The sequence below is a fragment of the Nocardia concava NBRC 100430 genome (genome assembly GCF_000308815.1).
GTDB lineage: Bacteria > Actinomycetota > Actinomycetes > Mycobacteriales > Mycobacteriaceae > Nocardia > Nocardia concava.
In genome coordinates this window covers 1-57,671 of record NZ_BAFX01000017.1, presented here as the reverse complement: position 1 = coordinate 57,671, position 57,671 = coordinate 1, and the positions used below count along the sequence as shown (strand labels likewise).

The following is a 57,671-nucleotide window of genomic DNA, read 5'->3' as shown; positions in this document are numbered from 1 at the left end:
CGGCAGGCCGTGGCCGCTGTTGAGCCGGACCGCCAGCAGCAGCACCTCGGCGTCATCGCCGTCGAAGTACACGGCGTCGATCCACTGCGCGCCCGCGGACTGGGCGGCACGGACCCGGTGCGCGCCATCGATGACGGTCATGGACGGGCGGTGCACGACGATCGGCGGTAGCGTTCCCGCGACCTCGGCCAGGGCGTCGATGTGGCGTGCGTTCTCCCCCGAGATCCGGACCAGGTTCTCGATACGCAAGCGGTCCAGGGGAATTCGCACCAGCTCGGCCTCGGCCAGTTCGGCGACGAGCGTGTGGGCGGGCGCCGGTATCGCACCGGGCCGCAGCAGGCGATCCGCGATTCGCCGCAGTAGCATGCCCATCAGGCGTACCGCGCCCGCGTGCCCTCGCCGCGGTCCGACCGCGGCACCGCTCGGTTCGAACATGACAGCCGCCCTCCCTCGTCGAGCAGCCCGAACTCCGGCCAATGCCAGCGCATTTCCGGTTCAGGGCCCATCATCGACGCGCCAGGCGGCATCACGGGGATGACCGGCAGGATTCCCGCTCGCGCGGGTGCGTACGGGCGGGAGTTTAGCGAGCGGGCGTTTCGGCGGGCAATCGAGCAAACTCCTTGCGCTGCCTCGCATCTCGGGTGAGGTTGGCGTGACCTGGAGCAGACGGTGTTATCGGATTATCGCGGTGTTAGATATGCGACAAACATTGCCGATGGTCTGTTTGCTGGCTAGTCGGGCTCGCGGATGGTGACCAGTGCGGCCGTGGTGTGCTGGTCCAGGGCCATGAGTACGGCGCGGGCGTGCACCGGTTTCCAGCCGCCGTCGAGGGAGCGCAGCCGCAGGTGTCCGGCGGTGCGCTGGTGAGCGAGGTTGCGGCTCATGGACTTCGCTGTCTCCAGATCCTCGGGGTGGATCTGCGGCTCGGGCTCGCCCGCGAGGGACTGCCAGGCGATCTCGGGCATGGCCGGGCCCATCCAGCGCAGCAGGCGCAGGGTGCGCAGATCGACGATGGCGCGGAACTCGCCCTCCTCGGCGGCGGCGTCGAGTACGCGATGTTCGAGGATCACCGGTGGTGGGGCGGCGCTGACGTCGGTGGCGTCACCGATGTCGTGGGTGACGCCGCGGAAGAAGACCTCGGATTGGCCTGCGGCATCGTGTTCTTCGAGCAGGCGGCAGGAGAAGTGGGCTGCGCGCAGTGCGCCGTCGTCGCGGCGGACTGTCCACACGGCCTGATGCTCGGTGCCGGGTGCCGAGCGGACGATCTTGGCCAGTGCGTCGGACTCGTCGGAGTTGGTGATGACTCGTGTGAACACACCCGCGATGGCGTGCTCGCGCGCCCGGTTCTCCGGTGCTACGCCGTAGAGGTCGAGCAGATCGTCCGAGCGTGTGGATTTCGACGTGGAGAGGTTGAAATACCACGCCCCCACTGGATCTCGCGGCGGAACCTGCTCGTCGACCGGTCCCGACCAGACCAGCACCGCATGCATCCGTTCCGGCGTGATCAGCAGCGGATGCGTCAGCGTCCGGCGCCGACCATCGCCGCTCACGATCTCGACCGGCTCCAGCGCGGCCTCCGTCGCCGCGATCGCACCCTTGATGGTCGCCAAGGTCTCACGCTGCCTGAATATCTGGCTCAGCGGCACGAATTTCCTTGGCGCACTGCCGAGTCCGATCACCGTGGGCTCGCCGCCGCCGAACGTCTCGATCAACAGCCACCGCGTACCGGCCATTCCGCATTCCCCTCGTCATCCCCTGATCATCAGCCGAATCAGCCTCTCGTACTGCCCACCCGCGAGCCGGGCGGCGACCTCGGCCAGGATCGCGTCAGGTCCTATGAGTACACGACTCTTCCCCCGCGCAACACCGTTCAGGATCACCCGCGCGGCCGCCCCCGGATCCGTCCGCGCCACAACCTTTTCGAACCGCTCCGCCGCCAACTCAGCATTCACCCCTGCAGCCGCCAACGCCGACCGCGCGATCCCCGTCCGCACTCCACCCGGAAACACACAGCTGACAGCGACATTCGCCTGCCCCCGCAACTCCGACCGCAGCGACTCGCTGAACCCCCGCACCGCGAACTTCGCCGCCGTATACGGCGCGGCCCCGCCGACCCCGATAAGCCCATACGCCGACGAAAGATTCGCGATCCGCCCCTGATCGGACTTCACCACATACGACAGGAAGGCCTTCGTACTGGCCACGGCCGCACCGAAATTCGCCCGCATCACGGCCTCGAAGTCCTCCGGCTCGGACTGCGCCACCCCGCCGTAGAACAACTTCCCCGCATTATTGATCAGCACATCCACACCCCCGAACCGCTCAACCACCTCCCCCGCAACCTCTTTCATCCGATCCGCGTCGGCCACATCGGCCACGATCCCCAGCGCCTCTGCGCCCCGAACCATCCCCACAGTCCCGTTGAGCGTCACCTCATCGATGTCCACCGCCACCACAGAGGCCCCCGCCTCGCCCAGCAAGAGGGCCATCTCCCTCCCGATCCCGGCCCCCGCGCCGGTAACCACAACAACCCGCTTCGCATAAAAACCAGAACTCATCCCCCGAGTCTGCCTACGCCCCTTCCCTTCTCGCGAGCCGAACTTCTGGCTTCAGAAGCCACGTACCCGGTCGGGCACGATGCGCAGCGGAATCGCGTAGTCGGCGAAGAACTGCTCCCTGGTCATCCCGATATCGACCAGCCCCTCGGTGTACTTCTCGACGAACGCGTCGAGCTCGGCCGCCGAGGCCCCAACCTCATCGACCACCGCCGTACCCGTGAACACAACGACATCGCCGCCGCTGTCGGAACTGTTGAAGTTCAACGAAACACGCGGATCGGCAGCAATATTGCGCAACTTGGGAGTCCCCGGCTGCGTGAACACCAGAAACGCCCCATCCGCCCACTGAAACCACACCGGATTGGGTTGCGGTGTGCCACTGGGACTCACAGTGGTCAACCAGATAACCGTCTCCTGCCCAAGCCGTTTGGCAACCTTGGCCCCGAAATCAGTGCTCGAGTCGATCAGAGGCGAAGAACTAGACATTCGATCTCCTTGTGGGATGTCGATCACACCGGTTCGCAGTACACCAACGCCTCCTCCTCCCCCACCATTCCTCCGTTTCCCCATCCCACCGCTGACCAGCTTCCCGCTCTCCACGAATTAGGGTAGCCTCACCTACTCGAGAGAGGAGAAGCAATGCGCGTCGTCATTCTGTTCGGGTCCGAGATGGGAACGTCAGAGGGAGTTGCCGACTGTCTGGCCGATGAGCTGTCCGCCCACGACGTATCGGTCTACGACATGCTCGACTTCGACCCGGGCGACCTCGATCCGGCCGACTTCCACATCATCGTCTGCTCAACCTACGGCGACGGCGAACTCCCCACCGGCGCCGAACCCTTCTTCACCTCGCTCGACGCCACCGCCCCCGACCTGACCGGCCTCCACTTCGCCCTCTTCGGCCTCGGCGACACCGTCTACGGCGACTCCTTCAACCGCGGCGGCGAACTAGCCGCCCAAAAACTAACCGCCCGCGGTGCCACCCAAGTAGGCCCCCACGCCCGCCACGACGCCTCAACCCCGATCCGCGCGAAAGACATGGCCCGCGAATGGGCCAAGACGCTGCCGATCCCCACCTTGGCCGCCGCGCGAGAGTGACCGCGGCAGAGTGGCAAGCGCAACTCAGCGATGCGAACATCGCTGGCTGTCCTCACCAACCAAGTTGGACCGATCTCTATGACGTGGGCGCGCCCGTCAGCGGTTTGACCCAGCGCGACCATTCGGGTTGGGGGGCATAGCCGTTGGCTTTCCAGGCGCTTTGTCCGAGATCGTTTCCGTCGAGGACCATTGCGTCTGCGCGGGTTCCGCCGAGATGGGCGAAACGCTCCTCCGCGGCTTGGATGAGAAGTCGCCCGATTCCGCTGCGGCGACGGTCGGGAGCGACGGCGAGGCGGTAGATGTGGCACCGCCAGCCGTCCCAGCCCGCGATCACCGTACCGACTAGTTCGGTTGTGGCGGTGACATCTTTGTCCAGGGCGAGGATCAGCGCCTCGGGGTCGCGGCGGATCAATGCCTCGATCGCGGCAGCCGAATCGGCCGGCCGATGCGAGTCCTCGGCCGCTGTGCTCCAGAATTCGAGAACAGCGGGAGCATCATCGATGGCAGCGGTACGGAAGACGATCTTGGACACGCGTGCAGAATAGCCGCTTATCAGGGCGTCCAGCCCGGTTCGGTGTCGTTGTCAGTTGGCTATGCCGACGGACTGGCCGACCGTGTCCGGGCGTTCGAGGGCGTGGAGCATGCTGTGGGCGACGTCGGCGCGTGAGATGTAGCGGCCGCCGGGGAGGTTCTCGCCCAGGGCAATTCGGTAATTGCCGGTCAAGGGCTTGTCGGTGAGTTGGACGGGTCGGATTGCCGTCCAGGCCAAGTCGCTGTCGCGGAGCTCGTCCTCCATCAGTGCGAGGTCGGCGTAGCGCGGGCGCAGAACGGCTTTGACGATCGGATAGATCACGTATTTCAGGAAGAACGGGTCAGCCGGGTCTCGCTTGGGCGGGTGTGGGCGGCGCGGTGACGGCGTGGTGTGGACCGGAGCCGCGCTGACGACGATCAGGCGCCGGACATCGGCCTCCCGCATCGCGTCGATGATCGCCGCGGTGCCCTTCGCCGCCACGCCGGCGTCGGCATTCTTCAGCGGACCGATGGCCGAAAGCACCGCATCCGCACCACTTATCGCCGATGTGAGCACCGCCGGGTCGGCGGTGAGCAGGTCGGCCATCACCGTCCGTACTCCGAGCCCCGCCATCTTGTCGGGATCCCGAACCACCGCGGTGACGTCGTGCCCAGCATCCACCGCCTGCGCAACCAGTTGTCGGCCAACCCCACCGCTGGCCCCGAACACAATGAGCTTCATACCGCTATGACCGGAACGAACCCGAAAGTGTGACCGGTTGTTCGGATGGGGCGCCTACCTGCGCCTCGGCGTGGCGCAGGTGGCTGGGTTATATTTTGCCGCAACCAATTTCAAGCCCAGATTCGGGAGACTACGTGGATCCGCAGCATGCGCATCAGGGTGCCAGCGCTGGAGTGAGCGTGCCGCAGGTTGCGCGAATCCCGATCTACAGTCCCGAATTCGCCGCCGATCCCCACGGGCACTACCGGCGCATGCGCAGCGAGTACGGGGCGCTGGTGCCGGTCGAGATGTGGCCGGGAGTGCCCGCGACGCTGGTCATCGACTATTCGGTCGCGGTGCGAATCCTCAACGATCCCCTGCATTTTCCGGCCGATCCGCGGATGTGGCAGCAGAGCGTGCCCGCCGACATGCCGATCCTGCCCATGGTCGAGTACCGGCCCAATGCGATTCGGACCAGCGGAGCGGCGCACGCCCGCTACCGCAAGGCGCTGTCCGACGCGCTGGCCGGCATCGACCTGTTCGGGGTGCGTGAGATCGTCGAGCGCTCCGCGGTCCACATCGTCAACGGGTTCGCCACCGAGGGCCACGCCGACATCCTCGGCCAGTACGCGCTGCCCATGGTGTTCTCGGTCTTCTGCGAGATTCTGGGATGCCCGCCCGATATCGGTCAGCGCGTCGCGGCCGCCAGCGCCGCCATGTTCGACGGAGTCGACACCGCGACGGTGAACGCGCAGATGGGTGAGGCCCTGTTCGACCTCACCGCGCTCAAACGCGCCCATCCCGGCGACGACGTCGCCACCCGGCTGGTCCAGGATCCCGCCGAGCTGTCGGACGAGGAGATGGTCCACCAACTGGTGCTGCTGTTCGCCGCCGGTGTCGAGCCGCCGCTGAACCTCATCGCCAACACACTGCTACTGATGCTGACCGACGACCGGTTCATCAGCAGTGTCGATGCGCCTCCCCTGCCGACCGCCGTGGCCATCGACGAGCGATTGGCCACCGACCCGCCGATGGCCAACTACTGCATCACCTATCCGCCGCAGCCGATCCTGATCGAGAAGGTCCTGCTGCCCGCCCACGAGCCGGTGATCATCAGCATGGCCGCGTGCAACACCGACCCGGCCATGGTCGGCGGCAGCCTCGACAACGGCTGGAATCTCGCGTTCAGCTCCGGGGACCACGCCTGCCCCGCGGCCGCGCGCCCCTACGGACGGCTGCTCGCGCAGGAGGTGATCGACCAGCTCTTCGACTTCCTGCCCGAGGTCAGGCTCGCCGTGCCGCCGGAAGAACTCGTGTGGCGTCCCGGGCCGTTCCACCGCGCGCTGACCGAACTGCCGGTGGTCTTCCCACCGGTGCGCTTCCCGTTCCCAGCGACCTAGGCACCGCTGTCTATCGACCGATAGAAGACATCGATCCGGCGTGTCTCCGGCCCATCGCTGGGAAAGTTCACCGCGAATATTCAGACAATTTGTGCAACACTACAATTCGTGACTAGCGGGCCGAAGGCGACACCGCGGCAACGGATCCGGCGTACGGATCCGCCCGCGACGTTGGCGTACCAGCGCTTTCGCGCTGTGGTAGCCCGCGCACTTCCGAACTCCTGTCCGCCGACCCGATCCGGTCGGCAATCCGCACCTTTCTCCTCCGCCGCGTGCGGCCGGGAGGTCCTGTGAAGGTGCGTGATGCGTCGAGCTTCTGACAGGTAATCGCCCAGCTCCAGCCTCCAGCCCCGCCACCCTGCCAACGGCGGGCCCGGCGCGCCCGAGCGCGGCGAGCACCTCCTATGCCCCCGGCGGACCAATGGCCGGTGGGACCGAGTAAATGAGTAGGAGACGGATCATGCACACTCCCGCGCACCAAGAGCGGACCTCGCTGGCCGAGGTCATCCGCCACGGCAGCCTGGAATTCGACCAGCACCTGCAAAAGATCCTGAGCAACCCCGCCTACTTCGTCACCGAGGCCCAGAGCCAGGAACAACGCCGCCAGAACGCCTACGACCAGTTGCACAACCTGGTCGCCGAGGTCGGCAGCACCCGGGACATCGCCACCGACCTGCCGCGGCTGTTCGCCGTCTTCGACTGGTCGGCCGTGCTGGCGACCGACCTGATTCCGCTGATCTCCGGCCACTACAACCTGGCCTCGGGCAGCCTGTCCACCCTCACCGACATCGACTCGGCCGCACCGTATCTCGCCGATCTCGACGACGGCTCCAGTGTCGGCGTCATGCTGCTCACCGAATACGGATGCGGATCCAACATCCAGTTCATGCAGACCCGCGCGACCTGGGACGGTGACGGGTTCGTCATCGACACCCCCACCCCGCGGGACCGCAAGTTCATGCCCAGCGTCGGCATCCCGGTGGCACGGGTCTGCGTGGTCGGCGCCCGCTTCATCGACGCCGCCGGTGTCGACCAGGGCGTGCATCTGTTCGCGGCGCGACTACGCGGCGCCGACGGGACCCCCGCACCCGGTGTGACGATCACTCAGCTCGACCATCAGCCGCTGGTCATCATGGACAACTCCGTCATCGCCTTCGACAAACTCAAGGTCGATCGCAGCGCCTGGCTGAGCAACGATCTCGCCACCATCGACGACAACGGCGTGCTGACCTGGCGCGACGAGGACAGCCGCAGACGCTCGTTCGCCTCGGCCATCAGCCAGCTCACCGTCGGCCGGCTCGCGCTGTCCTCCTGTCTGAACGCCGCCGCCCGCGCCTCGCTCTACATCGCGCTGCGCTACGCCGCCAAACGCGTTGTGCCGCTGACGCCCTCGGACACCCCGTTCATGGCCGAACTGCCGCACGTGCGCGACACCCTGCTCACCGACCTCGCGGGCACCCTGGCCCGCACCATCTACGGCAACGCGGTGAAGACTTCGCTGGCCAAGGCGGACCTCACCAGCCGCGACACCGTCGTCTCGGTGATGCTGGCCAAGCATTTCATCCAGCTCCATGCCCTCGACACCGTCACCCACTGTCGTATCCGAATGGGCGCGCAGGGAATGTTCAGCGCCAACCGGGTTTCCGACTACATCGGCGTATGCCACGCCGCGATCACCGGCGAAGGCGACTGCCACGTCCTGGGCTCGGTGGCCGGGCGCGTCCTGGCCAAACACCTCGCCGGGAAAATGCCGCCCGAGGCCGGGGTCCACGACCCGGGCGACCCGGGCGATCGGATGAGCCTTTTCAACGCCCGCACCCTCACCATCGTCGAGGAAACCCAGCAGTATCTGGCCACGCCCGGACTCGAAGGCCGACTCGCCGTCATCCCCGAAGCGCTCGCCCTCGCCGAGGCCTACTCGGCCGAGGAAGCCCTACAGGCACTGCACCGATACTCCGACCACCCCGAAATCGCCGCCGTGCGTGAGGTCTTCACACTGAACTACCTCGACCAGCACGCACTCTGGTACCTCAGCCACGGCCTGCTCGACCTCGCCGCGGTCGACACGATCAAACAGCAGCTCCGCCACGCGCTCGACACCCTCGCCGAGCACCTGCCCGCACTGCTGGACGCCTTCGGCCTAGACGACGAAACCCTAGCCGCCCCGGTCCTTTCCGACGACCTCCCGGCCGCCTGGGAATCCCGCTGCGCCGACCCGCGCCGCCGCTGATCCAGCCCGTTGCTGGACAGGGCCGGGCGTGTGGGCCCTGTCCAGCAACGGCTTTCAGCGTGAGGACACCGACGACAGGCCGCGTTGCCGTAGCCGACCGGGAGACGTTCCGTACTTGTCACGGCAGGCCCTGTTGAACGCGGACAAGGCGACAAACCCACTGTCGTACGCGATATCAGCGATCCTGCGCCCGCTGTTCCGGGCATCGGTCAGCCGGTTCACCGCCCGCTCCAGGCGCGTGGCGAGCAAGTAAGTGTGCGGGGAAGCACCGAAATCGCGCATCGCACGCTCGAGTTGACGCCTGCTGATACCGAGGTGGCGCGCGACCGCATCCACCGTCAGCCGCGGATCATCGGAGTACCTCTGGATATGTAAGCGCGCATCACGGGAAATCGCAGCGAATTTCGATTCCTCGGCTACCCTGCGCTCGTCCAGCGCCGCGGCGAGCAATCCCGCCCAGTGCATGCTGATCCGGAGGAACTGATCGGGCGTCAGTTTGTCGCCCAGGCGGGAAAGCTGTTCGGCCAGAACCAGTACCGACCCCGGCAACGGGTCGGTCGAGTCCAGCTCGAGATGCGGCGGCCCGCCCGGACCCAGCCGCAGCGAATCGGCCGGGACATTGAGAATCCAGGCGTGCGCGTTGTCGCCGTGCGAGAGCACCATGCGCTGCCCCCAGTCGATGACACCCATCTGACCGGGCCGCAACCGTACTCGCCTGCCATGTTGTTCAACACCCAGGACTCCGCTGCGCGGAATGAGCAACCGCGTACTGCGATCGCCGTCGGCGTCGATCTCCGCCGCCGTGCGCTCGTAGGAGATCGCGGTGGAAACGAAGTCCACATTCTGGAAATCGCCCAGTCGAAAGTTCTCCAGCCGCTGAACCCTCAGCGCGCCATGGAAATTCGGCCAGTCGTTGAAGTCGATGCGCGCACCGCCCTGATTCGCCGCAACGTGCTCCCGCCAGTACGCCGGTCTGTCGTCCTTCGACACCGTGGATGTCGTATCGCTCGCTACCGCTACGGCCAACACCCGGTGCCCCCCTCTCGTCGCAAATCGATCACCGGTCCGTCGCAGATCCGGTCGACCAGAATCTATACGCGCACCTAATCTTTGACGAGCTGAGCCGCTGGGCCTGGCGGCCTGCCGAAGGGGGGCAGACCACCAGTATCCGCGGTGGATCAGCGCCACCTTCTCGGCCACGAGCCAACCGGTTTCGACCGGATACGAATTCAGCCCCTACCAACATCGTTGGCAGGGGCTGAATCCTGTTCACACGAGTGCGGCGGCTGGCGTCAGATGACGAAGAAGCCTACGACGCAGCCGATTACGGCGCCGGCGACCATACCGATGAAGAGGCCGGGGATAGCGCCGACGATCAGGGCGATGAGGCCGAGGACCGTGCCGATCGCGCCGAAGAGGGCGACGCCCACCGCGCCGCCGGCGATACAGCCGATGACGCCGATGTCCTTGAGCTGGGCCTGGGCCTGCACTTCCCGGACGCCGTCGTTGTAGGTGGACTCACTGACCGGGCCGCGGCTGTCCGTCGGCCAGACGGTGAGAGTCGAGCCGTCGTCGGAGACCTCGGCGCGAAGCTGGACCGGGTAGCCGCTGAGTTCGTAGTCGGTGGGGATCTGCTCGACCACGGTGCCGTCGGGAGCTGAGACGGTGACCAGCGACTGATCATCCGACAATTCGAATTTGCCGGCGCTGAGGTGCGTGACCACGCCCTGGTGATCCTCGGACAGCGTCGAGGTGTACGCCAGGCCGTGATCCTGACCGCCCACCACCAGCGGCCGCTCCGCCTCACCGTGCGCGGTGGCGGTGGCGACGACGGTGGCAGCGATGGTCAGCAACGACATCGCGGCAAATTTCCTGAACTGCATGCGCTCGCCTCTCATTCGGGATGGAGTGCCGGCGCGTCGAGCCCCGACACTTCCGTGAATTGGGGACACACACTCAGATCGATTGCTCGCTATTGCTAACACAAAACCAACCGACCGGTCTGAAATAGCGGGTGCGACATACCGGAGCAGAAATAGCGCGGCGGGCTAGCGCAGGTGGGGGATCACTTTCGCGAACGCCTGTGCACAGTGACCGGGAATCGTGAAATAGGTGATTCCGAAGGTTTCGCGATAGCGGTGCAGCGTGTCGGCGATCTGGTCCGGGGTGCCGTGCAGGACGCCGGGCACCGTCAGCAGCTCCGCGTCGGTCAGATCCGGGTAGAACATCCTCGCCAAGCTCAGGTCCGCCGGCCCGGTCCCGACCACGTGCAGGCCGATCACCATGAGATTCAGCTCCAGTTCGGCGAATCGGTCGGCGGCGGCAGTACGGATCAGCGCGACACGCTCGGCGAGAGTGCCCTTCTGCGTCGGATCGGTACCCGGCCGGGCTCCGGAAATGCCGACGATGTCGGCGTGGCGGGCGGCCAGTCGCAATAACCTGTCGCCCTGACCCGCGATCACCAGCGGGATTCGCTGCTGGACCGGACGCGGGTGGTGGTCGGGGTCGGCCAGCAACGCCCGCAACCCGGTGACGGTGGACTCCAGATGATCGATTCGGCCGCCCGCGCTGGGGAATTCAAGACCGGCGGCCTCGAATTCCGAACGCGCGAACCCGGCACCCAACCCGAGCTCGAGGCGGCCGTCGATCAGCTGATCGACCCCGGCGACATCGCGGGCCAGTAGCGCCGCTCGACTGAATCCCGCGTTGAGTACGAAGGTGCCCAGCCGAATTCGGTCCGTTACCGCTGCCGCCGAAACCAGCGCGGGCAGCGGCGCGACCATGCCCAGATGATCGGGTACCAGCAGGGTGTCGTAACCCAGGGCTTCGATTTCACCGGCCGCCTGTTGCCACTGCGATCGTGACTGCGACGCGGTCAGGCTCGCACCGAATCGAAACGCCCTCTGGTTCACGGCTACCTCTCTGCGAATTGTCCTTGGCGAGAGGATCTTCCGTGGAGCCGAGCGCCCACGCAAACGATTTTCTAGCAGTCGTCGGTTGGGGCCGCCGCCCGGAAGACCGCGTAGTCGTGTGTCGTCGGCGACTGGGGGTTCTCGATCGGCAGGACCGGATTGTCGATCGCCGGGTTCGACCAGACGGGCATGTACTGCCTAGGGTCCAGATCTTCGCTCATGTTTTCGATCATGCCCGATAAGTCGTTGCGGCGGGGACGGCACGCCAAACGAATAAAGCCCTTGACCAGATATCCTGGTCAAGGGCTTATTCTTGCTCCCCCATCTGGACTCGAACCAGAAACCTGCCGATTAACAGTCGGCTGCTCTGCCAATTGAGCTATAGGGGATTGTTTCCCTGGCTGGCCCTTCCGGACCGGCCGGAGAAAACTTTAGCGTATCGGTTGTACAGTTCCCAAATCGCGGCTCTACCTGCAGGAACATTGCGGTTTGGGAGACGGGGTGCCGGATCGACAGTAGGGGGTGGGGTCGGGCAGGATGTGGGGGCGGAATGGTCTATGGAGGGAGCTTCTCGGGATGCTGCGGTTGATCATCGGTGTGGCGGCTGGGTATGTGCTGGGCGCCAAGGCCGGGCGGGCTCGGTATGAACAGATCAGTAAGACGACCCGCGCGATCAGCGAGAGCCCTGTCACACGGAAGGTCGTGATGATGGGTCGGCAGAAGCTCTCGGACAAGCTGAGCACCCAGCCGAAGCTGGAACCGATGGTGCCGCTGGACGAGCGCACCACGATCCTCGTGCCGCAGGATCAGCTGCGCCGCTGAGGGATTGGGGCTTCGCCCCTTGCCCCCGGCACTCGAAGGTACTCGAAACAGAAACCTGCCGATTAACGGTCGGCAGGTTTCGGCTGTCTAGGCGAAGTCGGCGGAGTTGCCCATGGCCTGGGTGAGGAGGCTCTTTCGGTATTGCTCGAGGGCGACCAGGTCGCCGAACAGGGCCATGTAGGCGTCGGGCTGTTCGGTTGAGGAGATGCGCTGGAGTTTGGACTTCAGCTCGGCGATCTGGCGGCCTACCCAGGATTCCTGGGTGCGGGCGATGATGCCGGTGACGAAGCGGGGGATGTCGTCGGCGGATTTGACCGGGAGGGGTTCGGCGGCGAGTTCGGAGACCAGCGCGCGCATGGTGAGGTCGTCGGTGTTGTCGGCGACGACCGAGACCCATTCGGCGCCCGTCAGGCCGCTGGCGGTGCCGCCGGCCTCGAGGATGGCGGCGCGGACGGTGATGTAGGCCGGGTGGGTGAAGGCGTCGGGCTCGAGGGAGTCGAAGACCGGGCCCGCGAAGGCCGGGTATTGCAGTGCGGCGGCGAGGGTTTGGCGCTGCGGGAGCAGGGTGGGGTCGTTGGGGCGCGCGGGGGCGATCTCGGCGACTTCCGGGCGCGGTTGGCGTTCGGGGATGCCGGGTTTGGTGTTGCCGCCGCGGGCGCCCTTGCGGGCCTCGTCGCCGACGCGGCGCACGACCTGCTGGATGTCGTCCCAGCCGACCCAGCCGGCCAGCTTGGTGGCGTAGGCCTTGCGGAGGGCGAAGTCCTTGATCTGGGCGACGACGGGGACCGCGCGGCGCAGGGCCTCGACCTGGCCCTCGGGGGAATCCAGGTTGTGTTCGGCGAGCAGGCCGCGGATGACGAACTCGTACAACGGGACTCGGCGGGCGACCAGGTCGCGGACCGCGCCGTCACCATTGCGCTGGCGGAGCTCGCACGGGTCGAGGCCGTCGGGGGCCACGGCGATGTAGGTCTGTCCAGCGAGTTTCTGGTCACCGGAGAAGGCCTTCAGGGCGGCGGCCTGGCCGGCGGCGTCGCCGTCGAAGGTGTAGATGATCTCGCCGCGCCAGAAGTTGTCGTCCATGAGCAGGCGACGCAGGATCGCGAGGTGTTCGTCGCCGAAGGCGGTGCCGCACGAGGCGACGGCGGTCTTGACGCCGGACAGGTGCATGGCCATGACGTCGGTGTAGCCCTCGACGACGACCGCCTGATGACCCTTGGCGATCTCGCGCTTGGCCAGGTCCAGGCCGAACAGCACCTGAGACTTCTTGTACAGCAACGTTTCCGAGGTGTTGATGTACTTGGCGGTCATGGTGTCGTCGTCGTACAGCCGGCGCGCGCCGAAGCCGATGACCTCACCGCCGAGATTGCGGATGGGCCACAGCAGGCGACGGTGGAAGCGGTCCATGGGGCCGCGCTGGCCCTGCTTGGACAGGCCCGCGGCCTCCAGCTCCTTGAAGTCGAAACCCTTGCGCAGCAGGTGTTTTGTCAGCGTGTCCCAACCGCTGGGGGCGTAGCCGCAGCCGAACTGGTGGGCGGCGTTGTGGTCGAAATTGCGGTCGGTGAGGTACTTGCGGGCCGCCTCGGCCTGAGGCTCCCCGAGCTGCGCCATGTAGAACTCGTGCGCGGCGGCATTGGCGGCGACCAGGCGGGCGCGGGTGCCGCGGTCGCGCTGGACCGAGGTGCCGCCACCCTCGTAAGTGATCTTGTAGCCGACCTTGTCGGCCAGCTGCTCGACGGCCTCCACGAAGCCGACGTGCTCGATCTTCTGCAGGAACGCGAAGGCGTCGCCGCCCTCACCGCAGCCGAAGCAGTGGTACACGCCATGATTCGGGCGGACGTGGAAGGACGGGGACTTCTCGTCATGGAAGGGACACAGGCCCTTCATGGAGTCGGCGCCCGCGCGTCGCAGGGCCACGTACTCCCCCACGACATCCTCGATCCGAACACGTTCACGAATCGCCGCGATATCGCGGTCCGGAATACGGCCTGCCACGGCAGCGAGTCTAGCCGCGCGATATAGACACACTCGACCGGGACGCACGCCTGGACGCCGGACCGAATGCCCTTTCCGGCGCATGCCAGGATCTATCGGTGCTCAGCCTGTACCACGACGCCCGGACGCCGGTGCATACCGTGCCCGCCGGGACAAAGCTGCTGGTACTGGCGGCGACGGGGACGGCGTTGTTCTTCGTGCCGTCGATCTTGTGGCTCGCCGTCGCGCTCGCGGTGGTGCTGGGTTTGTATGGGGTGGCTCGCATTCCGTGGCGGACCACCGGGCGGCAGGTGCTCGGGCTCGCACCGTTTCTCGCGCTGATCATGGTCGCGCAGGTGATCTTCTCCGGCTGGCAGAGCGCGGTCCTGGTCGGGGAACGCCTGCTCACCCTGGTCCTGCTGGCCAATCTGGTGACGCTGACCACACGCACCTCGGCCATGGTCGAGACCATCGAGCGGGCGCTGGGACCTTTGCGGCCGCTGGGTGTCCGCCCCGACCGCGTCGGACTGCTGATCGCCATGACCATTCGATTCATCCCGGTCATCCGCGAGCAGGCCGAACTGGTCCGCTCGGCCCAGCGCGCCCGCGGCATCGAGCGATCGACCGTCTTCCTGGTCCCGCTACTGATCCGCACACTGCGCATGGCCGACGGCGTCGGCGAGGCGCTGGACGCCCGCGGCCTGGACTGAAGGGTCCGAACGGCCGCCATTTAGGATGCCTCGGTGCGTAGTAGGGATTTGGCGCAGATCGCGCTGTTCGCGGCAATCATGGTGGTTCTGGGCTTCTTCCCGCTGATCCAGTTGCCGGGTGCGTTCGCGCCGTTCACCTCGCAAACCCTGGGCGTCATTCTGGCCGGGTCGATTCTGGGCGCGAAGCGCGGTGCGCTGGCGATCCTGCTGTTCGACGCGATGGTGTTCGTCGGCCTGCCGGTGCTGCCGGGCGGGCGCGGCGGGCTGTCGGTGATCATGGGGCCGACGGGCGGGTTCGTGATCGCCTATCCGATCGGGGCATTCGTGATCGGAGTGCTCACCGAGCGGGTGTGGCGGCATTACAACCTGCCGATCGCCCTGCTGATCAACTTCCTGGGCGGCGCGATCGTGCTGTACGCCATCGGGATTCCGTGGATGGCCGCGGCGGCACACATCTCGCTGGCGAAGGCGTTCACCACATCGGTGGCGTTCATTCCGGGCGACATTGTGAAGACAGTGATCGGCTCGATCGCCGCGGTGGCGGTCGGCAAGGCGTATCCGATGATTCCGGCGCGGGCATGATCGAGATCGAGGGCGTCTCCCACCGGTTCGGCGAGCGCGAGGTGCTGAGCAACCTCTCTCTGACTTTGAGCGAGAATCGGATCGCCGTCATCGGCTCCAATGGCTCTGGTAAATCCACCTTCGCGCGGCTGCTCAACGGCTTACAGGTGCCCAGTACCGGCCAGGTCCGCGTCGACGGCCTCGATACCCGCAAGCAGGGCAAGGCCGTTCGCAAGCTGGTCGGATTCGTCTTCCAGGATCCGGATGTGCAGATCGTCATGCCGACGGTCGCCGAGGATCTCGCGTTCGGGCTCAAGCATCACGGGGTGGCGAAATCGGAGATCCCGGAACGGGTGAAGGAAACCCTCGCCGAGTACGGGCTGGCCGAATTCCACGACCATCCGGCGCATTTGCTCAGCGGCGGGCAGAAGCAGCTGCTGGCCATCGCCGCGGTGCTGTCGGTGCGGCCGAAGTACGTGGTCTTCGATGAGCCGACCACGCTGCTGGACCTGCGCAACAAGCGCCGCATTTCCGGTCTGCTGCACGAACTTCCGCAGCAATTGATTGTGATTTCGCATGATCTGGAGTTGCTGGCGGATTTCGATCGGGTGCTGGTATTCGACAACGGCCGGATCGTGGCCGACGGTTCACCCGCCGAAAGCATTACCGCCTACCTCGCCCTACACGACAGCTGATTTCACTCCACCCGCCCGAACAAATGCCGCCGCACATGCGCGTTCAGCTTCTGCCCCGGTCGCGCATTGAACGCCATGTGCACGCTCACCCGCGGAATCTCCCCCTGTACCGGCGTCACCCGATGCCGTGACCGCCGCCCCGCGTGCAGCACCAGCGTCCCCGGCACCGTCGGCAGCATCTTCACCATGTGCCGGTGCCGCATCGGCAGCCCGCCCCCGCGTTCGATGAAAGCGCCGGGCAGCGGAATGTATTCGAGCCCGCCGCCCCGCTCCGGCGCGACGATGTGCAGCATCACCGTGTAATCCGACATGTCGTAATGCCAGTCCTGCACATCCCCGTTCTCGTGGATCTGCACCGTCATCGCGCCCAGCTCGTCGGCCGACCGGTGCGCCTGCTCCCCCACCAGCTGGGATACGAACTCCCGCAACGGCTCCCAGTTATACAGCGCCTTCAACGGCGAAGAATCCGGAATCCGGTCGTACGCCACGGTGTATTCGAACCGCATGGCATCGCCCAAACCGTCCGACAACACGTCCGCGGCCATCTCGGTCACCGCTGCGGGCCGCAGGAATTCGGGCAGCACCGTGACACCGCTGACCAGAAAATCCGCCTGGGACCGTTCGATCACCTCGCGCAGGCGCGCGACGTCCCGCCGGTCCAGCGGATATCTGTCCAGGTCGACAATGCCGTCCACCTCGCGTGTCATCGCGCCCCCTGCCGCCGAATTAGCCGGATTCAGGGTATCGCGGCGGCGACTCGTTCCAGGCGGCTCTCGGTGTAGGACGCGATCTGGTCGACGATCACGCGGACCCGGGCGGTGTCGTCCTGCGCCAGCTCCCACCAGGGCAGCAGCAGCCGGTCCAGCCCACGCGGAGCGGCGGCGAGGAGCGTATTCGCCACTAGCAGGATGCGTTCGCGCTGTCCGGCCTGGCGCACCTGGTGAATCGGATCGGAGAGCACGTAGCGCAGGGCCATGGTCTTGAGCACCGCGACCTCGGCCGCCACCACGCGCGGCACCTCCAGATCGGCGGCGTAGCGCGACAATTGGCGACCGCCCCAGCCGGAGCGGGTGGCCTCGACGGCGGCGGTGGCGAAGCGGCCCACCAGATCGCTGGTCAGGCTCTTCAATGCCACGGAGGCGCGCAGCGACCCGTCGTATTCGCTGGCCGCGGAGACTACCGGCATCTCCGAGAGCCGTTGCGCGGCGGCCACCAGCTCGTCGGTGGTCAGCGAGGGATGCTGGCGCGCACCGAGTTCGGCCAGGGCCGCCTGCTCGACCGGATCGGCCAGCGCGCGAAGATCGATGCGGCCCACGATCACGCCGTCCTCGACATCGTGCACCGAGTACGCGACATCGTCGGCCCAGTCCATGATCTGCGATTCCAGGCATTGCCGCCGATCCGGCGCGCCCTTGCGAACCCAGTCCAGCCGATCCATGTCCACGTCGTACGCGCCGAACTTGGAGCTGGGACCCGTTCTGCCCCAGGGGTATTTGATGACGGCGTCCAGGGCGGCACGGGTCGGATTGAGCCCGAAGCTGTTGCCGTGTTCGTCGATCACCTTGGGCTCCAGCCGGGTGAGGATGCGCAGGTTCTGCGCATTGCCCTCGAAACCGCCGTGCTTGTCGGCGAATTGATCGAGGGCCTTCTCACCATTGTGGCCGTAGGGCGGATGCCCGATATCGTGCGCGAGCCCGGCCAGATCCACCAGATCCGGATCGCAGCCCAGACTGTCGGCGATGCTGCGGCCGATCTGCGCGACCTCGAGCGAATGCGTCAGCCGCGTGCGCGGGGTGTCACCGTCGCGCGGACCCATGACCTGCGTCTTGTCCGCCAACCGCCGCAAGGCCGCCGAATGCAGTACCCGCGCGCGATCCCGGGCGAATTCGCTGCGCCGCGCCGGGCACGGCGACCAGCTCAGCCCCGCGGTCCGATCGGTCTCGGGCACCATGCGTTCCCGATCGGCCTCGGAGTACACCCGGTCATAGTCGATGCGCGCGTTCATAACTCACTGGTCCGCCGTGTATTTGAAGTCCGCCGAGAAGTGGGTCAGCTGATACCACAGCAGCGCGAAGGTCTCCCGGAAAATGCCATGCGCCTGCGATTCCCGCGTGTACACCGCCGGACCGGTGCGAGTCGGCGCGGTCCACGCCTTCAGCCCGGCGTCGCGCGCCATGGTCCGGGTACGCAGCGAATGCCACGGGTCGCTGACCAGCACCACCGACGTCTTGCCGCGCGCCAGCAGGGCCTTGGACACCGCCTCCACGCTCTGCAGGGTGTCGGAACCGGTTTCGACGGCCAGGATCCGATCCCCGGGCACGCCACGGTTTTCCAGATAGATCTTGCCCGAGGCCGCCTCGGTGTAATTGTCGCCGACCTGCTTGCCGCCGACGGTGACGATCATGGGCGCGATCTGCTTGGTGTACAGCCGGTGCGCCTGATCCAGTCGCGCCTGGAACACCGAGGACGGGGTGCCGTCGTACTGGGCCGCGCCCAGCACCACGATGGCGTCGGCCGTGCTGTAGTCGTCGATGCGGGCCACCTGCCAGACCCGGACGGCCGTGCCGCCGACCACCAGCACGCCCATGACGAGCGCGCCGGCCAGCAGGCGCTTGGTCCAGCGCCAGACGCCACTGACGCACCCGCCCTGCTCTGGGATGGGGTCGGTCATGTCGCGAACCAGCCAATCCACATCTTTAGGCGACACCGCGACGGGACGGTTCCGGAGTTTTACCAACCGCGTCGCCGCCACTCGGGCAACTGCGGACGCTCGGCACCGAGGGTGGTGTCGTCGCCGTGGCCCGGGTACACCGCGGTGTCGTCCGGGTAGCGGTCGAACAGCTTGGTCTCCACATCGCCGAGCAGCGAGGTGAACTGCTCCGGATTCATTGTCCGGCCGACACCGCCCGGGAACAGCGAGTCGCCGGTGAACAAATGGGTGCGGCCCGCGCCGTCGGTGAACGCGAGCGCGACCGAGCCCGGGGTGTGCCCGGCCAGGTGGATGGCCTCGAATTCGAGGTCGCCGACCCGGATCTTCTCGCCGTCCGCCAATAGGCGGTCCGGCTTCACGGGTAGTGGCTCGGCGTCGAGGGTGTGGGCGGCGGTGGGAATCTCGGTCGCCGACACCACATCCCGCAGCGCCATCCAGTGATCGCGATGCTGGTGGGTGGTGACGATGAGCTCCACCCGGCCGGGAGCCTCCTGGCCGAGGAGCTCGAGAATCCGGTCCGCCTCGTTGGCGGCGTCGATGAACAGCGCCGCGCCCGTGGCCGTGCACTGCACCAGATAGGTGTTGTTGTCCATGCCGCCGACGGACATCTTCACGATGCGCGCGCCCGGGACCTCGCGCTGCTGCGGGTTGGAGCCGGGGCTGACGTGTCCCGTGTAGGGGGAATCGATCGTGATCACGTACCCGATGGTAGTCATCGACGCCGACACAATGTGCGGAAGAAACCGACGCTTCCCGTTCCACAGTTAGATTCAGAGGATGCGGCTACCGAAGCAGCTGGGCCTCGTCGTGACCGGAATGCTCCTGGCCTTGGCCCTGGTCGGCGGGCGCGCCGCACCGGCGCTCGCCGACGAGCCACTGCGCCTGCCGAGCTATGTCACCGACCAGGCGGGCGTGCTCGATCGCGGCCAGACCGCGGAGCTGCAGCAGGCCATCGATTCGCTGTATTCGCGCGACCACGAGCGGCTGTGGGTCGTCTACGTGCGGAACTTCCATGGGATGGACTCGAATTCGTGGGGCGAGCAGACCGCCCGATTGTCCGGATTCGGGGATCGGGACGTGCTGCTGTCGGTCGCGGTCGACGATCGCGCGTACGCCTTCACCGGGACCGTGCCGAAATCGGTCAGCGACTCCGACCTCGACCGACTGCTGGTCGACAAGGTCGAACCGAAGCTGCGCGCCGGGGACTGGGCCGGTGCCGGATTGGCCGCGGCCAACGGGTTGTCGCAGGCCATGAGCGGTTCAGGCGGGGTCGGCCTCGGGACGCTGGTGCTGATCGCACTGGCCGTGGTGCTGGTGGCGCTCGCGCTCTGGCTGTGGTCGCGACGGCGCAAGGCGCGGCGTGAGCACGCGGTACTGGAATCGGCGCGCAAGACCGACCCGACCGATACCACCGCCCTCGAAGCCCTGCCGCTGGTGATCCTGGACGCCCTATCCAAGGAGACCCTGGTCGACACCGACAACGCGATTCGCACCAGCACCGAGGAATTGCGGCTGGCCACCGACGAATTCGGGGCCACTGCCACCGCGCCGTTCACCGCCGCACTGGAGGCCGCGAAGCAGGCGCTGGCCAAGGCGTTCTCGATCCGGCAACAGCTCGACGACGACATCCCGGAGACGCCGGATCAGCAGCAGCGCATGCTGATCGAACTGATCAGCAGCTGCGGGAGCGCGGATCGGGATCTGGACGCCAAGGTCAGCGAATTCGACGCCATGCGGAATCTGCTCATCAATGCCGGAGAGCGGCTGGACGCGCTGACGCGGGACATGGTGGCGCTGACCGCCCGCATGCCGGGTTCGGAGGCGACGCTGGCGCAGCTGGTCGCCGAGCATCCGGCTTCGGTGCTGGCGCCGATCCGCGACAACGTGAACATGGCGAAGGAGCGAATCGGGTTCGCGGAGAAGGCCATCGAGGAGGGGCGGGACGCGGTGGCCAAGCCCGTCGGCCAGCAGGGAGCGGCGGTGGCCGATATTCGTGCCGCGGAATCGGCGGTGGATGCGGCGCGGACATTGCTCGATGCGGTGGACAGCGCGGCAGTCGATATCGATCAGGCGCGGGCTGGATTGCCCGGCATCGTCGAGGAATTGCGTCGCGATCTCGCAGCCGCGGCGGAACTGTCCCAGCACGGCGGCACCGAATTGCCTAGCGCAACAGCGGGCGCGCGGACCGCGCTGGATCAGGCGACTGCCGACGCGGCCACCAATCCGCTGGGTGTCTTCCGGCAGGCCGTGGCCGCGGATACCGCGCTCGATCAGGCCATTGCCGCCGCCACCGATCGCAAACGGGCGGCCGAGGAACTGCAGCGTCGGCTCGATCAGACGCTGACCGCTGCCCGGAGTCAGATCAACGCTGCCGCGGATTTCATCAGTACCCGGCGGGGTGGCGTGGATGCCGAGCCGCGAACCCGGCTCGCCGAGGCGCAGCGCAGTTTGCAGGAGGCCGAACAGCTTTCGGGGTCCGATCCCGGCCGAGCCCTGCAATCCGCTCAGCGCGCGGCCGAACTCGGCTCCCGTGCGCTGCACACCGCGCAGGCGGCGGTCAACGATTGGCAGGCTCAGCAACAGCGGCTGGCCTCCGGGTCGCGATCGCAGTCGGGTGCCATCCTGGGCGGCATCCTCATCGACGGCATGCTGCGCGGCATGGGTAGCGGATACCGCGGTGGCGGGGGCGGTTTCGGTGGCGGGGGCGGGTACGGGCCCGGCTCGTTCGGCGGTTCCGATGGTTCGCGGCGAATCAGTCGCGGCGGGCGGTTCTGAGGCTCGACCATCTAATTTGGGCCAATTCCGGTGCCGGCCGACAATTTCCGTGCCCCGGCCGGGTCTACCTACTCGGAGACATCCGTCCTTCGAGCAAGGAGCAGATCATGACCCGTCCCACCGTGGCATCCCGGAGCGACTGGCTCGCCGCACGCAAGGAATTGCTGGCCGAGGAGAAGGAGCTCACCCACCGCCTCGACGCACTGGCCGCCAAGCGCCGCGAACTGCCCATGGTGGCGGTCGACAAGGAGTACGTCTTCGAGGGTGAGCATGGAAAGGCCACGCTCGCAGACCTTTTCGAGGGCCGCCGACAGCTCATTCTGTATCACATGATGTGGCGCTGGGACCTGGACGCGGGCTGCCCGAGCTGCGCCCTGATGCTGGACAATGTCAATCACATCGAGCATTTGCGGCACAAGAACACCAGCTTCGTGGCGGTGTCCCGCGGTCCGTGGGACAACCTCGCCAAGTACCGCGCCCGGATGGGCTGGACCTTCCCGATGTACTCCTCGCACGGCAGCGATTTCAACTACGACTTCCACGTCACCATGGACGAATCCGTCGCACCGGTGGAATACAACTACCGCACCAAGGCCGAGCTCATCGCCAAGGGCGAGCCCTGGTTCACCGAGGGCGAGCAGCCCGGCACCAGCGTCTTCTGGCGCGACGACGACGATCGCGTCTTCCACACGTATTCGTCGTACGCACGCGGTGGCGACATCCTGATCAACACCCACAACTATCTGGACCTGACTCCGCTGGGTCGTCAGGGCCATGTCGGCGAGGCCGTTCACCACGACAGGTACGACGAGCCGACCGAATCCCACTGCCACTGAGGGTTCAGAAGAGAACTCCCTGGATGCAGGTGTCGGTGACGAGTTCGCGGTCGCCGTAGCGCACGGCAGACGGATCCCATTGCGCGCCAAGCCCTTCGACGAAGGCCTTGGTCACGTCGAGGTCGGCTCGGTCGGCGACGAGGATGAGCGTGCCGTCCTCGGTGACCGAGCCGCCACCTAGGCGGTCGCGCGCGATGGGATCAGCCAGGAGCGCATCGTGAAGGCGGGTGCGGTCGACGCCGGGGACGCGGATGAGGAAGCCGTCGGAGCGCTCGTTGTCGGGCGGCAGATAGGCGATGCCGAGCACGGCTTCCTGATTGTGGCGCAGCCGCAGGTCGTCGGCGATCCAGCAGAGGTTCTCGCTGCCGGTGCAGGCCAGATCGAAGCGGCGGGAGGTCTCGTAGGTGATCTGCTGGTTCTGCTCCGACCAGAAGACGCCGGCGACGGGTTCGGACCCGTTCACCGTCCCCAGCTCCATGAGCGCGTTGAGCCGCACTTCGGTGTCGAACAGTGGGAGCTGGTCGGACAGGCGCGGGTCGGCGGGGTCGGTGATGGTGGCGGTATTGGTGGTGGCGAACATTTCGGCGGTGGTCTGGTTCGGATCCCCGGCCGCACAGAACGGCCCGAAGGCCTCGGCGGTCCCCGAACCGGCGGTGAGCAGTGCCCCGGTGAGGGCGACGACGGCGGTGAGGACGGCCGCGATTCTCGCAATGATCATTTCGGATATCACCTCTGTGGAGAGTGTCGAATCCCCGCGTTCGAACGAAATGAGAAGTATTCGAATTGTATTGCGATACGGCGGTGGGAGGCGCGGTTCGGCCAGGATCAGCGATCTTCGCTCCACCGCCGGGCGCTCACAGCCAGCCCAGGCGTTCGGCGGCGCGGACGGCCTCGGCCCGGGTACGGGTGGCGGTCTTGCCGATGGCCGAGGAGAGGTGATTGCGGACGGTGCCCTCGGAGAGGTGGAGTTGCTTGGCGATCGCGCCCGCGGTCGCGCCATCGGCCGCCGCGGCGAGGACCTCGCGTTCCCGGGCGGTCAATGGCGAGGTGCCCGCGGTGAGGGTTTCGGTGGCGAGGGCCGGATCGACCACGCGCAGACCCATGTGGACGCGGCGGACGGCGTCGGCCAGCTCCCGCGCCGGGGTGTCCTTGACGACGAAACCGCTGGCTCCGGCGTCGATGGCGCGGCGCAGATAGCCGGGACGCCCGAAGGTGGTGACCATCAGGATGCGGACCTGCGGATGCGCGGCATGCAGCTGGGCGGCGGCCGAAATACCGTCCAGGCCAGGCATTTCCACGTCCAGCAAAGCCACGTCGGGGCCGGTGCGTTCGACGGCCGCGAGCACTTCGTCACCGCGTCCGACCTCGGCGACCACGTCCAGGTCCGGTTCCAGACTCAGCAGCGCCGCGAGCGCGCCGCGAACCAGGGCCTGGTCGTCGGCCAGCAACAGTTTGATCATTTCGGCTCCTTGCTCGCCGGAAAGCTTGCCAGCACGCGGAATCCGCCTTCGGGGCGATTGGTCAGGGTCAGGGTGCCGCCGGTGGCCTCGATGCGCTCACGCAGACCGGACAGGCCGGATCCGAGGCGCGCGGTGTCGCGCCCGCGCAGTCCCGCACCGTCGTCGGACACCTCGATGCTGGTCGGGGTGACCCGCACCCAGCAGTGTTCGGCGCCGCTGTGGCGGACCACATTGGTGACGGCCTCGCGCAGCACCCAGCCGAAGACGACGCTGTTGCGAACCGGCAGTTCCTCGGAATCCGGTAGTACGGCCTCGATTTCGGCGGCGCTCAGCGCGGTGCGAGCATTGGCGATCTCCCCGGCGAGTGAAACCTCGCGCAGGCCACCGACTGTCGTGCGCACCCCGGCCAGCGCCTCGCGCGCCAGCTTCTCTATATCGGCCAGCTCGGTGCGGGCCCGCTCCGGATCCAGGTCGATGAGCCGTTGCGCCAACTCTGTTTTCACGGTGATCACCGTGAGCGAGTGCCCGAGAATGTCGTGCACGTCCCGCCCGACCCGCAGCCGCTCCTCGGCCACCGCTAGATCGGCCAGCTGCCGGCGGGCCAGATACAGCTGATGGTTGCGGGTGAGGATCACCCGCAGGACGCCGACCGCGAAGCCCGCCAGCGCGATCGCCTGCATGAGCGAGTAGTTCGGCGGCTGTCCGGTGGCGAGCTGCGGCAGCACGGTCGTGGCGAGCAGCAATCCGAGGATCAGCGGGATCGCCCACCGGGGCGGGAGCGTGAAACCGATGAAGGAGGCCAGGAAGACCCCCATCCCCAGCACCTCGGTATGCAGGGTCACCGTCGCCGCGGCCACCAGCGCGGCCTGCAGCCCCAAGGGGAACAGCACCGTCCACAGGTGCGGGTTCGGCGGCCACGGCCGGCGCACCGCACCCCAGGCCACCAGGATCCAGTACGACGCGACGTACACCACCCCGAAGGCCAGGATCACCACGATCGTGTACACCCGCGCGACCGGACTCTCCAGCGTCCATGCCTTGTGCAGCGGGTCGATCAGATAGATCAACCATGCCGCCGAGAACAGCGCCCCGAATCGCCGCCGCCGCCTGACGCCCTCGTCCTCCTCGTCCACAGCACCGGACGCTACCCGCCCGACCGGCGCCGCCCGCATGACGGATGTCATGACCCGCAGGTCAGGGATTCGACTCAGGCCGTCACGCTGACCGTGTGCAGGCCGCCGGGGCCGAGCGGGAAGGGTGGCCGGTCGTCGGGGTCCTGGACCGTGCCGGAGCGGCTGGTGACGCGGGCCTGGATGGTGTGCGGGCCGGGCGGGAGGTCCACGATGGTGCGCCAGCGACGCCAGGCGGCGGGGGCGAGTTCGGAGCCGAGTTCGACCGGGAGCCAGTCGGTTTCGTCGATGCGGATCTCGACGCCCGCGACGCCGTACGGGGGCGCCCAGGCCACGCCCGCGACGGTGAACTTGCCGGAGCCGGAGGAGCGGTCGGTGGCCACGTCGATGCGGGCCTGGGGGCGCACCCACAGCGGCTCGGCGGGCCAGCCGCGCTTCCACCAGTAGTCGACGTGGGTGTCGTCGGCGAGTTCGAGCTGGGTGATCCACTTCGCGCCGGAGTATTGGCCGTAGATGCCCGGGACGAAAACCCGTGCGGGGAAGCCGTGTTCGGGCGGCAGCGGTGCGCCGTTCATGCCGATGACCAGGTAGCCGGGCCATTCGCCGGTGCGCAGGGGTTCCAGCGGCAGGGAGATGGTGTAGCCGTCGACAGCGCGGGTGACCAGGCGGGTGGCCCCGGATTCGGGGACGGCGTGCTCGAGCAAAGCGGTGAGCGGGACGCCGAACCAGCGGGCATTGCCGCAGCGGCCGGAGCCGACGGTGTTGTGCACGCACACCATGACGGCGTCGAATTCGACGGCCTGCTCGGCCAGGTCGGCCAGCGACAGGCGCAGCCGATGGGCGACCAGGCCGTCGATGGACAGCCGCCACTGGGCGGGGTCGATGCGCGGGGGACGCGAATTCACGTCCGCCACATAGAATTTGCTCGTCGTCGTGATCAAGGGTGACAGGCCCGGCTCGCTGCCGATGCCGTCCTCGGGGACCGGGGCGTGCGAGCCCATCGGGCCGATGCGGCGGACCCGCTCGGTGTGGCGCTGGTCCTCGCGGCGCACCAGGGCCTCGGCGGCGCCGAGCATGCCGATTCCGGCTGCGGCCCAGAGGAATTCACCACCGAGTCCGGAGGGTTGGCGTTTCAGGCCGGAGCGGAGGACGGCCGCGGCGGCCACGCCGCCCAGCGCTCCGGGTACCGACCGGTTGGCGCTGCGCAGGGCCGCTGCCGCTGTTCCGGCGCCGAAGGCCGCGGCGGCGGGAGTGCGCAATCGGTGCGGTAGCAAGGCCATTCCGGCCGCGGCCGCGACGCCCCAGAGGGCGACGCCGAGGCGCGTCATCTCCTTGTCGTGCTCCCCCGCCCGGGCCACCATGGTCTCGACCACCTGGACGGGCGCGTAGTCGGCGGCCAGCCGCCCGATGCCGTCGAGCAGGGAGCCGCCCCGCGCCGCGGCGATCAATTCGCCCGCGCCGAGCGCACCCAGTCCGACGGCCGCCGCCCCCAGCAGCCGCTTCTTCTTCTCCACCGACACCCGCCCGTTAACCGACACCTGCTCGAACCTTCCGTAGCCGTCCGGGTTTCCAGCGACCATTCTTCCCCAGTCGAGGGGGTGGCCACCGGGCATCGGGGCGCGCGGATTCAGCGGGGTGCGTGCAGTCGTTCGTCCAGCACGCGGGCGACGATGGCGAGCGCGTGCGGTGACGTCATCTCGTCGTGGTTGACCTCGATGTCGTGGTTGGTGATGTCGCCGGTGATGAACGGCCGCCACCCTTCCGGTCCGAAGATCTCGGTGCTGTCCACGGTGGCGCTGAAATACACTGCGTCACCGTGGAATACCGGCCGCCGGTAGCCGGTGCGGGCGCGGCCGGAGGCGTTGTAGGAGGCGGCCATGCGCTCGAGTGTGGCGGCGTCGATGAGGGAGACGCCGCCCATTCGAGCGCGCACCAGTTCGACGACGTCCTCGGCGGTGGCCTCGGGCGGGATGTCGGTGATGCCGAGCATCGGGCCGAAGGCCTCGACCAGGGAGACGGCGGTCACCTGCTCGTGGCGGTCGGCGTCGGCGTCGCCGCTGTCGGCGTCCAGCAGGGCGAGGGTTCCGATCTGTTCGCCCTCGGCCTGGAGTCGGGCGGCGACGGCGTGGGCGATGAGTCCGCCGAACGACCAGCCGAGCAGATGGTACGGGCCTTCCGGTTGCAGGCGGCGGATTTCGCGCAGGTAGCGGTCGACGAAATCGTCGATGCTGTGGACCTGTGATTCACCCGAGAGGTCGGGGGCCTGCAAGCCGTAGATGGGGATGCCGGGGGCGAGCAGTTCGCCCAGACCCAGATAGCTCCAGGCGATGCCTGAGGCGGGATGGATGCAGAACAGTGCCGGGCCATCGCCCTCGGTGCGGATGGGGAACACCACGTCCAGGCCGAATCCGGTGGGGCGGGCGGCAAGTTCGGTGGCGAGGGCGGCAGCCTCCGCCTGTTGCGCCCGCAACCGTGACTCCGCCTCGGCCGCGGCGCGGGCGGCCGGTGTCTCGGCGAAATCGGCTGCCGCGGTCAGTGCTTCGATCCACAACTGCGCCAGGCTCTCGACGTCGTCGCGAATCAGCAGCCTGCTCGGGTAGCTGATGTTCGCGCGCAGCTGTCCGCCGACGACGACCGCGTTGATCTCGATCTCCGCGGCGATCGGCACGTCCGGGTTTTCGGGGGCGTGTAGTTCGCCGAAGTCCTCGGCCGGCAGCCAGCCCAGGCCCTCCAGTCCGGCAGGCAGGTCGGCGTCGGCGTAGCGGCCCAGGTAGTTGAAGCCGATGCGGCCGGGCACACGGGCCGGGAGCTGCCGGGCGGTGTCCGCGTTGAGGTAGCGCAGCAGGCTGTACCCGATGCCCTTGTCCGGCAGGGCGAGTCGCTGCTGTTTGGCGGCGCGGATGGCCGCGCCCATGGCGGACCCGCCCGCGAGGGCGTCGTCGATGTCGATGCCGGAGAGGTCCATGCGCATCGGGTACATGCTGGTGAACCAGCCGATGGTGCGGGACAGGTCCGCGCCGGGGATGATCTCCTGCTGCCGCCCGTGGCCTTCCATGCGGATGAGGACCGATGAGCTCTCCGTCGAATGCGCTGCCCGCCAGTGCAATACAGCCAGCGCCAGTCCGGCCAGCAGAGCGTCTTCCACCGATCCGTCGAACAATGCGGGCAGTGTGGTGAGCAGTGCCGTGGTGACCTCGGGTGAGGCCGCGATATCGATGGCGCGGGCAGTGCCTGTGCTGTCGACGGCGGCATCGAGTTCGCGGGGTCCGATGAGCGGGTCCGGAGCGTCGGCAATGCCACGCCAGTAGTCGAGTTCGGCCACCCGGGTGGCGCTGTGGGCCTCCTCGCGCAGGGCATGCGCCCAGCGGCGCATGGACGTTCCGGTCTCGGGCAGGATCGGGGTCGCGCCCTCGGCGAGTTGCGCCCAGGCCGAGATCAGGTCCGGGATCAAGATGCGCCAGGAGACGCCGTCGATCACGAGGTGATGCGCGACCAGCAGGAGCAGGCCATTGCGGCGGGCCGCATTATCGGCGGGGTCGAGCCAGATCAGTTGCAGCACTGTGCCGTTGGCCGGATCGAGCCGGTCGAGTGCCGAATCCAGTTCGGCCGCGGCGAGTTCACGTTGCGCGGGAACGTCGGAGGCGGTGAATACGACCTGGCGCAGCAGTGCGTCGACATCGACGGCGCCCGGCTGCCGGGTGCTCAGTCGCCAGTCCCCCGCTTCCCGGGCCAGCCGCGCGCGCAGCATGTCGTGCCGCGCCACTACCGCACCGACGGTAGCGACGATCTGCGCGCGAGTGATCCCGGCGGGCAGTTCCAGCACCGCCGACTGGGCGAAGCGCCCGAAATCGCCGCCGCGCTCGGTCATCCAGCGCACGACCGGGGTGAGCGGAAGGTCGCCGATGCCGCCGCCCTCGAGCTCCTCGAGGACCACGGCCTCCCCCGCCGCGTCGGCGAGCGCCGCCAGCGCGGCCACGGTGCGATGCTCGAACACCTGCATCGGGGACAGTTCGATGCCGCGCAGGCGCGCCCGCGAGACCAGCTGGATGGCGAGAATGCTGTCGCCGCCGAGCGCGAAGAACGAATCCTCCACGCCGACCCGTTCCCGGCCGAGGAGTTCGGCGACGATCTCGGTCAGTGCGATCTCGGTGGGCGTGGTCGGCGCGCGGTATTCGCTCTCGGCCTCGAAGACGGGTTCCGGCAGCGCCTTTCGATCGAGTTTGCCGACGGTATTGACCGGCATGGCATCGACCACCACGAACGCCGAAGGCACCATGTAGGCGGGCAAGGCTCCGGCGGCGTGGTCGCGCAGCGCGGCGAGATCGAGTTCGGTCCCGGGCTCCGGGACCACGTACGCGGCCAGCGCCATGCCGCCGCCCGGTCCCCGCACACCGAGCGTGACGGCGGATTCGACGCCCTCGGCGCGCGACAGTACCGCGTCGATCTCGCCGAGCTCGATGCGCTGGCCACGGATCTTGACCTGGAAGTCGGTGCGGCCCAGGTATTCCAGCCGCGGCGAGGCGGGGCTGCCGATCCATCGGACCAGGTCGCCGGTGCGGTACATGCGGTCCCCTGGTGCGCCGTAGGGATCGGCGACGAATCGGGCCGCGCTCAGTCCGGGGCGTGCGTGGTAGCCGCGGGCCAGGGCGGGTCCGGCGAGGTACAGCTCTCCGGCGGCACCCATCGGTACCGGTCGCAGCCGGGCGTCGAGGACCAGGGCGGACGCGCCATTGATCGGGCCACCGATCGTGATCGGCCGATCGGGTCGCAGAGCCTCCGAAGTCGTTGCCCAGACGGTGAATTCGGTCGGTCCGTAGACGTTGAGCAGCGTACGGCCCGCGGACCAGCGCTCGGCCAGTTCCGAGCCGATGGCCTCGCCGCCCACGCCCGCCACCCGGACACTGGGTACCGCGGCGGGATCCATGGTCGCGAGCACCGAAGGTGTCATGGCCAGGTGCGTGACCTGTTCGGCGGCCAGCAGATTCTGCAGGGCATCGCCACCGAACACGTCGGGTGGCGCGACCACGGCCGCACCGCCGAAGCCGAAGGCCATGAGGGCCTCGTGCATGGAGGCGTCGAAACTCGGTGAGGCGACCAGCAATACGCGGGAGGTCTCGTCGACCTGGAAATTGTCGCGGATCGCGGCCAGGAAGTTCGCGAGCCCGCGATGCGAAACCGCCACGCCCTTGGGGGTTCCGGTCGATCCGGAGGTGTAGATGAGCCAAGCCGGGTTGTCCGGGTGGACGGCGGCGAGCATCGGCGAGGCGGCCTGATCCTCGAATGTGTTCGCGCCCAGCAGCATCCATTCGACGGTGTCCGGCAGTTGCGGCCGGTACGCCTCGGTGGTGAGGCCGAGGACGGCACCGGAGTCGGAGAGCATGTGTTCGATGCGGTCGAGCGGATTGCGCGGGTCCACGGGCAGGAACGCGGCACCGGTCTTGGCGACGGCCCAGACGGCGGTCAAAAGCTCAGCGCCGCGTGACAGTGCCAGGGCCACAACGGTTTCCACCCTTGCCCCGGCGGCGGAGAGCCGAGCGGCCAGGGCGTCGGACGCACGGTCGAGTTCGCGGTAGGTGAGGGTACGGCCCGCGGCGATCACGGCCGGGCGATCGGGGTACGCGGCGGCTGTGGCGGTGAGTATCCGCGCCAGAGTGATTGGCGCGCCGGTGCGGTGTGGTCCGTGCGACGGCACCAGCGCTTCGCTCTCGGCGGCGTCGAGAAGATCGATGTCCGCCACGCGAATCGCCGGATCGGCGGTGCCCGCGGCCAGCACGCGAACGAACCGTTCGGCAAGCGTCGCCACGGTGTCGCGGTCGAAGAGATCGGTGGCGTAGACGAGCCGGCCGTTGATCCCCGCCGGTTCACCGCCGGGACCGAACTCCTCGCTGAAGACCCATTCGAGATCGAACTTGGATCCCGGCGCGGGCGCCTCCACCGGGCTGATCGTCAAGCCGGGCAGGGTGGTTCGCGGTGCCCGCAGGTTCTGGAAGGCGATCAGCACCTGGAACAGCGGATGGTGGGCGGTGGAGCGTTCAGGGGCCAGCGCGTCCACGAGGCGCTCGAAGGGCAGCTCCATGTGTTCGTAAACGGCCAGGTCCGACTGGCGGACGGCGTCGAGCGCGGTGGCGAACGCGGCGTCGGGGTCCAGCTGGGTACGCAGCACCACGGTATTGACGAACATGCCGACCAGATCGTCGAGTTCGCCCTCGCCGCGTCCGGCGACGACCGAGCCCAGGGCGATGTCGTGTTCGCCGGAGAGGCGGGCCAGCAGGATCGACAGCGCGGTGTGCACCACCATGAACGGGCTCGCGCCGCGTTCGCGGCCGAGGGTCTGCAGCCGGTCGTGAATCTCGGCGGGGATGGTGAATTCGATATCGGCGCCGCGACCGGAGGGCCGGGGCGGGCGGGGGCGATCGGTGGGCAGGCCGTGCACGTCCGGCAGACCGGCGAGGGCGGTGCGCCAGAATTCGAGTTGGCGGTGGGCCAGGGCATCCGGGTCGTCGTCGGTGCCGAGCAAGTCCTGCTGCCACAGTGCGTAATCCGCGTATTGGAGCGGCAGGGGGTTCCACTGCGGTGCGGTGCCCGCCGCGCGAGACAGATACGCGCCCACGATGTCCCGGGCCAGCGGGGCCATGGACCAGCCGTCGGCGGCGATGTGGTGCACGGCCCAGGCCAGCACGGTGTGCTCGGGGGCGACGTGCACCACACAGACTCGCAGCGGTGTTTCGCGGGTGACGTCGAAGCCGCGCGCCAGCTCGGACGCGAGTACGGCCTCGACCTCGTCGGCGGCCGCGGTGACCTCGGTGATCGGCGTGGATCCCCTGGTGGCAGCCAGAATTCGCTGATACGGCTGTCCGGACTCGTCGACCGGGTAGATGGTCCGCAGGCCCTCGTGCCGGGCGACGACATCATCGACGGCGGCACGCAGGGCCGTGATATCCAGTGCCCCTTCGATATCGAATGCGCCCGGGATGTTGTAGGCCGGGGATTCCGGTTCGAGCCGGTTGAGGAACCACATGCGCAGTTGTGCCGCGGAGAGCGGAATGCTTTCGGGCCGTACGCGAGCCGTGAGTGCCGGGCGCGCGGCGCGTTCGCCCGTGCGGAGGGCGGCGGCGAGCGCCGACACCGTCGGGGCATCGAACAGCGTCCGCACCGGGACCCGGGTGTCCAGGGCCGCGCCGAGTCGCGCGGTCACCTGGGTGGCGAGCAGCGAGTTGCCGCCGAGGGTGAAGAAGTGGTCGTCCGCGCCGACCCGCTCCTCCCCCAGGACGTCGGCGAACACCTGGGCGACGAGCGTCTCGAATTCGCCTTCGGGGGCACGGAATTCGCGGGTTCCGAAGACCGGCTCGGGCAGGGCGCGGCGGTCCAGCTTGCCGACCGGGGTCAGCGGCAGCTCGTCGAGAACCGTGATGACCATGGGCACCATGTATTCCGGCAGGCGCTCGGCGAGATACGCGGTGAGCGCCGCGGTGTCGATGGTGTGGCCCGGGGCCGCGAGCACATAGGACGCCACGATCGTGGATCCGGCGGCGTCGGTGCGCCGGTGTCCGAGGGTGACCGCGAAATCGACGGACTCGTGGGCGACGAGGGCGGCGTCGATCTCGCCGAGTTCGATGCGGAAGCCGCGCACCTTCACCTGGAAGTCGTTGCGGCCCATATATTCGATGGCCGGATGCCCGGTGGCGTCCTGTCGCCAGCGGACCAGGTCGCCGGTGCGGTACATGCGCTCGCCCGGGGAGTCCGCGGGCTCGTAGGGGTTGGCGATGAAGCGCTCGGCGGTCAGGCCGGGGCGGGCGTGATATCCACGCGCGAGCTGGATGCCGGACAGGTACAGCTCGCCCGTGACGCCGTCGGGGACCGGCCGCAGCCGCTGGTCGAGGACCAGCGCCCGCGCGCCGTGCAGGGGTGCGCCGATCACCAGCGGATCACCCACGGCCAGCGGGTGACTCATATTCGTGACGATGGTGGTCTCGGTCGGGCCGTACACATTGACCAGGGCTCGTGCCGAGCCGTCGGCGGCGGGAGCCGTCCACTTGGCCACCATGTCCGCGGGCATGGCCTCGCCGCCGGCGGCCAGCACGCGCAGGCTGTCCAGTCCGGTCGGATCCAGGGTGGCGGCCGCGGCGGTGGTGATGAACGCGTGGGTGACGCGCCCGCCGCGAATGACCTCCGCCAGTTCCTCGCCGCCGAGGATGCCGGGCGGGACGACGACCATGGTGGCGGCCGGACCGATCGCCAGCAGCAGCTCCAGCATCGCGCCGTCGAAGCTCGGGGACGCGAAATGCAAGGTGCGCGAGGTGGAATCGACCCGCAGGTGATCGCGCTGCGCGCGGCTGTAATTGGCCAGACCGGCGTGGGTGACCAGCACGCCCTTGGGCACGCCGGTGGAACCGGAGGTGTAGGTGATGTAGGCGATATTGCCCGGCCGCAGCGGTGCATGGCGATCGGCGTCCGATATCGGTGTGGCCGAATGCTTTCCGATGGCCGCGACCAACTCCGGGTCGTCCAGTGCGAGCCACGGGCCGGGTAGTGCGGGCAGTGCCGCGAGGGCCGGGCTCATGGCCACGCCGAACCGTGCTCCCGAGTCGGTGACCATGTGCTCGATGCGGTCGGCCGGATAGTTCGGGTCGATGGGGACCAGGGCCGCACCGGCCTTGGTGATCGCCCACATGGCCACCACCGAGTCGATCGAGCGCGGAACGGCCATGGCCACCCGGACATCCGGGCCCGCGCCCCGGGCGATGAGTTCGCGGGCCAGGCGAGTCGAGGCGGCATCCAGCTCGGCGTAGCGCAGGGTGCGACCGGCGCAGGTGACGGCCGGGCCGTTCGGATTCACGGCGACCGCCGCGGCCAGCAGCCGCGGCAGGGTGGACGGCGGCACCGCCGGGCCACCGGTGCGAGCCAGCAGGTCCGCGCGTTCGACGCGATCCAGCAGTTCCAGATCGCCGACCGGCATTGAGGGCTCGGCAACGATCGCCTCCAGCAGCCGCAGGAACCGATGCGCGAACACCGCGACCGTCGATTCGTCGAAAAGGTCACGCGCGTAGGTGAATACGGCCGCCATGCCGTCTTCGCCGTCTTCGCGCATGGTGAGCATCAGGTCGAATCTGCTGGTGGTCTGCGGCATATCGAGCGGGACCACGGTGAGTTCGGGCAGCCGCAGCTCCGGGATCACCAGGTTCTGGTAGACCAGCAGGACCTGGACGATGGGATGGCGGGACTCGGAGCGCGCCGGGGCCAGCACGTCCACCAGGCGTTCGAAGGGCATGTCGGCGTGCTCGAAGGCGGCGAGGTCGGACTCGCGGACGCGATCCAGCAGGTCGTCGAAGCTCTCCCCCGGGCGAATCCCGGTGCGCAGCACCAGGGTATTGACGAACATGCCGACCAGGTCGTCGAGTTCGCGACGGCCGCGTCCGGCGACCGGAGTGCCGACGGCCACGTCCTGACTGTCGGCCGAGCGCGCCAGCAGTACGGCCAGCGCGGCGTGCACCACCATGAACGGGGTGGCGTGGTGGGCTCGGGCGAAACGCTCGATGGCGGAGGTCAATTCGCCGTCCACCCGTGCGGTCCAGTCGGCCGCGCGATGCGAGGCGCGCGCCGGACGGGGGCGGTCGGTCGGCAGTTCCAGGTGGTCGGGCAGGTCGGCCAGGGTTTGCGTCCAGTACCGGACCTGGCGGGCCAGTAGTGACTCCGGGTCGTCCTCCGTACCGAGCCGATCTCGCTGCCACAGGGCATAATCCGCGTATTGCACCGGCAGCGGCTCCCACGCCGGTGTCTGTCCGGCGGCGCGGGTCGCGTAGGCGGCGGCCAGATCGCGGGTCAGCGGGGCCATGGAGAAGCCGTCGGTGGCGATGTGGTGGGCGACGAGCACGACCACGTGCTCCTCGGCGGCGATCCGGAACACCCGCAGCCGCAACGGAACACCGGCGGTGACGTCGAATCCCTCCGTGACAGTGCGGATCACCAGCTCGGCGATCCGATCAGCGGTGACCGGGACGGGTTCGAGGTCGAGAGATACTTCGTGCGCGGGGTGAATCCGCTGGACCCCGACGCCGTCGACGTCCGGATAGTCCGTGCGCAGGGTCTCGTGACGGTCGAGCACGTCGTAGACCGCGGCCCGCAGCGCCGCCATATCCAGATGACCCGAAAGCCGCAGTGCCACCGGCACGTTGTAGGCCGGAGAGCCGGGATCGAAGCGGTTGACGAACCACATGCGCTGCTGCGCGGGCGACAGCGGCACGGCCTCCGGGCGCGGCCCGCGAACCAGCGCCGGGCCGTCATCCGCCGATTCCGCCGCGCTCACGCGCCGGGCCAGATCCGCGACGACCGGGGCCTCGAAGAGCATGCGCACCGGAACCGTGACGCCCAGGGCCGCGCTCAGCCGCGCCACCGCCCTGGTGGCGATGAGCGAATCCCCGCCGAGGACGAAGAAGTCGTCGCGCGCACCGATCCGGTTGAGCCCCAGGACATCCGCGAAGATCTCGGCGATGATCTTCTCCTCGCCCACCGGCTCGACATACTCCGCCTGCGCCACTCGCGGCTCCGGCAGCGCCCGCAGATCGACCTTGCCGCCGACCGTGCGCGGCAACTCCGGAAGCACCTGGATGCTCGACGGCACCAGGTAGCGCGGCAGACGCCCACCGAGCCATGCCGACAGGTCGCCGACATCCAGCGTGGAGCCGGGTTCGAGTGCGACGTAGGAAGCCAGGGTCGTCGCACCACTCTGTGTGCGGTGGGCGACGGTGATCGCCGCCGTCACCATCGGATGGGTCAACAGTGCCGCGTCCACCTCACCGGGCTCGACACGAATGCCGCGAATCTTCACCTGGAAGTCGGTGCGCCCGACATAGGCGAATCCGGCGGGCGTGCACCGCATCAGATCACCGGTCCGGTACATGCGGGCACCGGCGGTGTAGGGATCGGCCACGAACCGCGTCGCGGAAGCCGCTGCGCGCCCGGCATATCCGCGCGCCAGGGCGGGCCCCCGAAGGTACAGCTCACCGACCGCGCCCAGCGGCACCGGACGCAGCCACTGATCCAGCACCAGCATGCTCGCGCCCGGCACCGGAGTGCCGATCACCGACGCGGTGTCCGGTGTCATCGGATCGCCATAGCTGGTCGCGATGGTGGCCTCGGCCGGACCATAGGAATTCACCAGCAACCGACCCGAACCCACCCGCGTCACCAGAGCAGGCGGGCACGCCTCACCACCGGCGACAATGGCCCGCACCGACCGCAGATCCTCGGTCTCGAGCGTCCCCAGCACCGACGGCGTGCAAATGAGATGCGTCGCAGCGCTTCCGGTGATCGCGGCCGCCAACTCGGCCCCCGCATTGGCCTGCGGCGGGGCCAGCACCAGCGTGCCGCCGGCGGTGAAGGTCGACAGCCACACCAGAATCGCGGCATCGAAAGCCGGATGCAGACAGTGCATCACACGCGAATCGCGGTCGATCCCCGCCCGCTCGATCGAGGCGGCGGCCATGCTCGCGAGACCGGCATGGGTGACCACGACACCCTTGGGGGTGCCGGTGGAGCCGGAGGTGAAGACCACATACGCGGCATGCTCGGGCCGCAGTGGGGCCAATCGGTCGGTGTCGGTCACGGGCGCGTCCGACAGCCCTGCAGCGCTGCTCGGTCGGCCAGAAGCGCCCCTCGGCGTCCCGGTATGAGCGCCCCTTGTCATCCCGGCATGTTCTTGGCCGGGATCCACTCCGGCAGGGTGGATTCCGGCCAAAAGCGCGCCGGAATGACGGGGCGAGGTATCGCCGGAGTCTTCAGCCTCGACCACCAGGTCATCCAGCTTCAGCCAGCGCAAAGTCGGCGGCAGGTCGATATCGGGTGAAGTCGTGGTGATGCCGAGTGTCGCACCACATTCCGCCGCCATCGATGCGGTCCGCGCGGCCGGTTGTGTGCTGTCGACCGGGACGAAGGCCGCACCGGTCTTGGCCACCGCCCAGATCGCCACCATGGCTTCGACAGAACGCGGCAGGACCACCAGCACAGCCTGCTCCGGGCCCGCACCGGCCTCGATCAGGATGCGCGCCAGCCGATTCGAGAGTGCGTCCAGTTCGCTGTAGGTGAGGTCGGTGGCGTGGAAGGGGTAGTGGGCGGGCACCCTTTCCGCCGCCGCTGCGGAGGCTGCGGCCGCGCGAACAGCGACGTCCTGTGGGAATCCGGTGGCGGTCAGCAACTCCGGGAGCAGGCGGACCGGGTGTGCCGGTGCGCCGTGCTGGATGGCGGGGGTGTCCAGCGGGTCCGCTTCGGACAGGGCCGCGGTGCGGCGCTGCGGGTCGACCGCGATCTCGGCTAGTAGGCGTGCCAGGGACTGGACGATCGAATCTGCCTGTGGGGCATCGAAGTAGCGGGGGGAGCGGGTCAGTTCCAGGCGGAGGCCGGTGTCGGCGTAGGCGGCGAGGGACAGGGGGTAGTGGGTGCCGTCGTGGCCTTCGATGCCGGTGACAGAGAGTTGGGCCTGGCGGGTGGCGGCGGTGAGGGAGGCGGCGTCGACGGGGTAGGACTCGAAGACGGTGGCGGTGTCGAAGAGGGGGCCCAGGCCGGTGCGGGCGTGGATTTCGTCCAAGCCGAGGAATTGGTGTTCGGCCAGGGCGGCCTGTTCACGCTGGACCCGGGCCAGCAGGTCGGCGACCGGTTCGGCGGGGTTCAGGTGGATGCGGACCGGGACCGTGTTGACCAGCATGCCAACCATGCGTTCGGCGCCGGCGAGTTCGGGCGGGCGGCCCGAGACGGTCGCGCCGAAGACGATGTCGGCGGAGCCGGTGAGTCCGGCCAGGGTCAGCGCCCAGGCGGCCTGGACCAGGGTGTTAATGGTGACCTGGCAGTCCGCGGCGGTGGCCCGCAGGCGGTCGATCAGGCCCTCGGGCAGCGGGACATCGTGGGCGACGGGGCCGGTGGCGGCGTCGGCGCGGGGTGCGCCGGGGGCCACCAGGGTCGGGCCGTCGAGCCTGGCCAGCGCCTCGGACCAGGCGGTGCGCGCGCGATCGGCGTCACGGCCGGCGATCCACTCCAGGTAGCGACGGAACGGCACCGGAGGCTCGAATCCGCCGGTGTCACCGGAGTTTTCGTACAGGGCGATCAGTTCCGCGAACAGCAGCGGCATGGACCAGCCGTCGAGGATGAGGTGGTGGTTGGTGATCACCAGACGGAATCGCCGCTCCCCCAGTGCGATACACAGGAAGCGCAGCAGCGGAGGGGTATCCACGGAGAAGGGGATGCGCAGTTGCTCCGCGGCCAGCTCATCCAGTTCGGCGGGCGTCGCATCCAGTGCCTCGCGATACTCGCACGGCACCTCGACGTGGGCAGAGATCACCTGCACGGCCCCATCGCCGGATTGCACGAAGCCCGCGCGTAGCACATCGTGCCGCCGGACCAGCGCCTCGGCGGCCGCGGTCAGGCGGTCGAAATCGAGGTCGGCCTCCACATCGATGACGGCCTGCACCGAGTAGCCGTCCGGGCCGCCCTCGGCCAGCTGGGACTGGAACAGCAGGCCTCGCTGCAGGGGCGTCAGCGGCCAGGCGTCGTCGAGGCGGCCGTAATCCCGTTCCCAGCCATCGATATCGGTCTGCGTGACCGACAGCAGGTCCAAGTCGCTCGGGGTGAATCCGCTGGTCTCCGGATCGGCGACCAGCGTCGCGATCTCGGTCACCGCCGAAACCCATTCCCGCGCCAGCGCTTCCACGTCGGCGGCGTCGATCGCGGCGGGCGCGAACTGCCAAATGGCCCGAATCCGTTGCCCGCCGGCCGATTCCAGTGTCACCGCGTCAACGGCGAGTACGGCCGCCAGCGGCATGTCCGGATCGGCGTGGCCGCCCATGCGGTCCACCATCGACACCGGCAGCCAGTCGCCCTCGCCCACACCGTCGGGGATCTGGCCGAGATAGTTGAATCCCACCTGCGGTTCCGGCAACTCGGCCAGTTCACGCGCGGTGTCGGGGTTCGAGTAGCGCAACAGGCCGAAGCCCATGCCGCCCCGCGGAACTGCGCGCAGCTGCTCCTTCACGGTCTTCACAGCGGCCGAAACCGTCTCCGACGCAACGGGTCCGATCCGCACCGGCACCTGAGCGGTGAACCATCCGACCGTGCGGGACAGATCCGCGCCCGGCACCGCCGCCTCCTCGCGCCCGTGCCGTTCCACACCGACGACGGTCGCGCTCGCCGATTCCCCACGTGCGCCGCGCCATCGAGCGATGGCCAGGGCCAGCGCGGCCAGCAGCGCGTCCTCGACACCGCAGTGATACGCCGAGGTGATCCGGCCGATCAGCGTGGCCGAGACCGCGCCGGGCACGTCGGCCTCGAGCCGCCCGGCTGTCCCGTGCGTATCCACCGCCGGATCGAGCCGACGAGCGCCGAGCACCGTGTCCGGAGCCAGAGTCGTTCGCCAGTAATCCAATTCGCCCGACGGCCAGTCTTCCGATTCGGCGAGTGAGGTCAGCGCGTGCGCCCAGGTGCGCATGGAGGTGCCGGTCTCCTGGAGTTCCGGCGTCGCCCCGGCCGAAACCTGCGTCCATGCCGACAGCAGATCGGGCAACAGGATCCGCCACGACACCGCATCGCACGCGAGGTGGTGCGCCGCGATGAGCAGCCGCCCGGAGTCCGTCGGCCCGGCATCCAGCCAGGTGCACGCGAGCATGACACCCGCGCGAGGATTCAGCCGGTCGACCGCCTCGGCAAGCTCACGCGAGACCGCGTCGTCATCGATATCGGCTGCGGCGCAGCCAATTCGGGTCAGCAGGGCGCTCGCGTCGGCATGCTCGGGGATCTCCAACTGCGGCCCGTCGTCGGTGTCGACGACCTGCGCCCGGAGCATGTCGTGCCGGTCCAGCAGCGCCTGAACGCTGCGGGTGAGGGCCTCGGGATCGACTCCGCCGGGCAGCCGGACGACCATGGACTGCGCGAAATGCTCCCAGCCGGGCCGGGCCAGCAGCCACGCGGCGACCGGAGTGAGCGGCAGGCGGCCGATGCCGCCGCCGGGGAGTTCGGCCAGGCGGGCCGGGCGATCCTCCAGGCGCGCCGCCACCGCGGCCAGCGCCGCCGGCGTGCGGTGTTCGAACACCTCGCGGGCGGAGAACACCAGCCCGGCGGCGCGGGCGCGCGAGACCAGGGTGATCGCCATGATCGAATCGCCGCCGAGCGCGAAGAACGACGTGTCGGGGGTGACCGCGTCGCTGGCGAGGATCTCGCCGTAGAGCTCGCAGAGCAGCCGCTCGGACTCGCTGGCCACGGCGCGGCGAACCGGCTGCGCCACAACCGGTTCCGGCAACGCTCGCCGGTCGACCTTGCCATTGGCGGTGAGGGGCAGCGCACCGAGCACCGTGACGGTGGCGGGCACCATGTAGGGCGGCAGCCGATGCGAGGCGTGCTCGAGCAGTTCGGCCTCGGTCACCTCGGCTTCGGTTCGCGGCACGACGTAGGCCGCGAGCATGGCCCCGCCGCTCGGTGTCGGCCGCGCGACCGTCACGGCGATCTCCACCGCCGGATGCGCGTTCAGCGCGGCATCGATCTCGCCGAGCTCGATGCGCATCCCGCGCAGCTTCACCTGGAAATCACTGCGCCCGACGTATTCGAGGACACACGATTCCGCGCCCTCGACCCGGATCCAGCGCACCAGATCCCCGGTCCGGTACATGCGGGTCCCGGCGGGCCCCGACAGGGCGGGTACGAAGCGTTCAGCGGTCAGTGCGGGGCGGCCCACATAGCCGCGTGCGACGCCCGGGCCGGTCACGTACAGCTCACCGGCGACACCCACGGGCACCGGGCGCAGCCAGCGATCCAGCACCAGCATGCCCGCGCCGCAAATGGGATCGCCGAGACCGGCGTTCTCCCCCGGCACCAGGCCCTTGGTGTAGGTGACGGCCACGGTGGTCTCGCTGGGGCCGTACGAATTCAGCAGTTCGCGTCCGATTCCGAAGCGCGCCACGATCTCCGGCGGCGTCGGCTCACCACCCGAGGACACCGCGCGCACCCCGTCCAGGGCGTGCGGATCCAGGGTCGACAGCACCGCGGGCGTCGAGCACACCTGGGTGATCCCGTACTCCCGGACCAGCGCGGCGAGCTCGGAGCCCAGCACCGGATCGGGCTCGGCGACAACAAGTGTCGTGCCGGAGGCGAAGGCCATCAGCCATTCGAGGACGGCGGCGTCGAAGCTCGGATTCAGGCATTGCAGCACCCGCGCGCCGGGAGTCACCCGATACGAATCCACCACGGCCGCGGCCAGACCCGCGAGCCCGGAGTGGGTCACCACCACGCCCTTCGGCACACCGGTCGAGCCGGAGGTGAACACGATGTAGGCCGGATTCGCCAAGCGCGGACGAACCGGCACCTCGTCGGGTGTCAGCGGTGCCGTGGAATCGCTGCCCGCCCCGTCCACGAGATCGTCGAGGACGATCCACCGCACCGAATCCGGCAGGTCACCGGACTCCGTGGACAACGTGAGCCCAATGGTGGCATCACATTCGGCCGCGATCCGCGCGATCCGGTCCCCGGGCATGCCGGTGCCCAGCGGTACGAACGCCGCACCGGTCTTCGCGACCGCCCACAACGCCACCATGGCCTCGATCGAGCGCGGAAGCCGTAGCAGCACCGCGGATTCCGGACCCAGGGCACCGGAGGACGCAGCGATCATCCTGCGCGCCAGCCGATTCGAGAGACCGTCGAGCTCCCCGTAGGTCAGCCGCCGCTCACCGGCCATGACCGCCACGGCCCCGGGCCCGGCGGTGCGCAGCCCGGATTCCAGAATCTCCGGCAGCAGGCGCGGTTCCGGCGCGGGCCCACCGTGCGCCCCGGCGAGCACCGGCTCATCGTCGACTGTGCTGTAGCTCAGCGCCGCGATCGGGGTGTCGACCTCGGCGTCCAGCAGCGAGTCGAGCAACCCGAGGAACCGCCGGTGATGGGTGCGCAGCGAATCCTCGTCGTAGAGCCGGGGATTCGCCGCGAAGTCCACATGAATCGGCGCATCCGCACCGTGCTGGTAGAAGTTCACGAACAGGTCCTCGATGGGACCCGAGGTCAGCACGTGCAGGCTGGATTCCAGTCCCGCGAAATCGATTCCGGCCGAGAACATCATGATGTTGATGACCGGCCCGACGATCCCGCGGCTGAGCTCCGGCTGTCCCGCGCCATCCCCCTCGCGCATGTCCTCGTGCCGGAATCGCTGATGCCGCAACGCACCCGAGGCCGCGACGCCCAGCGCCGCCAGCACCTCGCCCACCCGCCCAGTCCTTGGCACCCGCACCCGCAGCGGCACCACATTGGCGATCATGCCGCCCGAACGCCGCAGCACCGCCGTGGTCCGGCCGGAGACCGGCAGGCTCAGCACCACGTCCTCGGTGGCGGTGATCCGCCCGTAGTACAGGGCGACGGCCGCCATGACCACACCGGCCGCACTGCTGTCGAACCGGCGCGCGGCGGCTTGCAAGCGCGCCGAGGTCGCCTCGGGCAGCTGCTCGCGGGCCTCGCGCGCCAGGGTGGCGGCGGGCGCGGTGGCGGCCACCAGGCTGCACCGCTCGGGCATGGCGGCGGTGACCTCGCGCCAGTACGCGGCGTCGGTGGCGAACCGGGTCGATTCCCGGTACGCCATCTCCGCCTCGTGCACCTCCGCAAGGGAGGCCGCGGTGCCGGGAGGCGCCGTTTGCCCGTGCACCGCGGCGTTGTACAGCTCGGCGACCCGATACAGCATGGTCACCGAACCGAATCCATCGATGAGGATGTGGTGTGCTCTGGTGTACCACAGGTGATGGGACTCCCCGACCCGGATCACCGTTGTTACTCCGGCATTCTCACCGAGCAGGTCGATCGGCTCGGCCACTTCCGCCCGCATCCAGGCCAGCGCCGCGCCCACCGGATCGGGCCGGTCGCTGAAGTCCAGGAACCCGACCGCCGGCGTGATGGCCGGGTCGACCAGCTGATACGGCCGGCCCTCGATCTCGGTGAGTCGCAGTACGCCGGAACCGAATTCGCGCGCGGCCTGGACGGAGGCCCGGCGCAGCGCGTCCAGATCCAGCGGTCCGCGCATCTCGATGTACTGGGCCTCCGACAGCGGCACCGTCGGATCCAGTTGCTGCGCATACCACATGCCCTGCTGGGCGGGGGACAACGGAAAGACGGTGGCGGTGCGATCCGCCGCGAGTTCACGCGTCATGCTTGCCTACCTGCTGGTAACGGAAAGTCCGGATGTCAAGCGCCCCACCATGACCGCGCGCACGTGCGCGGGCACCGACGGCGCGAACTTGCGCACATACGCGTCGGTCCACTCCGGTCGATCCAGCAGGAACGGCAGATCGGTCGTCATCATCGAGCGCACCACCAGCATGGGCAGCGGTGCGTCCAAGGGGCGAAAATCCTTGTTCCACAATCCCGGTTGGTCACAGCCCGGATAAAATTGCCCCAGCATGATGCCGCGTTCGACGAACTTGCTCTTGAATTCCGCGTGCATCTCATCGATGAGCGTATAATCGGTCAAATTCGGGAATACCATGATCAATCCGCGCAATACCGATGTGGAACTGCCATTCCCCGTGGGCAGTTCGGGATAGAGCTCCAGCGCATCGGACAGAATCGCGCGTACCCATTCCGGCCGCGGTCGCACCGCCGGGACCTGCGCCAACCACAGCAGACCGCGCCGCAGCGACGGCTTCACATACGGGCAGACCGGCCCGTCTCGGCCCAGATCGTCGCTGGGCCGGGTCAAAAAGGAATCGGCCCAAGATCGAAATGCCGCGACCGTCGGCCGGGCGGCCGGGCACGATGCGGTATCCCCCAAAGCGGTGTCCCCCAAAGGAACCCATTGCAGCCCCGAGCGGGGGCCGATAACACGCTCGCTCATGACTCACCTCGGATGATCGAGCTACGGCAGAACAAGGCGCCGTTGCCCACATACATAAATGGTGCTCCGGTCATGGGCCGTTAACACGAGTAGTGCACTACCCAATTTGTCTCCACCGCCCCCTATTTCGGGGGGCAGGCCATTAAGAAGCGACCGTTCAGGCATTACCCGGAGCGATCAACGCAACACGCGTATCTGCTGCATCATGTCGTGGTCGGCGTGATCGAGATTGTGGCAGTGCCAGACGTAACCGCGGATCTCCTCGTGCCCTGGACCGTGCTCCCCCATCCCGGACATGGCCATATCCCCGGTCGGGGACATGGCCTCGGCGCCCGGCGGCACCCGGACGGGACTGTCCGGGTCGAAGCCGAGCTCCGCGACCGTGGGCCAGCGCACCAGCACCCGGGTGACGGCCTCGGTCGGGCATTCGACGGTGTCCTTCCAGCCCTTCTCCCAATCCGGGGGCGGCTGCAGCGGGCCCGCGGTGAAGTTGTCGACCGGAGGGGCCCAGCGGGTGCCGAAGGCCGGCGGCTGATCGGCATACCAGTAGTCGTAGGCCCGGATGGGCTGGCGGCCGAGGATGCGCAGCCGGGCCAGGTGGATGTGGACGGGATGGTCGAAGGAGGTGGTGTTGACGATGTCCCACTGCTCGACGGCCCCGGCCTTGGCCATATCGATGTCCGTGCCCTGGAACGGCAGATTGTCGAGCACCCCCATGCCCGGGAAGACGGCCGCCATCCGGGCGTCGTCGTTGTAGCCCATCAGGGTCACGGTGCGCACCGAGTCCGGCGCGGGCAGCTCGCCCAGCGGCTCGGGCAGTCCGGGACCGCCCCGCAACGTCGTGGGAATGACCGCGGGCGGGCCGTCCCCGGCCACCGTGAAGCGCATGATGTCGCGCAGCTCCGGGACCATGAAGAAGGTGTTGCCGATGTCGTTCAGCGCGACATTGATCAGATCCACCGCATCCCCGTCGCGCAGTCCGCTGAAGTCCACCAGCAGGTCCACGCGCTCGCCCGGGCTCACCCGGATGGTCGGCGTGGGAACGGGTTCGTCCAGCAGCCCGAGATCGCCCCCGATCGCCCAGATCGGCATGCCGTTGGCGAAGGTGAACACGTAGGCCCGCGAATTCGAGCCGTTCAGCAGCCGGAACCGGTAGAGCGTGCGGCGTACTTCCAGGCGCGGCCACACCACCCCGTTGACGCACGCCACGTCGCCCAGTTGCCCGGACTGGTTGTAGCCCTGCGGAAGATAGAGCCCGACCATGGGCTGCACGGTGCCGTCCGCGTTGAAGGTGCGGTCCTGCACGATCAGCGGGATCTCGAACTCGCCGCTGGGCAGTCCGAGCGGGTTGTCGGCCTCGCCGGTATCGAATTCGTCCCGGATGTAATACATTCCGGCCAGCCCGGCCTGAATGTTGAGGCGGGTGATGCCCATCGCGTGGTCGTGGTACCAGAGTGCCGTCGCCTCTTGCCGATTCGAGTACGTGTAGCTCGGCCGCCCGCCGTTGCGCCAGCCGATCAGCGGATGCCCGTCCGAGTCCGGGGAGTTCACCCCGCCGTGCAGGTGGACGGTGAAGCGCGGATCGGTGCGGTCCTGCTCGGTCACGCCGTGCATGGTCAGATCGACGTGTTCGGCCATCACGTGCGTGCCGAGATCGTTGCGGAAAACGATGTGCGCCTGCCGATCCCGGCGCGCCTCCAGGCACGGGCCCAGGATCTCCCGGGAGTAGCCCCAGCTGCGAGTCTCCGGAAGATCCCGGTGATAGCGGTGGATCGCGGAGCTCGCCGCCAATTCCCCTGCCGCCGGGACGGTTTCGGGTATCGGAAGCTCATCCACGAAGGGCTGCAAGGGCGGCGAGTGGTAGTTCAGCGGAGTCAGCGGCATGGACGGCAGCCGCGGCATCGGCAGCGGAGGCGGCGGCACCGGGGACGGATCGGCATGTGCGGTCGCGGCGACCCCCAGGCCCAGCAGGGCCAGGGCCCCCTTCAGGAACCCCCGTCGCGGCAGGTTCTCGCTCATGATCCGCCCCCGGTGTAGACCGTCCTCGGACTTCTCCGATTCTGTACCCGGGTCTCTCGGGCGTCTCGGGTCCTCGTGGTGATCGTTACCCGATTGCGTATAAACCGACGCCGCGGTGTGTTCTGGCGTTTGTGCGGTGATGGGACACCCCGACCCTGATCACCGTCGTCACACCGGACCTAACCGCTGGTCGCGCAGGATTCCTCCTCGGGCCGCTCCTCGTAGGCGGGAACCCACGACGAGGGGCGAGAAGTCAAGCGCCCCACCATGACCGACCGCACATGCGCGGGCAACGTCGGTGCGAACTTGCGCACATAAGCGTCCGCCCATTCCGGTTTGTCGAGCAGGAATGGGAAATCGGTCGTCATCATGGACCGCACCACCAGCATCGGCAGCGGCGCGTCCAATGGCCGAAAATCCTTGTTCCACAAGCCCGGTTGGTCACAGCCCGGATAAAACTGACCGAGCATTACCCCGCGCTCGACGAACTTGCTCTTGAATTCGGAGTGGATTTCATCGATCAGCGTATAATCCGTCATATTCGGAAATACGGTGATCATCGAACGCAACACGGAGCTGGAACTGCCGTTCCCCGTAGGCAGTTCGGGATATAGCTCCATTGCGTCCCGGATGATGGCCCGTACCCACATCGGTCGCGGCCGCGCCGCCGGGACCTGGGCCATCCAGAGCAGATTGCGCCGCAGCGACGGCTTGACGTACGGGCATACCGGTCCGTCCCTGCCCAGCTCGTCACTGGGTTGGGTCAGAAAGGAATCAGCCCAAGATCGAAAAGCCGCCACCGTGGACTTGGCGGCTGGGCACGATGATCCGGTCTCCCCCAAAACGGTGTCCCCCAAAGGAACCCATTGCAGCCCCGAGCGGGGGCCGATAACACGCTCGCTCATGACTCACCTCGGATGATCGAGATACGGCACAAGAGGGTGCCGAATCCATACACCCTAAATAGTGCGCCGGTCATGGGCCGTTAACACGAGTAGCCCGGTACCCAATTTCTCTACGCCGCCCCGAATTTCGGGGGCAAAGGGATAAAGAAAAGACCGGTCAGGCATTGACCGGTCTTTTCTACGAGCTTTGTATCAGGCCCCGATCAGCCGTGCCGCCAGGTAGCCCTCGACCTGATCCAGCGCGACCCGCTCCTGGGCCATCGAGTCCCGCTCGCGCACGGTGACCGCCTGGTCCTCCAGCGTGTCGAAGTCGACCGTGATGCAGAACGGGGTGCCGATCTCGTCCTGGCGACGGTAGCGGCGACCGATCGCACCGGCGTCGTCGAAGTCCACATTCCAGTTCTTGCGCAGCCGCGCGGCGAGGTCCTTCGCCTTGGGCGAGAGGTCCGCATTGCGCGACAGCGGCAGGACAGCCGCCTTGACAGGCGCGAGCCGCGGATCCAGGCGCAGAGTGGTGCGAGTCTCCATGGTGCCCTTGGCCGTCGGCACCTCTTCCTCGTGGTACGCATCCACCAGGAACGCCATCAGCGAACGGGTCAGACCGGCCGCCGGCTCGATCACGTACGGGGTGTAGCGCTCGCCCGAGTTCTGGTCGATGTGCACCAGATCCGTGCCGGAATGCTCGGAGTGGGTCTTCAGGTCGAAGTCGGTGCGGTTGGCTACGCCCTCGAGCTCACCCCACTCGCTGCCCTGGAAGCGGAAGCGGTACTCGATGTCCACCGTGCGGGTGGAGTAGTGCGAGAGCTTCTCCTTCGGGTGCTCGTAGAGCCGCAGGTTCTCCGGATCGATGCCCAGATCGGTGTACCAGGCCATGCGGGTGTCGATCCAGTACTGATGCCACTGCTCGTCCTCGCCCGGCTTGACGAAGAACTCCATCTCCATCTGCTCGAACTCGCGGGTCCGGAAGATGAAATTGCCCGGCGTGATCTCGTTGCGGAACGACTTGCCGATCTGCGCGATGCCGAACGGCGGCTTCTTGCGCGCGGTGGTCTCGACGTTCTTGTAGTTGACGAAGATGCCCTGCGCGGTCTCCGGACGCAGGTAGTGCATGCCCTCTTCGGATTCCACCGGGCCCAGGTAGGTCTTCAGCATCATGTTGAAGTCCTTGGGCTCGGTCCACTGGCCGACGGTGCCGCAGTCCGGGCACACGATCTTGTCCATCGGGACCGAATCCGGGTCGTCGATCTTGTTCTTCTCGGCGTACGCCTCCTGCAGGTGGTCCTGCCGGTGCCGCTTGTGGCAGTTGAGGCATTCCACCAGCGGGTCGTTGAACACCGCGACGTGGCCCGAGGCCACCCACACCTGACGCGGCAGGATGATCGACGAGTCGAGACCGACCACGTCGTCGCGGCTGGTCACCATGGACCGCCACCACTGCCGCTTGATGTTCTCCTTGAGCTCCACGCCCAGCGGACCGTAATCCCAGGCCGACCTCGTTCCGCCGTAAATCTCACCGCTCGGGTACACGAGACCCCGACGCTTGGCGAGATTGGCGACGGTGTCCACCTTCGACTTGGGTGCCACTTGAACGTTTCTCCATCCGTGTCCGGAAGATTGCAAAGGATTGACACCAGACTATCGGTCCGGGGCAATCGACTTTGCACCCAGTGCCCCTACAAGCTGGGGATGCAGGGCTGATCATGACCCGCCATAGTGGACGAACCACAACACAACAGGCGGGGGGGCGGCCATGTACGAGGTTCCATCGGGCCATTACGACGACGGCCGTGCGGGGCGACGGCCGCGGCGCTCCTATCCCTCCTGGCTGCCGGGCCCTTTGACACTGGCGATCTGCGTCATGGCCGTCGTGATCCTGCTGGCCTACGCCGTGCTCGCCGCCTGCGATACCCGGCCCTCGGCGAGCACCGGCACCACACCCACGGTGAACGACATCAAACGCGTGGACCCGAACCATCCCTTCGACAACACTCCCGCCGCGGTCTGGCAGGAGGGCGCGGCCGGCATCCAGCCGCCCGCCGCGACGGCGATCGGGCGGTATTCGGCCGAGACCGTGGCCGCGGCGATGGATCGCGCCAAGAACCTGATCGTGGCGGCCCGCCTGGACCGGCACGTGCTCGAAACCTACGACGCGGAACCGGTGCTGGCGCTGCTGGCGACACATCAGGTGGAGGACATCCGGCCCAAGCTGGCGGACCCGGCGGCCAGTTGGTGGGTGACCGAGAAGATAGCGCGTGAATATCCGCTGCTGCCGGTCTCACCGCGGGTCGACGGCACCATGACTCCGGGACTGAACGACAAGGGCGAGTTGGCGATTCGCACCAACTACCTGATCGCGTACGCCTTCACCCCGCCGAAGAACACCGAGTACTCGGCGATGGACATCGTGACCGTGGTGCGGCAGGAGATCGAATACGACTGGGTCGAGGACTCGACCTATGACGACGGCTCGCAGGGCATGTGGATCGGCGATGTGAAGGGCCACGCCTATCCGGTCAACTGCACCCTGGAGAAGAAGGGGTACCTGGCCCCCGACTACAGCAATCCTCCGACGCCCGGCGCCCCGCCCGCGCATCGCGCGGAGTACTACTTCGATCCCACGGTCCCGATCCCGCAGGACAGCAACTGCTGACCCGCCACGCCGTGGTCTTGTTTGACATGCGCAATCTTGCATATAAGAATGGCATCGGTTTCCAATAAGGAGTTGGTTCGATGACCACCGAGAGCGGCGCGCCCATCCGGCGCTCGCACGTCGCGACGGAGACCCCGGCCGCGATCCCCCATGACCCGTACCCCTACCGGTCGCCCCAGCCGCCGGCCGTGCCCTCGCGCACCATTCTCGACTCCGCCGGAGAACTCCTACGCGCCCTGGCCGCGCCGGTGCGCATCGCCATCGTGCTGCAGCTGCGCGAGTCGCCGCGCTGCGTGCACGAACTGGTCGACACCCTCGGGGTGACCCAGCCGCTGATCAGCCAGCACCTGCGGATCCTCAAGTCCGCGGGCGTGGTACGCGGGGAGCGCACCGGGCGCGAGGTCATCTACGAACTGGTCGACGAACATCTCGCGCACATCGTGATCGACGCGGTCGCGCACGCCGAGGAAGGGTGAGCCGTGGGAACGACCGAGAAGACCGTCGGGGTCCGCAGCACCCGGCAGCGCAGCGCCATCGCCGCCCTGCTCGCCGATATCGATGAATTCCGCTCCGCGCAGGAACTGCACGATGAACTCCGCAAGCGCGGTGAGGGCATCGGGCTGACCACGGTGTACCGGACGCTGCAGTCGCTGGCCGATGCCGGGATGGTCGACGTATTGCGTACCGACACCGGGGAATCGGTGTATCGGCAGTGCTCCACCGGGCATCACCATCACCTGGTGTGCCGGCAGTGCGGCAGCACCGTCGAGGTCGAGGGACCGACCGTCGAGGCCTGGGCCGATTCCATCGCGGCCGAGCACGGGTTCACCGATATCTCGCACACCATGGAGATCTTCGGCACCTGCCAGAACTGCGCCGAGGCGAAGGGCTGACAGCAGCCGCAACAACAAGCGCGCCCCTGCGTAATACGCAGGGGCGCGCCGCATCTCGTCATCCCGGGGACTCGGACTCAGACGGCGGGGACCGGCTCGGCGACCGGCTCGGCAGCGGGGCTGCGCAGGATGCCGATGCCGAGCAGGACCAGAGCGGCTGCGGCCCAGCACAACAGGACCGTCAGCGGGCCCGCGATGGAGGCGTCGCCGAAGAAGGCGGCCGAACGGAGCAGGGTGGCGGCGGCGCCGGGCGGGAGCAGCTGGCCGATGGCGCCCCACGGCTTGGGCAGCAGCTCCGGCGCGGAAGTGGCTCCGGAGAACGGGTTTCCGATCAGCAGCATGGTCAGGGCGGCGATGCCGATGCCCGCGGGGCCGATGACCGAAGCGAGACCGGCCACCGTTCCGGCGACGGCGAAGGAGACCAGTCCGGCGATCGCGGCCATCGTCAGGTAGGCGCCGGGCAGCAGGTGCAGCCAGCCCTGCACGATCGTCATGCTCAGCAGCCCACCGGCGATCGCGAAGGTGAGCAGGCCGACACCGCGGGCGGGCACCGACTTGACCAGCAGGCTCATCAGCACGCCGCCCGCCAGGCCGGACATGACCAGCGGGAGCACCATCGCGCCGAAACCGGCTCCGCGCGGATCGTGCGGGTCGGCGGCGACCACATCCTGCACGGGCGCGGGGGCGATGCCGTTCAGCTGCTGGGCGAAGCCGGAAAGCTGTTGCGCCACAAGTGGGCTCGCGGCCGAGGCGATCAGCACGCGGGGCTGTCCGTCGGTCAGGATGGCGCCGTAGACATCCCGGCTCGCGATGGCGTCGCGGGCGGCGGATTCGTCTGCGACGGTGCGGATGTCGAAGCCGCCGGGCTCGCGGGCGTTCAGCTGCTGGGTGACCGCGGCGGCCTGCGGGCCGGTGATGGCGATGGGCAGTTCGCGGGGCGCCACCCGGGCGGCGGGCCAGGCGAAGGCGATGAGCATGACAGCCTGGATGACGGCGGCGGCGAGGCCCAGCGCCAGCGCGAGGCGGAAAGCCTTGGGAAGGGGGTTGATTGCCGTGGCGGGCCGGGTGTTCTCCGACGGGCGCTGCGCAGTGTTCATGGCACTCTTCCAAAGAAAGCGAAGGTTCGTTCTTTTTGTTGGGACAAGGCTGACACCCGGCTGTCACCTTGTCAAGAACGGATATTCGTTTTACTTTGGGCGCATGCCCAGAGTCAGCGAGGAACACCTGGAACGCCGCAGGCAGCAGATCCTCGACGCCGCCCAGTCCTGCTTCGCCCGCAAGGGCCTGCACGCCACCACCATGCAGGACGTCTTCGCCGAATCCGGGCTCTCCGCCGGTGCGGTCTACCGCTACTTCAAGTCCAAGGACGACATCATCGCCGCCCTCACCACCGAGGCGAGCACCGAGCTGCACGCCACCCTCTTCGAGGCCGTGCACTCCGATCCCCTGCCCACCCCCGCCGAACTGATCCGCACCGTCGCCGAGGCGATCGTCCAGCTCAGCGCGCCCGGCGGCCCGGTGCACCTCATCCCCCAGGCCTGGTCCCTGGCCCTCACCGACCCCAATATCGGCGACTACGTGCGCACCACCCTGGGCGGCATCCGCCGCCTCTGGCAGGACTACGCGCTGCGCATGCGCGAAGTCGGCTGGCTGCCACCGGATTCCGATACCGACGCGGTCGCCAAGACCATGCTCGGCATCCTGCCCGGATTCATCCTGCAGCACCTGATCATGGGCGATGTGAATCCGGAGACCCTGTACCGCGGCGTCGAACTGCTCACGCCGGGCATGCGGGTCGGCACCCCGGCCGTGGCCGGGGCCGAGTCCTGACGGTCAGGGCAACAGGCCCTGCCGGGCGCGGCTCGCGCCGGAGAGGGTGAGCAGCAGGATGGTCGCCAGGGGCTCATCCTCGAGGCCAGCGGCGGGGAAGGTGTAGCGCAGGATCACGTCGGCCTGCTTGTCGCGGGAGACGACGGTGAGGGTGCCGAACTGCAGAGCGGCATTGCGTTCGGCGACGCGCTTGTGCAGTTGGGGTTTGACCGGGCGGTCCCAGGCCAGGATGCACATCATGGCCAGGACATCGAGGCCGGGCGAGAGGTTGACCCCGCGCAGCGAGCAGAGCGCGCCCTCGTATTCGAAGCCGAGACCGCCCTCCTCCTCTCGGACGTCGACGCCGTAGCGGATCAACAGGGTCTTGGCGCGGAGCTGGAGCTCCTCGGCCGGGGTGAGCTGATCGGTCATTTCACACCTCCGAAGCGGCGGTCGCGCTTGGCGTATTCGAGGCACGCGTCCCAGAGGTTGCGGCGGTCGAAATCGGGGAAAAGCGTTTCCTGGAAGACGAATTCGGCGTAGGCGGCCTGCCAGATCAGGAAGTTGGAGCTGCGCAGCTCGCCCGAGGGGCGCAGGAACAGATCCACGTCCGGCATATCGGGTTCGTCGAGGTAGCGGGCGACGGTGGCCTCGGTGATCTTCTCCGGGTCGATCTCCCCCGCCGCCACCCGGCGCGCGATTTCCCGTGCGGCGTCGGCGATCTCGGCGCGGCCGCCGTAGTTGACGCACATGGTGAGGGTCATCACCGTATTGTCCTGCGTCAGCTCCTCGGCGATCTCCAATTCCTTGATCACGCTGCGCCACAGGCGCGGTCGGCGACCGGCCCAGCGGACCCGGACGCCCATCTCGTGCATCTCGTCGCGGCGGCGGCGGATCACATCGCGGTTGAAGCCCATGAGGAAGCGGACCTCGTCGGGGCTGCGCTTCCAGTTCTCGGTGGAGAAGGCGTACGCCGACAGCCACTTCACGCCGATCTCGATGCAGCCCTCGACGGTGTCCATGAGCACCGCCTCGCCGCGCTCGTGCCCGGCGGTGCGCGGCAGCCCGCGATCCTGCGCCCAGCGGCCGTTCCCGTCCATCACCAGCGCCACATGCCTGGGCACGAACTCCGCCGGGATGGCGGGCGGCTTCGCCCCGGAGGGATGCGGCGACGGCGGCCGCACGACACGCTGCTCGTTCGATGACTTCCGAGTACCGATCACGCCCACCATCCTGCCCGACGGCTCGGACGGCCGAACGGGACCCACACGATTGGCGTGGAACCCCTACATTTCCTCCATCGAGCGGGCAGTGTCGTCCACCGACAGATCAGCGCGGGGCCAGGTAGGCGCGGTAGGTCCCGAACGGCAGAACGGCGTCGTAGACGAGGTCCCCGCCGGGCGTGAACTCCGAGATGCGCGGGGTCATGCCCCAGCTGACCAGGGTGTTGCCGTTCGGGAGGGTTTCGGCGTTGCCCATGGCGGGGGTGACGATGCCCTCCGGGTGCTGCTGGTTGCGGATCAGGGTGGCGCGCTTGGCGGCCGGGTCGATGTGGATCCACTCGACGCTCGACTTGCCCCGGGATTCCAGGCCGCTGGAGTTGTTGTTGAACAGGCGCAGGGTCGAGGCGTCGGTGAATTCGGCGTCGTGCTGGAAGGCGAATTCGACGCCGGGGTCGGCGGCCAGCGTCGGATTCTTGCCGCCCAGCTGCCAGAGGATTTCGCCGGTGTTCGGGTCGATGTCGTACACGGCCGCCGTATTGCGCAGGGAGACAATCAGATTCCCGGACGGATCCAGGCTGATCGAGTTCATGTGGTACGGGTCGTAGACGTCGCCGGTGAGCTTGCCGGAGGTCTCCGAATCGCTCAGCGGGACATGCTCGGCCGCGCTCCAGCGGAACAGCTGCTTGCCGGATGCCACATCGATGACGACGGCGGCGGTGTCGAACATCTTCCCGTTCGCCGGGCCGCCGATCGCGGTGAGATCGGTATCCACCTGCGGATACGAGGTGACCAGCGCGCGACCGTCCGGGGTGAGCCGGAATTCGTGCACATCCGCGCCCGCGCCGCCCGGATCCACGGTCGCCAGGACGTTGAAGTTCTTGTCGGCGATGACGCCCACGCCCGAGCCGTGCCCTGCCACCGTGCTCCCCTGCCACCAGGTGAGCACCGTGCGGCCCTGATAGGTCTGCGTCCGGAAGTTCGAGACATCCTGTCCCGCAGGGGGTTCGAATCGCTCGAGCTCCCGGCCGGAGCGGTCTGCGATGATGTTCGCGGGCCGACCGCCGGGTAGCGCCTGCGCCACGGTGCCCAGTCCGGGCACCAGCGCGGCCGCGCTCACGCCGCTGGTGTAGTAGATGAATCCGTCTGCCTCGCCGGGCTTTTCGACCTTCACCGTGTACGAGAACCCGCCGAAGGGCGAACTCGGTGTCACCGGCTCGGCTGCCGCGGTGGCGGCACCGGAGACGGCGAGGACGGCGGCGGTCAGCGCCACGGACGCGCGGGCGGATTTTCGAGGGGACGCGAGGAACACGCCGAGAACTCTAGGCTCCCCGATCTTCAGCTGCCCCGTATCGAATCTCACTGATCCTGACCACCGTTCGAGCCCCACTCACCGGGACTCCCAGGGTCAGCCGATCGCGGCCCCCGCGCGCTCCACGGCCTCGTGCGGGCGGGTGCGCTCGATCAGGGGCAGGGTGCGCAGCTGGCGTTCGAGGTGCCATTGCAGGTGCGCGGCGATGAGACCGCTGGCCTGGCGGCGCATGGTGTCGGGGATGGCGTTGACGCCGGTCCAGTCGCCGCGGTTGAGGGCGCTCATGTGGTCGAGGACGCCGAGCATCGGGGTGGCCGCGCCGGGCGGGCGGCAGTGCACGCAGACCGCGCCGCCGGCCGCCACGTGGAAGGCGCGGTGCGGGCCGGGGGTGGCGCAGCGGGCGCAATCGTCGAGGGCCGGGGCCCATCCGGCAAAACCCATGGCGCGCAACAGGAACGCGTCGAGGATCAATTCGTGGGGGCGATTCCCCAGCGCAATGGCCCGCAGCGCGCCCGCGGTGAGGGTGTGCAGGCGCGGGGCCGGCGCCCCCTCCTCACCCGCCAGCCGCTCCGCGGTCTCGAGCACCGCGCAGGCGGTGGTGTACCGGCCGTAGTCGGCGACGATATCCGCCGCGAAGGTCTCGACGGTATGAACCTGGGTGACAGTGTCCAGATTCCGCCCCGGATGCAACTGCACATCCACATAGGCGAACGGCTCCAACCGAGCCCCGAACTTCGACCGAGTCCGCCGCACCCCCTTGGCCACCGCCCGAACCAGCCCGTGCTGCCGCGTCAGCAACGTGACAATGCGATCCGCCTCGCCCAGCTTGTGCTGGCGCAGCACCACCGCATGATCCCGATACAACCGCACCGCAACAGTCTTGCACGCGGGACCGACCGAATGACGACGAGTCGGCGGGCGTGTGCCGATTAGTGGTTCGTTGGTGGGCGGTTGGCGGGAGGCCCGATGCTCGGACCATGCGAAAGACTCCCGCGGTGCGGTTCCCCCGAGCTTCGGCTCCGCGGTCCCTGCGTGCCGAGGGGCCCGTCGTGTGCACCGTCGTCCGGCCCCGGCGGGGTGGGCCGGACGACGGTTCGCACGAGGACCGGCGGCGGGATCGCTAGGCGGCCGCCCGGCCCCGAGACGTCGGCGGCGCGCCCTCACCTCAGCACCGCCGATGAGGTGGGATCGGTCCGAACCTCCCGCGCAATTCGGGCCGATCTTGCCGCGCACCAACATTGGACGTGTGACCAGAATCGCGCTACGTTACCCACGGGTACGGAAGAGACGGGATTCACATGACACTGGCGTCGGTTGGCGAGCTCGGACTGGCGGAACTCGCGGCGGCACTGGCGGACGGGACGCTCACCTCGGTACAGGCGACCACAGCTGTTCTCGATCGGATCGACGCGAGTCAGGGTGCGCTCAATGCCTTCCGGATCGTGCGCCGGACCGAGGCGCTCGCCGAGGCCGCCGAGGCCGATCGCAAGCTCGCCGCCGGGGAACGGGCCCCGCTGCTCGGCGTGCCGCTGGCCATCAAGGACGACACCGATCTGGCCGGTACCCCAACGGCTTTCGGCTGCGGCGGTGACTTCCCGGCGAAAACCGAAGACGCGGAAGCGGTTCGGCGGCTGCGCGCGGCCGGGGCGGTGATCGTCGGCAAGACCAATACCTGCGAGCTCGGGCAGCTGCCATTCACGAGCGGAGATGCCTTCGGGCACACCAGGAATCCGTGGAGCGCCGACCACACGCCCGGTGGGTCGTCGGGCGGTTCCGGTGCGGCCGTGGCGGCCGGACTGGTGCCCGCCGCACTGGGTTCCGACGGCGCGGGCTCGGTGCGCATTCCGGCCGCCTGGAACAACCTGGTCGGGATCAAGCCGCAGCGCGGGCGCATCTCGACCTGGCCGCTGCCGGAGGCGTTCTACGGGCTCACCGTGAATGGGCCGCTCGCCCGCACCGTCGCCGATGCCGCCCTGCTGCTCGACGCGGCCGCCGGGCCGCATCCCGGCGACCTGCACACCCCACCCGCGCTGCGCGTCTCCGATGCCGTCGGCCGCGATCCGGGCCGCCTGCGCATCGCGCTGTCACTGCGAATTCCGTTCACCGCCACCAAGACCGCGCTCGATCGCGAGGTGGAGGCTCGGGTGCACGCCACCGCGAACACGCTGCGCCGCCTGGGCCACCAGGTCACCATCGCCGATATCCACTACGGCGTCTTGATGGGCGCGACCTTCCTGCCCCGTTCCCTGACCGGCGTCAACCAGGCACTCGAGCGCCTCCCCAAGGCCCAGGTGGACCCGCGCACCACCCACAATGCCCTCGTCGGCCGCCTGCTGTCCCCGCTGCTGTTCGCGGCGCGGCAGGCAGAACCGTTGCTGCGCATGCGAATCGGCCGGATGTTCAACGACTTCGACCTGATCCTGGCCCCTACCACGGCGACCCCGCCGCCGGGTGTCCACGAGATCGACGGCATCAGTAACTGGGCCACCGACGAACTCATCACCGCCGCATGCCCTTACACCTGGCCGTGGAACGTCCTGGGCTGGCCCGCCGTCAACGTCCCGTCGGGCTTCACCGCCACCGGCCTCCCGGTCGGCGCCCAGCTGATGGGCCCGGCCAACTCCGAGCCCCTGCTGGTTTCCGTTGCCGCGCAACTCGAGTCGGAGCTGGCCTGGCACAAAACCCGCCCGACAGCCTGGTGGCCCCAGCCCTGAACCCGGCCCAACCTCGTCATTCCGGCGTGCTTTTGGCCGGAATCCACCCGGCTGCTGTGGATCCCGGCCAAAAACATGCCGGGATGACGGGGCTCAGAAACCGAGCTTGCCGAGCTGCTTCGGGTCGCGCTGCCAGTCCTTGGCAACCTTCACGTGCAGGTGCAGGTAGATGCGGGTGCCGAGGATGTGCTCGATCTGCTTGCGGGCGTTGG

Annotated in this window: 43 protein-coding genes, 1 tRNA gene and 1 pseudogene (1 of these 45 running past the window's edge); 14 read left to right on the top strand and 31 right to left on the bottom strand. The window is 68.2% G+C overall.

What is annotated here, in order from left to right; genetic code table 11:
• The 4 genes from ON43_RS42135 to ON43_RS04670 form a co-directional block, all read right to left on the bottom strand.
• Positions 1-435: the 5' portion of a ParB/RepB/Spo0J family partition protein gene (locus tag ON43_RS42135; RefSeq protein WP_051177897.1), read on the bottom strand. 411 nt of this gene lie to the left of the window's left edge; only the first 435 of its 846 coding nucleotides appear in the window; the start codon lies at positions 433-435; its stop codon lies off the left edge, out of view.
• A gap of 296 nt (positions 436-731) precedes the next feature.
• Complete coding sequence (locus ON43_RS04680) at positions 732-1,733, bottom strand: GAF domain-containing protein (protein WP_040803919.1); 1,002 nt, start codon at positions 1,731-1,733, stop codon at positions 732-734.
• Positions 1,734-1,748: 15 nt separating this feature from the next.
• A complete protein-coding gene (locus tag ON43_RS04675) occupies positions 1,749-2,558 on the bottom strand; it encodes an SDR family NAD(P)-dependent oxidoreductase (RefSeq protein WP_040803917.1) in 810 nt (269 codons plus the stop codon).
• 51 nt (positions 2,559-2,609) lie between these two features.
• On the bottom strand, positions 2,610-3,044 hold the full coding sequence (locus ON43_RS04670; RefSeq protein ID WP_051177895.1) for a TIGR03667 family PPOX class F420-dependent oxidoreductase: 435 nt from the start codon (positions 3,042-3,044) through the stop codon (positions 2,610-2,612).
• A gap of 153 nt (positions 3,045-3,197) precedes the next feature.
• Between ON43_RS04670 and ON43_RS04665 the strand changes: the two genes are divergently transcribed.
• Positions 3,198-3,656, top strand: coding sequence for a flavodoxin domain-containing protein (locus ON43_RS04665; RefSeq protein ID WP_040803916.1), 459 nt, complete (start codon positions 3,198-3,200; stop codon positions 3,654-3,656).
• Between the two features lie 76 nt (positions 3,657-3,732).
• On the opposite strand, the gene ON43_RS04660 is transcribed toward ON43_RS04665, so the two are convergent.
• Together ON43_RS04660 and ON43_RS04655 are read right to left on the bottom strand one after the other, a co-directional pair.
• Positions 3,733-4,188, bottom strand: a complete 456-nt coding sequence (locus tag ON43_RS04660) for a GNAT family N-acetyltransferase (protein ID WP_040803915.1) — start codon at positions 4,186-4,188, stop codon at positions 3,733-3,735.
• A gap of 51 nt (positions 4,189-4,239) precedes the next feature.
• On the bottom strand, positions 4,240-4,908 hold the full coding sequence (locus tag ON43_RS04655) for an NAD(P)-dependent oxidoreductase (RefSeq protein ID WP_040803913.1): 669 nt from the start codon (positions 4,906-4,908) through the stop codon (positions 4,240-4,242).
• 134 nt (positions 4,909-5,042) lie between these two features.
• Between ON43_RS04655 and ON43_RS04650 the strand changes: the two genes are divergently transcribed.
• Both ON43_RS04650 and ON43_RS04645 read left to right on the top strand, forming a co-directional pair.
• Positions 5,043-6,287: a cytochrome P450 family protein gene (locus tag ON43_RS04650; RefSeq protein WP_051177894.1), complete on the top strand. Its 1,245-nt coding sequence runs from the start codon at positions 5,043-5,045 to the stop codon at positions 6,285-6,287.
• Positions 6,288-6,747: 460 nt separating this feature from the next.
• On the top strand, positions 6,748-8,517 hold the full coding sequence (locus ON43_RS04645) for an acyl-CoA dehydrogenase family protein (RefSeq protein ID WP_040803910.1): 1,770 nt from the start codon (positions 6,748-6,750) through the stop codon (positions 8,515-8,517).
• 54 nt (positions 8,518-8,571) lie between these two features.
• Here ON43_RS04645 and ON43_RS04640 read toward each other — a convergent pair whose 3' ends face one another.
• From ON43_RS04640 to ON43_RS04625, 5 genes are all read right to left on the bottom strand, one after another.
• Positions 8,572-9,507 carry a helix-turn-helix domain-containing protein gene (locus tag ON43_RS04640; RefSeq protein ID WP_157513900.1) on the bottom strand — a complete coding sequence of 312 codons (936 nt, stop codon included), beginning with the start codon at positions 9,505-9,507 and terminating at the stop codon, positions 8,572-8,574.
• A gap of 302 nt (positions 9,508-9,809) precedes the next feature.
• Positions 9,810-10,400, bottom strand: coding sequence for a DUF8020 domain-containing protein (locus ON43_RS04635; RefSeq protein ID WP_040803906.1), 591 nt, complete (start codon positions 10,398-10,400; stop codon positions 9,810-9,812).
• 165 nt (positions 10,401-10,565) lie between these two features.
• Positions 10,566-11,429, bottom strand: a complete 864-nt coding sequence (locus ON43_RS04630; RefSeq protein ID WP_040803904.1) for a TIGR03621 family F420-dependent LLM class oxidoreductase — start codon at positions 11,427-11,429, stop codon at positions 10,566-10,568.
• A gap of 71 nt (positions 11,430-11,500) precedes the next feature.
• Positions 11,501-11,650, bottom strand: coding sequence for a hypothetical protein (locus ON43_RS44610; protein WP_157513899.1), 150 nt, complete (start codon positions 11,648-11,650; stop codon positions 11,501-11,503).
• A 95-nt stretch (positions 11,651-11,745) separates the two neighbouring features.
• Positions 11,746-11,818: transfer RNA gene (locus tag ON43_RS04625), tRNA-Asn, on the bottom strand.
• Positions 11,819-12,005: 187 nt separating this feature from the next.
• Here ON43_RS04625 and ON43_RS04620 point away from each other — a divergent pair.
• Positions 12,006-12,251 (top strand): hypothetical protein, encoded by a 246-nt coding sequence (locus tag ON43_RS04620; RefSeq protein WP_033086249.1) that lies wholly within the window; start codon positions 12,006-12,008, stop codon positions 12,249-12,251.
• 87 nt (positions 12,252-12,338) lie between these two features.
• Here the strand turns inward: ON43_RS04620 and dnaG are convergent, their stop codons facing one another.
• On the bottom strand, positions 12,339-14,243 hold the full coding sequence (gene dnaG, locus ON43_RS04615; RefSeq protein WP_040803902.1) for a DNA primase: 1,905 nt from the start codon (positions 14,241-14,243) through the stop codon (positions 12,339-12,341).
• Positions 14,244-14,341: 98 nt separating this feature from the next.
• Here dnaG and ON43_RS04610 point away from each other — a divergent pair, with 98 nt between their 5' ends.
• From ON43_RS04610 to ON43_RS04600, 3 genes are read left to right on the top strand one after another with little or no spacing between them, the layout of a single operon-like run.
• Positions 14,342-14,932, top strand: coding sequence for an energy-coupling factor transporter transmembrane component T family protein (locus tag ON43_RS04610; RefSeq protein WP_040803901.1), 591 nt, complete (start codon positions 14,342-14,344; stop codon positions 14,930-14,932).
• Positions 14,933-14,965: 33 nt separating this feature from the next.
• Complete coding sequence (locus tag ON43_RS04605) at positions 14,966-15,514, top strand: biotin transporter BioY (protein WP_040803899.1); 549 nt, start codon at positions 14,966-14,968, stop codon at positions 15,512-15,514.
• Positions 15,511-16,188 carry an energy-coupling factor ABC transporter ATP-binding protein gene (locus ON43_RS04600; protein ID WP_040803896.1) on the top strand — a complete coding sequence of 226 codons (678 nt, stop codon included), beginning with the start codon at positions 15,511-15,513 and terminating at the stop codon, positions 16,186-16,188. Before ON43_RS04605 ends, ON43_RS04600 begins: the two co-directional genes overlap by 4 nt.
• Positions 16,189-16,190: 2 nt before the next feature.
• Here the strand turns inward: ON43_RS04600 and ON43_RS04595 are convergent, their stop codons facing one another.
• From ON43_RS04595 to ON43_RS04580, 4 genes are read right to left on the bottom strand one after another with little or no spacing between them, the layout of a single operon-like run.
• Positions 16,191-16,895, bottom strand: coding sequence for a HalD/BesD family halogenase (locus ON43_RS04595; RefSeq protein ID WP_040803894.1), 705 nt, complete (start codon positions 16,893-16,895; stop codon positions 16,191-16,193).
• A 29-nt stretch (positions 16,896-16,924) separates the two neighbouring features.
• Positions 16,925-18,193 carry a deoxyguanosinetriphosphate triphosphohydrolase gene (locus ON43_RS04590; protein WP_040803892.1) on the bottom strand — a complete coding sequence of 423 codons (1,269 nt, stop codon included), beginning with the start codon at positions 18,191-18,193 and terminating at the stop codon, positions 16,925-16,927.
• Between the two features lie 3 nt (positions 18,194-18,196).
• Positions 18,197-18,859, bottom strand: coding sequence for a YdcF family protein (locus tag ON43_RS04585; protein ID WP_051177924.1), 663 nt, complete (start codon positions 18,857-18,859; stop codon positions 18,197-18,199).
• Positions 18,860-18,918: 59 nt separating this feature from the next.
• Complete coding sequence (locus tag ON43_RS04580) at positions 18,919-19,614, bottom strand: MBL fold metallo-hydrolase (RefSeq protein WP_040803887.1); 696 nt, start codon at positions 19,612-19,614, stop codon at positions 18,919-18,921.
• Between the two features lie 61 nt (positions 19,615-19,675).
• Here ON43_RS04580 and ON43_RS04575 point away from each other — a divergent pair, with 61 nt between their 5' ends.
• Both ON43_RS04575 and ON43_RS04570 read left to right on the top strand, forming a co-directional pair.
• On the top strand, positions 19,676-21,673 hold the full coding sequence (locus tag ON43_RS04575) for a TPM domain-containing protein (protein ID WP_040803885.1): 1,998 nt from the start codon (positions 19,676-19,678) through the stop codon (positions 21,671-21,673).
• 107 nt (positions 21,674-21,780) lie between these two features.
• The gene (locus ON43_RS04570; protein ID WP_040803883.1) at positions 21,781-22,509 is read left to right on the top strand and encodes a DUF899 domain-containing protein; all 729 of its coding nucleotides are present in this window, start codon (positions 21,781-21,783) and stop codon (positions 22,507-22,509) included.
• Positions 22,510-22,513: 4 nt separating this feature from the next.
• On the opposite strand, the gene ON43_RS04565 is transcribed toward ON43_RS04570, so the two are convergent.
• The 9 genes from ON43_RS04565 to ON43_RS04520 all read right to left on the bottom strand — a co-directional run bounded on the left by ON43_RS04565 (position 22,514) and on the right by ON43_RS04520 (position 48,445).
• Positions 22,514-23,227: a hypothetical protein gene (locus ON43_RS04565; protein ID WP_086007889.1), complete on the bottom strand. Its 714-nt coding sequence runs from the start codon at positions 23,225-23,227 to the stop codon at positions 22,514-22,516.
• 136 nt (positions 23,228-23,363) lie between these two features.
• A complete protein-coding gene (locus tag ON43_RS04560) occupies positions 23,364-23,969 on the bottom strand; it encodes a response regulator transcription factor (RefSeq protein ID WP_040803881.1) in 606 nt (201 codons plus the stop codon).
• Positions 23,966-25,153, bottom strand: a complete 1,188-nt coding sequence (locus ON43_RS04555) for a sensor histidine kinase (protein WP_083913157.1) — start codon at positions 25,151-25,153, stop codon at positions 23,966-23,968. Before ON43_RS04555 ends, ON43_RS04560 begins: the two co-directional genes overlap by 4 nt.
• A 23-nt stretch (positions 25,154-25,176) precedes the next feature.
• On the bottom strand, positions 25,177-26,637 hold the full coding sequence (locus ON43_RS42130) for a molybdopterin-dependent oxidoreductase (RefSeq protein ID WP_157513898.1): 1,461 nt from the start codon (positions 26,635-26,637) through the stop codon (positions 25,177-25,179).
• 89 nt (positions 26,638-26,726) lie between these two features.
• Positions 26,727-43,253 (bottom strand): non-ribosomal peptide synthetase, encoded by a 16,527-nt coding sequence (locus ON43_RS04540; RefSeq protein ID WP_040803877.1) that lies wholly within the window; start codon positions 43,251-43,253, stop codon positions 26,727-26,729.
• A 6-nt stretch (positions 43,254-43,259) separates the two neighbouring features.
• Complete coding sequence (locus ON43_RS04535) at positions 43,260-43,937, bottom strand: DUF6875 domain-containing protein (RefSeq protein WP_373283390.1); 678 nt, start codon at positions 43,935-43,937, stop codon at positions 43,260-43,262.
• 177 nt (positions 43,938-44,114) lie between these two features.
• Positions 44,115-45,956: a multicopper oxidase family protein gene (locus tag ON43_RS04530; RefSeq protein ID WP_040803875.1), complete on the bottom strand. Its 1,842-nt coding sequence runs from the start codon at positions 45,954-45,956 to the stop codon at positions 44,115-44,117.
• A gap of 179 nt (positions 45,957-46,135) precedes the next feature.
• Positions 46,136-46,861: a DUF6875 domain-containing protein gene (locus ON43_RS42125; RefSeq protein ID WP_245568470.1), complete on the bottom strand. Its 726-nt coding sequence runs from the start codon at positions 46,859-46,861 to the stop codon at positions 46,136-46,138.
• A 192-nt stretch (positions 46,862-47,053) separates the two neighbouring features.
• A complete protein-coding gene (locus ON43_RS04520) occupies positions 47,054-48,445 on the bottom strand; it encodes a glycine--tRNA ligase (protein ID WP_040803874.1) in 1,392 nt (463 codons plus the stop codon).
• Between the two features lie 166 nt (positions 48,446-48,611).
• Between ON43_RS04520 and ON43_RS04515 the strand changes: the two genes are divergently transcribed.
• The 3 genes from ON43_RS04515 to ON43_RS04505 all read left to right on the top strand — a co-directional run bounded on the left by ON43_RS04515 (position 48,612) and on the right by ON43_RS04505 (position 50,404).
• Positions 48,612-49,511: a hypothetical protein gene (locus ON43_RS04515; RefSeq protein WP_157513896.1), complete on the top strand. Its 900-nt coding sequence runs from the start codon at positions 48,612-48,614 to the stop codon at positions 49,509-49,511.
• An 80-nt stretch (positions 49,512-49,591) separates the two neighbouring features.
• A complete protein-coding gene (locus ON43_RS04510; protein WP_083913156.1) occupies positions 49,592-49,987 on the top strand; it encodes an ArsR/SmtB family transcription factor in 396 nt (131 codons plus the stop codon).
• A gap of 3 nt (positions 49,988-49,990) precedes the next feature.
• Complete coding sequence (locus ON43_RS04505) at positions 49,991-50,404, top strand: Fur family transcriptional regulator (protein WP_040803868.1); 414 nt, start codon at positions 49,991-49,993, stop codon at positions 50,402-50,404.
• A gap of 77 nt (positions 50,405-50,481) precedes the next feature.
• On the opposite strand, the gene ON43_RS04500 is transcribed toward ON43_RS04505, so the two are convergent.
• A complete protein-coding gene (locus tag ON43_RS04500) occupies positions 50,482-51,501 on the bottom strand; it encodes an ABC transporter permease (RefSeq protein ID WP_245568469.1) in 1,020 nt (339 codons plus the stop codon).
• A 103-nt stretch (positions 51,502-51,604) separates the two neighbouring features.
• Here ON43_RS04500 and ON43_RS04495 point away from each other — a divergent pair, with 103 nt between their 5' ends.
• Complete coding sequence (locus ON43_RS04495; protein ID WP_040803865.1) at positions 51,605-52,234, top strand: TetR/AcrR family transcriptional regulator; 630 nt, start codon at positions 51,605-51,607, stop codon at positions 52,232-52,234.
• Between the two features lie 3 nt (positions 52,235-52,237).
• Here ON43_RS04495 and ON43_RS04490 read toward each other — a convergent pair whose 3' ends face one another.
• From ON43_RS04490 to recO, 4 genes are all read right to left on the bottom strand, one after another.
• Positions 52,238-52,645: a hypothetical protein gene (locus ON43_RS04490; RefSeq protein ID WP_040803863.1), complete on the bottom strand. Its 408-nt coding sequence runs from the start codon at positions 52,643-52,645 to the stop codon at positions 52,238-52,240.
• A complete protein-coding gene (locus tag ON43_RS04485; protein WP_040803860.1) occupies positions 52,642-53,445 on the bottom strand; it encodes an isoprenyl transferase in 804 nt (267 codons plus the stop codon). Before ON43_RS04485 ends, ON43_RS04490 begins: the two co-directional genes overlap by 4 nt.
• Before the next feature lie 97 nt (positions 53,446-53,542).
• Entirely contained in the window at positions 53,543-54,796 is a 1,254-nt protein-coding gene (locus tag ON43_RS04480) for an arylsulfotransferase family protein (protein WP_245568467.1), read from the bottom strand.
• A 45-nt stretch (positions 54,797-54,841) separates the two neighbouring features.
• Positions 54,842-55,615: a DNA repair protein RecO gene (gene recO, locus ON43_RS04475; RefSeq protein ID WP_040803855.1), complete on the bottom strand. Its 774-nt coding sequence runs from the start codon at positions 55,613-55,615 to the stop codon at positions 54,842-54,844.
• Positions 55,616-56,043: 428 nt separating this feature from the next.
• On the opposite strand from recO, the gene ON43_RS04470 reads away from it, so the two are divergent.
• On the top strand, positions 56,044-57,459 hold the full coding sequence (locus tag ON43_RS04470; protein WP_040803852.1) for an amidase: 1,416 nt from the start codon (positions 56,044-56,046) through the stop codon (positions 57,457-57,459).
• A gap of 93 nt (positions 57,460-57,552) precedes the next feature.
• On the opposite strand, the pseudogene ON43_RS46050 reads toward ON43_RS04470, so the two are convergent.
• Positions 57,553-57,671: pseudogene (locus tag ON43_RS46050) on the bottom strand (GTPase Era); the annotation flags it as partial.

Excerpts from the sequence above, each read along its gene's own strand:
- ON43_RS04680 (WP_040803919.1), bottom strand. The coding sequence starts at position 1,733 with ATGGCCGGTACGCGGTGGCTGTTGATCGAGACGTTCGGCGGCGGCGAG.
- ON43_RS04675 (WP_040803917.1), bottom strand. The coding sequence starts at position 2,558 with ATGAGTTCTGGTTTTTATGCGAAGCGGGTTGTTGTGGTTACCGGCGCG.
- ON43_RS04670 (WP_051177895.1), bottom strand. The coding sequence starts at position 3,044 with ATGTCTAGTTCTTCGCCTCTGATCGACTCGAGCACTGATTTCGGGGCC.
- ON43_RS04665 (WP_040803916.1), top strand. The coding sequence starts at position 3,198 with ATGCGCGTCGTCATTCTGTTCGGGTCCGAGATGGGAACGTCAGAGGGA.
- ON43_RS04655 (WP_040803913.1), bottom strand. The coding sequence starts at position 4,908 with ATGAAGCTCATTGTGTTCGGGGCCAGCGGTGGGGTTGGCCGACAACTG.
- ON43_RS04645 (WP_040803910.1), top strand. The coding sequence starts at position 6,748 with ATGCACACTCCCGCGCACCAAGAGCGGACCTCGCTGGCCGAGGTCATC.
- ON43_RS04635 (WP_040803906.1), bottom strand. The coding sequence starts at position 10,400 with ATGCAGTTCAGGAAATTTGCCGCGATGTCGTTGCTGACCATCGCTGCC.
- ON43_RS44610 (WP_157513899.1), bottom strand. The coding sequence starts at position 11,650 with ATGAGCGAAGATCTGGACCCTAGGCAGTACATGCCCGTCTGGTCGAAC.
- ON43_RS04620 (WP_033086249.1), top strand. The coding sequence starts at position 12,006 with ATGCTGCGGTTGATCATCGGTGTGGCGGCTGGGTATGTGCTGGGCGCC.
- ON43_RS04600 (WP_040803896.1), top strand. The coding sequence starts at position 15,511 with ATGATCGAGATCGAGGGCGTCTCCCACCGGTTCGGCGAGCGCGAGGTG.
- ON43_RS04595 (WP_040803894.1), bottom strand. The coding sequence starts at position 16,895 with ATGACACGCGAGGTGGACGGCATTGTCGACCTGGACAGATATCCGCTG.
- ON43_RS04590 (WP_040803892.1), bottom strand. The coding sequence starts at position 18,193 with ATGAACGCGCGCATCGACTATGACCGGGTGTACTCCGAGGCCGATCGG.
- ON43_RS04585 (WP_051177924.1), bottom strand. The coding sequence starts at position 18,859 with ATGACCGACCCCATCCCAGAGCAGGGCGGGTGCGTCAGTGGCGTCTGG.
- ON43_RS04580 (WP_040803887.1), bottom strand. The coding sequence starts at position 19,614 with ATGACTACCATCGGGTACGTGATCACGATCGATTCCCCCTACACGGGA.
- ON43_RS04575 (WP_040803885.1), top strand. The coding sequence starts at position 19,676 with ATGCGGCTACCGAAGCAGCTGGGCCTCGTCGTGACCGGAATGCTCCTG.
- ON43_RS04570 (WP_040803883.1), top strand. The coding sequence starts at position 21,781 with ATGACCCGTCCCACCGTGGCATCCCGGAGCGACTGGCTCGCCGCACGC.
- ON43_RS04565 (WP_086007889.1), bottom strand. The coding sequence starts at position 23,227 with ATGATCATTGCGAGAATCGCGGCCGTCCTCACCGCCGTCGTCGCCCTC.
- ON43_RS04560 (WP_040803881.1), bottom strand. The coding sequence starts at position 23,969 with ATGATCAAACTGTTGCTGGCCGACGACCAGGCCCTGGTTCGCGGCGCG.
- ON43_RS04555 (WP_083913157.1), bottom strand. The coding sequence starts at position 25,153 with ATGACATCCGTCATGCGGGCGGCGCCGGTCGGGCGGGTAGCGTCCGGT.
- ON43_RS04540 (WP_040803877.1), bottom strand. The coding sequence starts at position 43,253 with ATGACGCGTGAACTCGCGGCGGATCGCACCGCCACCGTCTTTCCGTTG.
- ON43_RS04535 (WP_373283390.1), bottom strand. The coding sequence starts at position 43,937 with ATGAGCGAGCGTGTTATCGGCCCCCGCTCGGGGCTGCAATGGGTTCCT.
- ON43_RS04530 (WP_040803875.1), bottom strand. The coding sequence starts at position 45,956 with ATGAGCGAGAACCTGCCGCGACGGGGGTTCCTGAAGGGGGCCCTGGCC.
- ON43_RS42125 (WP_245568470.1), bottom strand. The coding sequence starts at position 46,861 with ATGAGCGAGCGTGTTATCGGCCCCCGCTCGGGGCTGCAATGGGTTCCT.
- ON43_RS04515 (WP_157513896.1), top strand. The coding sequence starts at position 48,612 with ATGTACGAGGTTCCATCGGGCCATTACGACGACGGCCGTGCGGGGCGA.
- ON43_RS04510 (WP_083913156.1), top strand. The coding sequence starts at position 49,592 with ATGACCACCGAGAGCGGCGCGCCCATCCGGCGCTCGCACGTCGCGACG.
- ON43_RS04500 (WP_245568469.1), bottom strand. The coding sequence starts at position 51,501 with ATGAACACTGCGCAGCGCCCGTCGGAGAACACCCGGCCCGCCACGGCA.
- ON43_RS04495 (WP_040803865.1), top strand. The coding sequence starts at position 51,605 with ATGCCCAGAGTCAGCGAGGAACACCTGGAACGCCGCAGGCAGCAGATC.
- ON43_RS04490 (WP_040803863.1), bottom strand. The coding sequence starts at position 52,645 with ATGACCGATCAGCTCACCCCGGCCGAGGAGCTCCAGCTCCGCGCCAAG.
- ON43_RS04485 (WP_040803860.1), bottom strand. The coding sequence starts at position 53,445 with ATGGTGGGCGTGATCGGTACTCGGAAGTCATCGAACGAGCAGCGTGTC.
- ON43_RS04470 (WP_040803852.1), top strand. The coding sequence starts at position 56,044 with ATGACACTGGCGTCGGTTGGCGAGCTCGGACTGGCGGAACTCGCGGCG.